The sequence below is a fragment of the Shinella sp. genome, assembly GCF_052438155.1.
Classification (GTDB): Bacteria; Pseudomonadota; Alphaproteobacteria; order Rhizobiales; family Rhizobiaceae; genus Shinella.
This window is the reverse complement of record NZ_JBQVPI010000011.1, coordinates 113961-169817: the sequence shown is the minus strand read 5'-3', so window position 1 is coordinate 169817 and position 55857 is coordinate 113961. Positions and strand designations below refer to the sequence as shown.

57 protein-coding genes (2 of these 57 running past the window's edge) are annotated in these 55857 nt (G+C 59.2%); 27 read left to right on the top strand and 30 right to left on the bottom strand.

What is annotated here, in order from left to right; all coding sequences use genetic code 11:
- The 7 genes from ACT6VE_RS20450 to ACT6VE_RS20420 all read right to left on the bottom strand — a co-directional run.
- Positions 1-1138 carry the 5' portion of an MFS transporter gene (locus ACT6VE_RS20450; RefSeq protein ID WP_428411743.1) on the bottom strand. Its footprint begins 173 nt before the window's first position, so 1138 of the gene's 1311 nt are visible here — the first part of the coding sequence; its start codon is at positions 1136-1138; its stop codon lies off the left edge, out of view.
- The gene (locus tag ACT6VE_RS20445; protein ID WP_428411745.1) at positions 1135-3555 is read right to left on the bottom strand and encodes a heavy metal translocating P-type ATPase; all 2421 of its coding nucleotides are present in this window, start codon (positions 3553-3555) and stop codon (positions 1135-1137) included. The genes ACT6VE_RS20450 and ACT6VE_RS20445 overlap by 4 nt, the downstream gene beginning before the upstream one ends.
- Before the next feature lie 76 nt (positions 3556-3631).
- A complete protein-coding gene (locus tag ACT6VE_RS20440) occupies positions 3632-5074 on the bottom strand; it encodes a multicopper oxidase family protein (protein WP_428411747.1) in 1443 nt (480 codons plus the stop codon).
- A gap of 92 nt (positions 5075-5166) precedes the next feature.
- A complete protein-coding gene (locus ACT6VE_RS20435; RefSeq protein ID WP_444800276.1) occupies positions 5167-5835 on the bottom strand; it encodes a methyltransferase family protein in 669 nt (222 codons plus the stop codon).
- A 2-nt stretch (positions 5836-5837) separates the two neighbouring features.
- Positions 5838-6164 carry a DUF2933 domain-containing protein gene (locus tag ACT6VE_RS20430; protein ID WP_092938613.1) on the bottom strand — a complete coding sequence of 109 codons (327 nt, stop codon included), beginning with the start codon at positions 6162-6164 and terminating at the stop codon, positions 5838-5840.
- 130 nt (positions 6165-6294) lie between these two features.
- On the bottom strand, positions 6295-6594 hold the full coding sequence (locus ACT6VE_RS20425) for a DUF5676 family membrane protein (protein WP_092938612.1): 300 nt from the start codon (positions 6592-6594) through the stop codon (positions 6295-6297).
- 171 nt (positions 6595-6765) lie between these two features.
- On the bottom strand, positions 6766-7365 hold the full coding sequence (locus ACT6VE_RS20420; protein ID WP_245292636.1) for a hypothetical protein: 600 nt from the start codon (positions 7363-7365) through the stop codon (positions 6766-6768).
- 84 nt (positions 7366-7449) lie between these two features.
- On the opposite strand from ACT6VE_RS20420, the gene ACT6VE_RS20415 reads away from it, so the two are divergent.
- The gene (locus tag ACT6VE_RS20415; RefSeq protein WP_444800275.1) at positions 7450-8736 is read left to right on the top strand and encodes a hypothetical protein; all 1287 of its coding nucleotides are present in this window, start codon (positions 7450-7452) and stop codon (positions 8734-8736) included.
- A 628-nt stretch (positions 8737-9364) separates the two neighbouring features.
- Here the strand turns inward: ACT6VE_RS20415 and ACT6VE_RS20410 are convergent.
- The 7 genes from ACT6VE_RS20410 to ACT6VE_RS20380 form a co-directional block, all read right to left on the bottom strand.
- The gene (locus ACT6VE_RS20410; RefSeq protein ID WP_444800274.1) at positions 9365-10714 is read right to left on the bottom strand and encodes an adenylate/guanylate cyclase domain-containing protein; all 1350 of its coding nucleotides are present in this window, start codon (positions 10712-10714) and stop codon (positions 9365-9367) included.
- A gap of 86 nt (positions 10715-10800) precedes the next feature.
- Positions 10801-11085 (bottom strand): copper-binding protein, encoded by a 285-nt coding sequence (locus ACT6VE_RS20405; protein WP_444800273.1) that lies wholly within the window; start codon positions 11083-11085, stop codon positions 10801-10803.
- A gap of 24 nt (positions 11086-11109) precedes the next feature.
- A complete protein-coding gene (locus ACT6VE_RS20400; protein ID WP_444800272.1) occupies positions 11110-11586 on the bottom strand; it encodes a cupredoxin domain-containing protein in 477 nt (158 codons plus the stop codon).
- Positions 11587-11627: 41 nt separating this feature from the next.
- The gene (locus ACT6VE_RS20395) at positions 11628-12977 is read right to left on the bottom strand and encodes a multicopper oxidase family protein (protein ID WP_444800271.1); all 1350 of its coding nucleotides are present in this window, start codon (positions 12975-12977) and stop codon (positions 11628-11630) included.
- 14 nt (positions 12978-12991) lie between these two features.
- On the bottom strand, positions 12992-14455 hold the full coding sequence (locus tag ACT6VE_RS20390; RefSeq protein WP_444800270.1) for a TolC family protein: 1464 nt from the start codon (positions 14453-14455) through the stop codon (positions 12992-12994).
- Entirely contained in the window at positions 14452-14679 is a 228-nt protein-coding gene (locus ACT6VE_RS20385; protein ID WP_092938688.1) for a hypothetical protein, read from the bottom strand. Before ACT6VE_RS20385 ends, ACT6VE_RS20390 begins: the two co-directional genes overlap by 4 nt.
- A 90-nt stretch (positions 14680-14769) precedes the next feature.
- Positions 14770-15150: a hypothetical protein gene (locus ACT6VE_RS20380; protein WP_444800269.1), complete on the bottom strand. Its 381-nt coding sequence runs from the start codon at positions 15148-15150 to the stop codon at positions 14770-14772.
- 201 nt (positions 15151-15351) lie between these two features.
- On the opposite strand from ACT6VE_RS20380, the gene ACT6VE_RS20375 reads away from it, so the two are divergent.
- The 3 genes from ACT6VE_RS20375 to ACT6VE_RS20365 all read left to right on the top strand — a co-directional run bounded on the left by ACT6VE_RS20375 (position 15352) and on the right by ACT6VE_RS20365 (position 17016).
- Positions 15352-15804 carry a YqaA family protein gene (locus ACT6VE_RS20375; protein ID WP_444800268.1) on the top strand — a complete coding sequence of 151 codons (453 nt, stop codon included), beginning with the start codon at positions 15352-15354 and terminating at the stop codon, positions 15802-15804.
- Between the two features lie 435 nt (positions 15805-16239).
- On the top strand, positions 16240-16668 hold the full coding sequence (locus tag ACT6VE_RS20370; RefSeq protein WP_444800267.1) for a DUF305 domain-containing protein: 429 nt from the start codon (positions 16240-16242) through the stop codon (positions 16666-16668).
- 15 nt (positions 16669-16683) lie between these two features.
- Complete coding sequence (locus ACT6VE_RS20365; RefSeq protein ID WP_444800266.1) at positions 16684-17016, top strand: four-helix bundle copper-binding protein; 333 nt, start codon at positions 16684-16686, stop codon at positions 17014-17016.
- Between the two features lie 53 nt (positions 17017-17069).
- Here ACT6VE_RS20365 and ACT6VE_RS20360 read toward each other — a convergent pair whose 3' ends face one another.
- The 4 genes from ACT6VE_RS20360 to ACT6VE_RS20345 form a co-directional block, all read right to left on the bottom strand.
- Entirely contained in the window at positions 17070-17507 is a 438-nt protein-coding gene (locus ACT6VE_RS20360; RefSeq protein ID WP_444800265.1) for a hypothetical protein, read from the bottom strand.
- Between the two features lie 69 nt (positions 17508-17576).
- On the bottom strand, positions 17577-18077 hold the full coding sequence (locus ACT6VE_RS20355) for an SRPBCC family protein (protein WP_428411924.1): 501 nt from the start codon (positions 18075-18077) through the stop codon (positions 17577-17579).
- Entirely contained in the window at positions 18077-18289 is a 213-nt protein-coding gene (locus ACT6VE_RS20350; protein ID WP_092938584.1) for a DUF2933 domain-containing protein, read from the bottom strand. The genes ACT6VE_RS20355 and ACT6VE_RS20350 overlap by 1 nt, the downstream gene beginning before the upstream one ends.
- Positions 18286-20499, bottom strand: coding sequence for a copper-transporting P-type ATPase (locus ACT6VE_RS20345; protein WP_444800264.1), 2214 nt, complete (start codon positions 20497-20499; stop codon positions 18286-18288). The genes ACT6VE_RS20350 and ACT6VE_RS20345 overlap by 4 nt, the downstream gene beginning before the upstream one ends.
- A gap of 670 nt (positions 20500-21169) precedes the next feature.
- Between ACT6VE_RS20345 and ACT6VE_RS20340 the strand changes: the two genes are divergently transcribed.
- Positions 21170-21742 (top strand): c-type cytochrome, encoded by a 573-nt coding sequence (locus ACT6VE_RS20340; RefSeq protein ID WP_444800263.1) that lies wholly within the window; start codon positions 21170-21172, stop codon positions 21740-21742.
- An 11-nt stretch (positions 21743-21753) separates the two neighbouring features.
- Here ACT6VE_RS20340 and cueR (ACT6VE_RS20335) read toward each other — a convergent pair whose 3' ends face one another.
- The 4 genes from cueR (ACT6VE_RS20335) to ACT6VE_RS20320 all read right to left on the bottom strand — a co-directional run bounded on the left by cueR (ACT6VE_RS20335) (position 21754) and on the right by ACT6VE_RS20320 (position 25047).
- A complete protein-coding gene (cueR, locus tag ACT6VE_RS20335) occupies positions 21754-22197 on the bottom strand; it encodes a Cu(I)-responsive transcriptional regulator (RefSeq protein WP_012653056.1) in 444 nt (147 codons plus the stop codon).
- A gap of 15 nt (positions 22198-22212) precedes the next feature.
- Positions 22213-22893 carry an HAD-IC family P-type ATPase gene (locus ACT6VE_RS20330; protein ID WP_444800262.1) on the bottom strand — a complete coding sequence of 227 codons (681 nt, stop codon included), beginning with the start codon at positions 22891-22893 and terminating at the stop codon, positions 22213-22215.
- A 47-nt stretch (positions 22894-22940) separates the two neighbouring features.
- A complete protein-coding gene (locus tag ACT6VE_RS20325; RefSeq protein ID WP_444800261.1) occupies positions 22941-24692 on the bottom strand; it encodes a heavy metal translocating P-type ATPase in 1752 nt (583 codons plus the stop codon).
- A 151-nt stretch (positions 24693-24843) separates the two neighbouring features.
- The gene (locus tag ACT6VE_RS20320) at positions 24844-25047 is read right to left on the bottom strand and encodes a heavy-metal-associated domain-containing protein (protein ID WP_428411775.1); all 204 of its coding nucleotides are present in this window, start codon (positions 25045-25047) and stop codon (positions 24844-24846) included.
- 256 nt (positions 25048-25303) lie between these two features.
- On the opposite strand from ACT6VE_RS20320, the gene ACT6VE_RS20315 reads away from it, so the two are divergent.
- The 5 genes from ACT6VE_RS20315 to ACT6VE_RS20295 all read left to right on the top strand — a co-directional run bounded on the left by ACT6VE_RS20315 (position 25304) and on the right by ACT6VE_RS20295 (position 31264).
- On the top strand, positions 25304-25669 hold the full coding sequence (locus ACT6VE_RS20315) for a hypothetical protein (RefSeq protein ID WP_428411777.1): 366 nt from the start codon (positions 25304-25306) through the stop codon (positions 25667-25669).
- Between the two features lie 123 nt (positions 25670-25792).
- Positions 25793-26197 carry a FixH family protein gene (locus ACT6VE_RS20310; RefSeq protein WP_428411778.1) on the top strand — a complete coding sequence of 135 codons (405 nt, stop codon included), beginning with the start codon at positions 25793-25795 and terminating at the stop codon, positions 26195-26197.
- Positions 26194-27621: an efflux RND transporter periplasmic adaptor subunit gene (locus ACT6VE_RS20305; protein WP_444800260.1), complete on the top strand. Its 1428-nt coding sequence runs from the start codon at positions 26194-26196 to the stop codon at positions 27619-27621. The genes ACT6VE_RS20310 and ACT6VE_RS20305 overlap by 4 nt, the downstream gene beginning before the upstream one ends.
- Positions 27618-30812, top strand: coding sequence for an efflux RND transporter permease subunit (locus ACT6VE_RS20300; protein ID WP_444800259.1), 3195 nt, complete (start codon positions 27618-27620; stop codon positions 30810-30812). Before ACT6VE_RS20305 ends, ACT6VE_RS20300 begins: the two co-directional genes overlap by 4 nt.
- Complete coding sequence (locus tag ACT6VE_RS20295) at positions 30809-31264, top strand: DUF411 domain-containing protein (RefSeq protein WP_428411782.1); 456 nt, start codon at positions 30809-30811, stop codon at positions 31262-31264. The genes ACT6VE_RS20300 and ACT6VE_RS20295 overlap by 4 nt, the downstream gene beginning before the upstream one ends.
- Positions 31265-31487: 223 nt before the next feature.
- On the opposite strand, the gene ACT6VE_RS20290 is transcribed toward ACT6VE_RS20295, so the two are convergent.
- A complete protein-coding gene (locus tag ACT6VE_RS20290; protein WP_428411784.1) occupies positions 31488-31577 on the bottom strand; it encodes a hypothetical protein in 90 nt (29 codons plus the stop codon).
- A gap of 301 nt (positions 31578-31878) precedes the next feature.
- Between ACT6VE_RS20290 and ACT6VE_RS20285 the strand changes: the two genes are divergently transcribed.
- The 4 genes from ACT6VE_RS20285 to ACT6VE_RS20270 all read left to right on the top strand — a co-directional run bounded on the left by ACT6VE_RS20285 (position 31879) and on the right by ACT6VE_RS20270 (position 34622).
- Positions 31879-32208: a hypothetical protein gene (locus ACT6VE_RS20285; protein WP_444800258.1), complete on the top strand. Its 330-nt coding sequence runs from the start codon at positions 31879-31881 to the stop codon at positions 32206-32208.
- Between the two features lie 39 nt (positions 32209-32247).
- The gene (locus ACT6VE_RS20280; protein WP_444800257.1) at positions 32248-33321 is read left to right on the top strand and encodes a L,D-transpeptidase family protein; all 1074 of its coding nucleotides are present in this window, start codon (positions 32248-32250) and stop codon (positions 33319-33321) included.
- 73 nt (positions 33322-33394) lie between these two features.
- Positions 33395-34327, top strand: a complete 933-nt coding sequence (locus ACT6VE_RS20275; RefSeq protein WP_337797023.1) for an NAD(P)/FAD-dependent oxidoreductase — start codon at positions 33395-33397, stop codon at positions 34325-34327.
- Positions 34328-34367: 40 nt separating this feature from the next.
- The gene (locus ACT6VE_RS20270) at positions 34368-34622 is read left to right on the top strand and encodes a YchJ family metal-binding protein (RefSeq protein WP_444800256.1); all 255 of its coding nucleotides are present in this window, start codon (positions 34368-34370) and stop codon (positions 34620-34622) included.
- A 3-nt stretch (positions 34623-34625) separates the two neighbouring features.
- On the opposite strand, the gene ACT6VE_RS20265 is transcribed toward ACT6VE_RS20270, so the two are convergent.
- Positions 34626-35339 (bottom strand): IS6 family transposase, encoded by a 714-nt coding sequence (locus ACT6VE_RS20265; RefSeq protein ID WP_444800295.1) that lies wholly within the window; start codon positions 35337-35339, stop codon positions 34626-34628.
- Positions 35340-35674: 335 nt separating this feature from the next.
- Here ACT6VE_RS20265 and ACT6VE_RS20260 point away from each other — a divergent pair, with 335 nt between their 5' ends.
- A complete protein-coding gene (locus ACT6VE_RS20260) occupies positions 35675-36334 on the top strand; it encodes a methyltransferase family protein (RefSeq protein ID WP_080843338.1) in 660 nt (219 codons plus the stop codon).
- Between the two features lie 77 nt (positions 36335-36411).
- Positions 36412-37452, top strand: coding sequence for a type II glyceraldehyde-3-phosphate dehydrogenase (locus tag ACT6VE_RS20255; RefSeq protein ID WP_080843337.1), 1041 nt, complete (start codon positions 36412-36414; stop codon positions 37450-37452).
- A gap of 31 nt (positions 37453-37483) precedes the next feature.
- Here the strand turns inward: ACT6VE_RS20255 and cueR (ACT6VE_RS20250) are convergent, their stop codons facing one another.
- Together cueR (ACT6VE_RS20250) and ACT6VE_RS20245 are read right to left on the bottom strand one after the other, a co-directional pair.
- Positions 37484-37933 carry a Cu(I)-responsive transcriptional regulator gene (cueR, locus tag ACT6VE_RS20250; RefSeq protein ID WP_080843336.1) on the bottom strand — a complete coding sequence of 150 codons (450 nt, stop codon included), beginning with the start codon at positions 37931-37933 and terminating at the stop codon, positions 37484-37486.
- Positions 37934-37987: 54 nt separating this feature from the next.
- Positions 37988-40492 (bottom strand): heavy metal translocating P-type ATPase, encoded by a 2505-nt coding sequence (locus ACT6VE_RS20245; RefSeq protein WP_112828961.1) that lies wholly within the window; start codon positions 40490-40492, stop codon positions 37988-37990.
- Between the two features lie 161 nt (positions 40493-40653).
- Between ACT6VE_RS20245 and ACT6VE_RS20240 the strand changes: the two genes are divergently transcribed.
- Together ACT6VE_RS20240 and copM are read left to right on the top strand one after the other, a co-directional pair.
- Positions 40654-40848 carry a heavy-metal-associated domain-containing protein gene (locus ACT6VE_RS20240; protein WP_080843334.1) on the top strand — a complete coding sequence of 65 codons (195 nt, stop codon included), beginning with the start codon at positions 40654-40656 and terminating at the stop codon, positions 40846-40848.
- Positions 40849-40861: 13 nt separating this feature from the next.
- Entirely contained in the window at positions 40862-41269 is a 408-nt protein-coding gene (gene copM, locus ACT6VE_RS20235) for a CopM family metallochaperone (RefSeq protein ID WP_080843333.1), read from the top strand.
- 172 nt (positions 41270-41441) lie between these two features.
- On the opposite strand, the gene ACT6VE_RS20230 is transcribed toward copM, so the two are convergent.
- Positions 41442-42272 (bottom strand): LysR family transcriptional regulator, encoded by an 831-nt coding sequence (locus ACT6VE_RS20230; RefSeq protein WP_444800255.1) that lies wholly within the window; start codon positions 42270-42272, stop codon positions 41442-41444.
- Between the two features lie 243 nt (positions 42273-42515).
- Complete coding sequence (locus ACT6VE_RS20225; protein WP_080843331.1) at positions 42516-42770, bottom strand: DUF2933 domain-containing protein; 255 nt, start codon at positions 42768-42770, stop codon at positions 42516-42518.
- A gap of 949 nt (positions 42771-43719) precedes the next feature.
- Between ACT6VE_RS20225 and ACT6VE_RS20220 the strand changes: the two genes are divergently transcribed.
- The gene (locus tag ACT6VE_RS20220) at positions 43720-44061 is read left to right on the top strand and encodes a hypothetical protein (protein WP_112828955.1); all 342 of its coding nucleotides are present in this window, start codon (positions 43720-43722) and stop codon (positions 44059-44061) included.
- A gap of 184 nt (positions 44062-44245) precedes the next feature.
- Positions 44246-45178, top strand: coding sequence for a Crp/Fnr family transcriptional regulator (locus ACT6VE_RS20215; RefSeq protein ID WP_225246838.1), 933 nt, complete (start codon positions 44246-44248; stop codon positions 45176-45178).
- Positions 45179-45373: 195 nt separating this feature from the next.
- Here ACT6VE_RS20215 and ACT6VE_RS20210 read toward each other — a convergent pair whose 3' ends face one another.
- Both ACT6VE_RS20210 and ACT6VE_RS20205 read right to left on the bottom strand, forming a co-directional pair.
- The gene (locus ACT6VE_RS20210; protein WP_080843376.1) at positions 45374-46408 is read right to left on the bottom strand and encodes a 2Fe-2S iron-sulfur cluster-binding protein; all 1035 of its coding nucleotides are present in this window, start codon (positions 46406-46408) and stop codon (positions 45374-45376) included.
- 11 nt (positions 46409-46419) lie between these two features.
- Positions 46420-46686, bottom strand: coding sequence for a glutaredoxin family protein (locus ACT6VE_RS20205; RefSeq protein ID WP_080843328.1), 267 nt, complete (start codon positions 46684-46686; stop codon positions 46420-46422).
- Between the two features lie 143 nt (positions 46687-46829).
- On the opposite strand from ACT6VE_RS20205, the gene ACT6VE_RS20200 reads away from it, so the two are divergent.
- From ACT6VE_RS20200 to ACT6VE_RS20170, 7 genes are all read left to right on the top strand, one after another.
- The gene (locus ACT6VE_RS20200) at positions 46830-47039 is read left to right on the top strand and encodes a heavy-metal-associated domain-containing protein (protein WP_080843327.1); all 210 of its coding nucleotides are present in this window, start codon (positions 46830-46832) and stop codon (positions 47037-47039) included.
- 232 nt (positions 47040-47271) lie between these two features.
- Positions 47272-49380: a heavy metal translocating P-type ATPase gene (locus tag ACT6VE_RS20195; protein ID WP_080843326.1), complete on the top strand. Its 2109-nt coding sequence runs from the start codon at positions 47272-47274 to the stop codon at positions 49378-49380.
- A gap of 5 nt (positions 49381-49385) precedes the next feature.
- Positions 49386-50408, top strand: coding sequence for a ribose-phosphate pyrophosphokinase (locus tag ACT6VE_RS20190; RefSeq protein ID WP_115672701.1), 1023 nt, complete (start codon positions 49386-49388; stop codon positions 50406-50408).
- 51 nt (positions 50409-50459) lie between these two features.
- A complete protein-coding gene (locus tag ACT6VE_RS20185) occupies positions 50460-52829 on the top strand; it encodes a xylulose 5-phosphate 3-epimerase (RefSeq protein ID WP_080843325.1) in 2370 nt (789 codons plus the stop codon).
- Positions 52830-52836: 7 nt separating this feature from the next.
- On the top strand, positions 52837-54195 hold the full coding sequence (locus ACT6VE_RS20180) for an MBL fold metallo-hydrolase RNA specificity domain-containing protein (protein ID WP_080843374.1): 1359 nt from the start codon (positions 52837-52839) through the stop codon (positions 54193-54195).
- Positions 54192-55724 carry a thymidine phosphorylase family protein gene (locus tag ACT6VE_RS20175; RefSeq protein WP_444800254.1) on the top strand — a complete coding sequence of 511 codons (1533 nt, stop codon included), beginning with the start codon at positions 54192-54194 and terminating at the stop codon, positions 55722-55724. Before ACT6VE_RS20180 ends, ACT6VE_RS20175 begins: the two co-directional genes overlap by 4 nt.
- A protein-coding gene (locus ACT6VE_RS20170) for a cytochrome b (protein ID WP_052114352.1) crosses the window boundary here: on the top strand, positions 55721-55857 show its 5' end (the start). It continues 388 nt past the right edge of the window; the window shows 137 of its 525 coding nt (coding positions 1-137); the start codon lies at positions 55721-55723; the stop codon falls past the right edge of the window. The genes ACT6VE_RS20175 and ACT6VE_RS20170 overlap by 4 nt, the downstream gene beginning before the upstream one ends.

Here is a 55857-nt window from a genome sequence, read left to right as displayed (position 1 = left end):
CATCGAATAAAAGACCACCGGCGACCGAACCGAGTGCCGCGCCGAGGCTCGCCGCAGCCGTTTGTTTGCCCAGTTGCGCGCCCTGTGCCTCGCCGGCCCTGTTCGAAATCCAATACGTCAGGATCGGCGATAGGATTCCGGCGCTGGCCGCCACTGCGCCGATCACCACGAGCATCAGCGTGAAATCGGAAGCACGAGGAACAAGGAACAATCCGGCCGCCAGCACCGTAAGCGCCGGAGCGATGAACCACCGCGTCGTTTCGGCCTTGATCAAGGGCGAGAATACGATGGCCTGAACCACGAACATCACCACGCTGCACAGAGTGAACATCATGGCGATCTGATACTGGGTTAGCCCAAGCTCCTGTTTGCCGCGAAGCGCCAGTCCGACCTCGAATACGCCGACCCCGGCAGCGACGATGAAGGCCAGCGATAGCAAGAGGGGGACGAGCCGGGGCACCAGCTCGGGAGCGGGTTGGCCACGCTTGGCGGCGGCATCGCGCGGCCTGGTTTCCGGGACTGTTATGACCGTGGCAAACGCCACGAGCAGCGCCAGTATCGCTGTTGCCGCGAGAGGTAGGGTTAATGCCCCGTCCCCGCTGAAGAAAGGGAGCAAGCTGCCTGCGGCCCTCGTAACCCCCACACCCAGCATCGGTCCGAGCAGAAACCCACTGATTCCCGCCAGGCTGACGAAGGTGAGGCGGCGCGCCCGCACATCCTCGGTCGCCGCAATATCCCCGATGACGGCCAGTGCAACCGGGGTGACCGCTGCGGAAAACATCCCACTTAGGAAGCGTTCGGCGTAGACGGCGACCAAGTTCTCGATGAACGCGAAGATCAACATTGTGATGCTAAAGCCGACGAGTCCAATCAAAAGGATGATGCGGCGTCCATAACGGTCAGACAGGCGTCCCCATACCGGCGCAAACACAAAGAGCGAGAGCATGTACATGCCGGTGAGCAGGCCGGTTGCGCGGGAAATCTGGGCAGCATCGCCACTCGCGCCGAGCAGCCGCTCGATCAGAAACGGCAGCAGTGGCAATATAACGCCATAGCCGATCGACACCGTGAATACTGACAGCATCAGCACAGCCATCGTGCTCAGTGGTATGCCTGTGGATAAAGCACGACTGATCATGATCCCGCCATCGCAGGTTTGAGCGCTGGAGCAGGTTTGTACTCGCCTTGAAGTTTGATACCCGTCAGCCTGGTTCGTTTTAGCATCAAGGCATTGATCGCGACGATCGCTGAACTGCCGGACATGGCGATGGCTGCGATGGTCGGGCTAAGCAAAAACGGAAAGAGCACACCTGCTGCCAGCGGGAAGGCAACGATGTTGTAGGCGACTGCCCAGTACAGGTTCTGATGCATTTTTCTCAGGGTCGCACGAGACAGCTCGATGGCGCCGACCACATCGAACGGGTCGCTTTTCATCAGCACGATATCGGCACTCTCGATCGCGACATCGGTGCCAGCGCCTATGGCGAAGCCGACATCGGCCTGCGTCAACGCGGGAGCGTCGTTGACGCCGTCGCCGACCATGCCGACCTTCTTGCCTTGAGCCTGAAGCTCCTTGACCTTGCTTGCTTTATCGCCCGGCAGCACGTCGGCGAACACGCTGTCTATCCCAAGGCTTTTGGCGATGCGCTCGGCGGTGCCCTGGTTGTCGCCAGTCAGCATAAACACCTCTACGCCGCGTCCCCGCAACGCCTTGACCGCTTCTATCGCCGATGGTCGCACCGCATCGGCGATGCCAATCAAGCCAATGAGTTTGCCATCGACCGCGAGATGTACGACCGTTCGTCCAGCCCCCTGCATTTCTGTCGATCTGACCCCAAGTTCGCCTAGATCGATCTTGTTCTCGCTCATCAGGAGTTTGTTGCCGAGGAAGGCTGTCTTACCGTCGATCTCGGCCTGCGCGCCCTTGCCCTCGATATTCTTGAAACCTGTCGCCTTAGGAGCCTTCACATCGACCGCACGGCGCAGGATTGCCTGTGCCAACGGATGATCCGATCCGGCCTCCACGGCGGCTGCGGCGGACAACAACTGAGCCTCCGTAGCGCCCGCGGCCGTCACCAAGTCCACGACTTCGGGCTTGCCCATGGTCAGCGTGCCGGTCTTGTCGAAAATGATGACGTTCAACTTGGTCGCGTCCTCCAGTGCTGACGCGTTCTTGAACAGGATGCCGTTCACGGCGCCAAGTCCTGTGCCGACCATGATTGCCATCGGGGTGGCCAGCCCGAGCGCGTCTGGGCAGGCGATCACGAAAACTGTAATCATCAGACTGATAGCGAATAGAAGGGTCTCGCCGATCCACCAATACCAAACGGCGAAGGTGAGCAGACCCACGACAACCGCTGCCAGGACCAGCCATTGCGCAGCGCGATCTGCTAGCAACTGCGCCGGCGCCTTCGAATTCTGCGCTTCCTGAACCAGCTTGACAATCTGGGCAAGCGCCGTATCCGCGCCGACTTTGGTCGCCTGATAACGGAACGTGCCGCTCTTGTTGATCGTAGCTCCGATTACCGTATCGCCGACTTTCTTTTCCACCGGCATCGATTCGCCTGTGAGCATTGACTGGTCGACCGCTGATGCCCCTTCCAACACCGTGCCGTCGACCGGGATTTTATTACCCGGCCGGATCACAACCGTGTCGCCGGACACGATCTGTGCCGTTGGCACTTCCAACTCCTTACCGTCGCGAAACACATTTGCTGTCGCAGGCGCCAGATCCATCAGCGCGCGGATCGCCGCAGACGCGCCTGCCCTGGCGCGCATTTCAAGCCAATGGCCGAGCAGGATAAAGACCAGCAGAATCGCCGAGGCTTCATAGAACTGCTCTCCGCCGTAAATGAAGGTCGACCCGACACTGAACAGGTATCCAGCGCCCACGCTGAGGACAACCAGCACCGCCATATTAGCGACACCGTTGCGAAGTGAGCGGTAAGCCGCGACTACGAAAGGCCAGACCGGATAAAGGATTGCCCCGCTCGCCAGCACGAACAGGACGAGGTCGAGCCGCAGGCCGAATGGTGGTGTGACTTGAATGAAGTCCATGCCCATCGGCGAGAAAAAGAAGATCGGCAAGCTGAAGGCGACCGCGATCCAAAAGCGATTGCGCATGTCACTGACCATGTCCTGCATGTCCATTCCGGCGCCGTGTCCCATCTCATGGGCGGTAGCGTCACGGGGCACCTCGGCTGCGGCCGTTCCCTCCGCTTTGCCTGGTGCCGCGTGGATTACGGCCGCGGGCTTCGCGTGGCCGTGCATGTGTCCTGAGGGCGCGCGCGGATGCCCGGGGGGAACCGTTGTGCTGCCGGGCAAGCAGAGATGCCGTGGCACAGTCTCGCCCCTGCAGTGAAACCCGCAAATCTCGATTTCGCGGGCCAGAGTCTCAGTGTTCGTCCGCGCTTCGTCGAATTCGATGGTTGCGCTTGTCGAGCCAGCGTTCATCGCAACGCTGGCCACACCCGGTAAGGCGGCGAGACGCTTTTCGACCGCCGCGAAATCCAGTATTCCAAATAGGTCACGTACTTCCAGCGTTGTCTTTTTCACGTTCGTCTCCTTTGGTTGCCGCGCAGCGCGCCGCGGATCCGTTATGCCGCAGGACATGACGGCGACTGCAATTATCCTAAGCCTCATAGCCGAAGGTCGACATCATCCCTGTCGCCATGTGGTAGAGATGATGGCAGTGGAAGGCCCACTGGCCGGGATTTTCGGCATCGACGGCGATCGTCACAGAGCGCATCGGAGGAAGCAGAACGGTATCTCTCATCGCTCCTGCGAAGCGCTGGCCATCGATCGCGACTACCTGGAAATGATGGCCGTGCAGGTGCATTGGATGCGCCATCATGCTGGTGTTGCGCAGCGTCACTTCCACGCGGTCGCCCACATCCACCAGGATCGGTTCATTCGTCTTCAACCCCCAGCGGTAGGCGGCCATGTCGCCAGTTAACGCCATGTCGAACTTCTTGTCCGCCGGTCGGGATGGCAGTGACGCAACGGCGCGTAGTTTCGCCTCAAGCAGCAGATCCAGGACCGGGGCGTCGTCATCTCCCGCCGTCGCGATCTTGGCCACCGCCGCCCTGGCCGGACGCAGGATGATTCCGGTCCTTTCTCTGCTCCCCTCGCGCAGTGCCAGGATCGGGAAGGAGCGGGGTTCGCTCGGCAGCTGCAACCGGACGTCGATGCGCTGTCCCATTGTCATCGGAAATCGACGGCCTTTGACCGGCTCTATATCCTGACCATCGACCGCGATCAGCTCGCCTTCGAGTTCGCCGAAATCGATCGTGAACGCCGTCGCGGTCGCGCCGTTGATGATACGCACCCGCGCGCGGCCGCCAGCTTCCATGGAGACGACCTCGGGATCGTCCAGCGTGCGATCATTGGCCAGATAGGCGTCGTATTCGATGTCGTTGATGTCCATTGCGATGGCTTGGCCACCGTGGTTCATCCCAGCCATCGCATCCGTTTGCGCGCCCGCCATGCTCATCCCGCTGTGGTCCATCGACATGGCGGCGTCGATATTTTTGCCCTGCAACCGTGCCAGCAGTTCCTCCGGCGGCGAGAACGAGAAGTCGTGAAGGAGAATGACGATCTCCTGCTCATCCCTTTCATCATCGGCTGGATCGGCGACGATCAGCGGGGCGGCAAGAAGAGATTGCTCCTGCAGAGTGTGGGCATGCATCCAATGGGTGCCCGGCTTGCCGACCGGAAAGTTATAGCCACGTTGGGCTCCGGCGGCGATGAGCGGGAGCGGCGCGTCCGGCACGCCGTCGCTCGCCCAGGGCGGCGTCAGCCCGTGCCAATGCATGATCGTTGACTCGGCAGTCTCATTGCGGAGCAGGACATTGAAGGCATCACCCGCCCGCAACCGGAGGCCCGGCGTGCCGTCTGCCCGTTGGAGGCCGAAGACGCTGGCAGCCTTGCCGTTCACCTCGATCGTGCGGTGGATAATACCAAGCCGCATTTGGTCGCCCGACTGACCAGCGAAGGTCGGCCTTGGCGAGAACGCTGGCGCCGCAAGAACTGCGGCGCCAGTAAATGCGCTTTTAAGGAAATCTCGGCGCTTCATCATCGCCTCCTTCAGTTTCGAGCTCCGGAAATCTCGGAACTCAGGGTTTCATTTAGGACAACAAGGCCAACATTCGACCTGGCAGAGGGTGATCAATGTGTGCTGGGTCTGTCGGAAGCACCGAACAGCCTATTCAAGTGCGGGAAGAAGGCTGGCACCCGGGCGGCGTAGCGGTCGTATGCTTCGCCGTACTCCTTTCTTGCCTCGTGCTCTTCCACGAAGGAAAGCCGCACATACATCGCTACCAGGATCGGGAGCATCGCAAGGGTCAGCAATGTCGGCCACTGGACCAGGAAGCCCAGCATGACCAGAACGAAGCCGACGTATTGCGGGTGGCGGACATAGTCGTACGGGCCGCCAGTCGCGAGGCGGCCTTGACGCTGTGCTTCGTAGAGAATTCGCCATGCGGCCGAGATCAGCACGAATCCGCCACCAATCAGGATGAAACTAGCAATGTGGAACGGGCCGAAATGCGGATTCAGCCGCCATCCGAACATCATCTCCAGGAGATGACCACCATCATGCGACAACCAGTCGATTCCGGGGAACCGCGATTGAAGCCAACCTGAAAGCAGATAGATCGTCAGCGGAAAACCATACATCTCCGCGAACAGCGCCACCAAGAAGGCGCTGAACGCACCGAAGGAGCGCCAGTCACGGCCTGTTCGCGGCTTGAAGAAGCTGAAGGCGAACACGATGAAAACCGCCGAATTGACGATGACCAGGCCCCAGAGGCCATAGGCTTGAGATTGCTCGACCATGGTCACGCTCCTCTTCCGCGTGTCGGACCGTTTCGCGCGCTCGGCTCAGGCTTGTTCTGATGGCTATGTCCTCCGTGACCGCCGTGCCCCCTGTGGCCGCCATGCATGAACATGTGCAGCAGAGGACAGGCCAACAGCAGCAGGAAGGGAAGGAAACCGAGGGCATGCACCCGGTGCTCAGAGAGAAGGAAAAACGCGGCGATCAGCAGGAACGCAATCGTGACCAACCCCGCCTTCGAAGTCAAAAACCCATGCGGCCTTGGCTCAAGTTCGCGCTCCGGTTCATGCCCGGCCGGGTGATCAGCCGGATGTTGTGTATGCGGGTCCATGGATTGGGCTCCTTCCACTGGACAGTTGATAGAGATTGGTGCGCGGGGGCCTGGCGATTATCACGCCAGCCACAGCGAAAAATGCCGACGAAAACGTCCATGAATTGCCTGCAGGTATCATAAGCGATCCTCAACTTGACGGGCGCTGCTTCCCGGCGGCTGCGCTGGCGACGGCATTGTAGATCGAGGCGTACACCACACCCGCGACGAAGCCGACGAGTCCAAGGCCGACAACGCCGTAGAGAACACGACCAGCGCTCATCGGCGCAGTTGATTTGATCGCGCCAAGATCAAGCCCGTGGGTGAACGCGCTGAAGAAATCGAGTGTAGCGTTCGGCCAGAGCGCGAAAGTCAGAGCACACAACATGCTCAGAAGAGCGAGCGTAATGCCCATTGCGATGCCGACGGACAGTGTAATGAGCTTATTCATTGGGACTTCTCCACTTATTTGGCCCGTAATTCGGGCCGTTCGCACATCCGGTGATCGGTATGCGAGCAACTCGCTTCGCCGAACCAGGCGCCGCTTCGCGGATCATTGGTGGAATGACGAGCCTACTGGTTCTGTCAGCCAAACAGATCCGAGAACCACGATACCGCAGCTTCAGGCGAAGTTTGTGGAGGGAGTTTGTGGAGGTCGTAGAAGAGCCTCGGGATCGACGCCTGCTGCCAAGAGCTCGGCATCCACGATGCCGTATGCGGCGATTGCCTCCCGATCGAGAGTCTTGCATCCCCTGGCAGAGGAAACGGCCGTAGCGCAACAACTTGATCCGGCCGAGGGCACGCAATTCATGCTGCATTCTTGCCTGCAACCGTTTTGCTGGCTGTCCTGGTTCGTTGCGGCAACGCGGTTTGTCACTTGGTGTGAACCGCTGGCACGGTGCGCTGTACTGTCACCGGCAACACCGAAGTTGACAGCGATACCGGAAGCTTCTCCGGAAAGACCAGGTGAACTGCTGACCATCAGGCTGCCTGCGATCAGGACGATCGCGGCGAGCAGGAAGCGAAGGTGGGTCAGCGTGTGTTCCATTTTTATAGTATAAGGCATATCACGATAACCACTTTGATCCAAATCAAAGTCAGAACACGTGGAGCGACGTAAGTAGCTAAGCAATGTTTGGAGCCTGATTGTATCTCTGTTTTGACATTCTGAACGGTAAAGCTCGGAATATTTCACGAGTATCATCACGCGGCTGGATGACACGGAGTCTCGACAACAAGCAGTTAATGCAACAAGTTGCCACCGCTCTTCTTCAGGAGAATGGCCAACAGCAGGCGAGGACGAGACATGAACGTCAAGGATCCCGGTCTGGCAGAGGCCAGCCATTCCGCGACAGAACGGTTTAACCGGAATTGCTTCTGCATTACCCTCGACCGCGCCGCACTTGGGGCGGCGCTGGATCACGAGGCCGCCGACACCGGCTTCTATGAAGCTTTCATCAAGTCACGGTCGCATCTGTTTTCCAATGTCCCGGTCTTCCTCTCCAGGTCCGCCATAGCAGAGATGGGCGGGATTGTGGATGCCATTGAGGCAGCGACAAAATTGCCGGGCTACCGCGACACCGTCCTCGCCTGGGCCCCCGAAATCTCGCAACAGGATTTCGGCCCCGCTGGCGCGCTAATGGGTTACGATTTCCATCTCGATAGTGATGGTCCCAAGCTGATCGAAGTGAACACCAATGCCGGCGGTGCGTTTCTCAATGCGCTGCTGGCCAAAGCTCAGAAGGCCTGCTGCGCCGAACTCGAACAGGGGCTTCTAGTCGCCAGAGACGATGATTTCGAAACCAGGGTTGTTGCCATGTTCGGTGACGAATGGCGCCGCCAGCGCGGCGCCGGTTCGCCACGAAGAATCGCTATCGTCGATGATCGGCCTGAGGAGCAATATCTCTATCCTGAATTCGTGCTTGCCAGACAATTGTTGCTGAAGCACGGTATCGACGCCGTGATTGGCGACGCGAGCGAACTGCACTATGATGGCGGCAGGCTCCGGCTCGCCGGCCAAGAGATCGACCTCGTCTATAATCGCCTGGTCGATTTTGCGCTGGACCGCCCGCAGCATGCAGCACTCAGCGCGGCGTATCGAGACGGCTCGGTGGTGGTTACGCCCAGTCCGTATAACTATGCGCTTCTTGCGGCCAAGCGCAATCTGACACTGTTGTCCGATCCGGCCGCGCTGGAAGCCGTTGGGCTGTCTGCAGATATGCGCTTGCGTCTTGCCGGTGTTCCGCGGACCGTTCTGGTCACGCCCGACAATGCGGACTTTCTTTGGCGGTCTCGAAAGGACATGTTCTTCAAGCCATTCTCGGGCCATGGCAGCAAGGCCGTCTACCGCGGCGACAAGGTGACGAAAGGGGTGTGGGCCGAGATCGCCCGAGGTGGCTACGTGGCTCAAGCCTTTGCCGCACCCGGGCACCGCATGATCGAGATCGATGGAGCACCCGCATCGCGCAAGATGGACGTGCGGCTCTATACTTACGATGGCAAGATGCTGCTCTCGGCCGCTCGGCTTTACCAGGGCCAGACTACCAATTTCAGGACGCCAGGCGGCGGCTTTGCCCCGGTTCTGGTGGTATGACATACCGGATTTATTGGTGCTGACTACAAACAGGGGCTCGTCGAGCATCTGGTTTGCTTTGTTTTCGGTCGCGAAGCCTCCAATTTGGCGACTGGATGGCAAGATTAATCGTTGGCAAGTACAACACCGACCTGACCTTTAAGGATTTTGGCGGTGAGTACCGAGGCACGCGATTGTTGAAATCAACCACGGGCTAGCTGTGGACGTTACATCCAAACTGACGGACGAATTGCGGCGCATAGCAAATCTTCGACCGCCGCTCGCACATCTGTTATAAATAACGTCGCCTCGTTTGATTGGTGTTATACTGTTTTCTTCGCTTGCCTTGGGAGGGGTCAATGTGGAGCCGTGCGATCTTCCTACTTCCTGCCGCAGTTATCTCATCCGTGTTTGCGGCACAGGCCGCAGAACGGCCGCCATTTCACGTTTCGTATTTCCAGGACGACGTTACCGTCAATCTAACTGTGACATCGCTGCAGACATCGCTTGTCCGAGACTACGACTTCGATGTGACCGTCGGCCTGACCGAATTCGATAGCGCGGGATCGGTCAGGTACATCGACCGGGGAAGCCACGACGTTCGTGTGAAATGCGACGGCCTAGGCAAGGTCTTCATTGGTGGCGCGGTTTACGTTCCAACCAATGGTGTCGCCAGAAGCGACTGGAAAGAAGACCTCTGGAAATCGGTATGTATATCCCCGGTTTCATAGGCGGCAGTCGATGCGAGATCGGCAGCGCGACGAATGTAGGCGATGTTGAGCGACGCTTTCCTACCGGTGATATTGACGCCCTTTCTGTACACCCATTCATTGGCCCCAAACATATTCGGGACTTCTTCGATCATGCGCTCCGACACCACGAGTGGCGATTTCAAAATACTCGCCAGCGACTCGAGGCGTTGGGCGACGTTAACGGCGTCTCCGATCACGGTGAACTCGTCATGGAAGCCACTTTCAAGAACGCCGCCGAGAACCGTGCCATAGTGCAAGCCGATCCCCACATCCAAACGGGGGCCACCCTTGCCGATGTTGTCGTTGCGCCAGTCGTCGAGTGCCGCGGTCAAAGCCAACGCACACGCCAATGCTCGCTGCGCATCGTCCGCCTTCGGCCTCGGTTGCCCGAACACCGCCATCACGCCATCGCCGATAAACTTGTCCACAGTCCCGCCATAGGCGAACACAGTGCCGGCGACGATGTGCCGATACCCGCCGAGGACGCGGGCCAGCTCGGGTGCGGAAGCAGTTTCCGCATATGACGTGAAGTCGCGGATGTCGACAAACATGATCGCCGCGTCCCGCCGCTCAAGGTCTAGCCTGGCGCTGGCGGTTTGAAGATCGGCGACGACCCTTGGCGAGAAGAAACGCGACAGGTTCATTCGCTTCTCCTCGATCCTCAAAGCTTGCCTGATGGTTCGGTCGTGATCGCGAGCCAACAGATACACTGCCAGCGCGGTGAAAGCGAAACTCAACGTCAGACCGAGGTCCTGGTTGAAGAAGTTAGAGAGCATTGTCCCTGGGATGCTGGAGTGGTGACGAAGCGCCATCACGGCAAGCATCATTACCCATGCCGACACCACTATCGTCGAAAACAAGACGATCAGCCTCCGGTCGAGCTTTAGGGCGACGTGGTTCAGAAGGATGAAGGATACGACCAGGCTCGATGTCGTAAGATTGTGGTCTTCCGTGATCGGGCTAGCCAGAATGTGTTCATAGAGAACGACGACGACGAGTGCCGCATCGAGCATCACGAATGTGGTGCCGAGGTGCCTCTGTTTCGGGAAATAGACGGCCGCCGCGACAGATGCGACGCCCACGACCAGATAAACCAGACTCACGAAGACATGGGTCGTAAAACTGGCGAGGTCGTCGCCGAACACCAAGTTGGCGAAGAGGATTGCAAGGACGACAAACCGCAGCGAGGCCGACCGTATTTCCCGCGTCGACGCACTGCTGCTGAAGGGCGATGATTTTTGATTCATTGATCCAGGTCGGCACGATCGACAACTGTCGATCTGAAGGATGAGGTTGGACGGGCCGAGCGTTTGGAAGGCTCGGCCCGATCGCGTTACTTGATTTCCGTGACGGTCAGCTTGCCCTCGACGCGCTCGGCGACGAACTCGATGCTCGCGCCTTCCTTGAGTTTCTCCAGCATCGTCTCATCCTTGACGCGGAAGACCATGGTCATCGCTGGCATTTCCAGGTCCTTCAACTCTTCATGGATTAGGGTGACCTTCTTCGCCTTGGCGTCGACCTTCTTGACGGTGCCCTTGGTGAATTCGGCGGCAAACGCGCCGTAGGCTGTCACCACGGACAAAGCTGCGGCGAGAGCAAGTTTCAAAGCTAGGTTCATAAGTTCATTCCCTTTCTAGTGAGGTTACTTTGCCGAAACGGTCAGATCGCCGCGCATACCGGCGTCGTAGTGTCCCGGCTTCAGGCAAGCCAGTTCGAACGACCCGCCGTTAGTAAATTTCCAAATGATCTCCCCGGACTTGCCTGCGGCCAAACTGATGGCATTCGGATTGTCATGTTCCATCTCCGGGAACTTTTCCATGACGGCCTTATGCTCAAGGTTCGATTTTTGTTCATCGAGAATGAACTCATGATCAAGCTCGCCGACGTTCTTGATCGCAAAACGGACTGTCTTGCCCTTTTTGATTTCGAACTTATTGGGCACGAACAGCATTTTACCGTCGTCCGTTTCCTTCATCGTCACCCGGATTGTCTGCGTTACCTTGGATTTGTCGCCCGGCTCGCCGATTGCCATCGCGTTGTCGCCTCCGGAGTGCGTGCCATCTGCAAAGGCAGGGTTGGCGAGAACGGCGAGTATCAGTCCAAGTGTCAGTCTGTCCATTTCATTTTCCTTTGTATTGGTTTGGGAGGTGGTCTGCGCGATCAGCCGTGTTTCATCGATTTCGGCGTGATCTGCGTCCTTGCGTCCTTGGTCTTGATCGTGTCGGGCAATTCGCCCGTCCATTCCCAAGCCTGGGTTCCGGGCGGGTTTTCGTACCAGCCGGGATCGGTGTAATCGTCGGCCGCGATTCCCTCGCGAACCTTGACGACGGAGAACATGCCGCCCATTTCGATGGGGCCGTGTTTCCCCCAGCCCGTCATCATGGGGATCGTGTTCTCCGGAATTTCCATTTCCATCACGCCCATATCCGCCATGCCCGCTGTGCCCATGGGCATGTATTCGGGCCGGAGTTTACGAATTTTCTCGGTGACATCTTTTTTGTCGACGCCGATGAACGTCGGGACGTCATGGCCCATGGCGTTCATCGTGTGATGCGACTTGTGGCAATGGATCGCCCAGTCGCCGACGTACTTGGCGTCGAACTCGTAGGCCCGCATCGCGCCGACGGGAATGTCGATGCTGACCTCCGGCCAGCGGGCTTCCGGCCGCACCCAGCCCCCGTCCGTGCAGGTGACCTCGAAGTCGTAGCCGTGCATGTGGATCGGATGGTTCGTCATGGTCAGGTTGCCCACACGCACGCGGACGCGATCGTCTTTGGAGACGACGAGCGGACTGATGCCTGGGAAGATGCGGCTGTTCCAAGACCACAGGTTGAAGTCGGTCATCTCCATAATGCGCGGCACATACGCACCGGGTTCGATGTCATATGCGTTTATGAGGAAGGCAAAGTCCCGATCCACGGGCATAAACTTCGGGTCTTTGGGGTGAATGACGAACATTCCCATCATGCCCATCGCCATCTGCACCATCTCGTCGGAATGCGGGTGGTACATGAACGTGCCCGACTTCACGAGATCGAACTCGTAGACGAAAGTCTTCCCGACCGGGATGTGTGGTTGCGAAAGTCCCCCAACCCCATCCATTCCGGAAGGGAGAATCATTCCGTGCCAGTGGACGGTTGTATGCTCCGGAAGCTTGTTGGTGACGAAGATGCGGACGCGATCACCTTCGACCGCCTCGATGGTCGGACCAGGGGTCTGGCCGTTATAGCCCCAGAGGTTCGCTGTCATGCCTTCGGCCATCTCGCGCTCGACGGGCTCTGCAACGAGATGGAACTCCTTGACGCCGTTGTTCATGCGATGCGGTAGCGTCCAGCCGTTCAGGGTTACGACTGGGGTGTAGTCCGGTCCCGATGTGGGGCGGACAGGCGTCTGGGTGTCAGCGGATTCCATGATCGCGGCCTCAGGCAGGCCCATGTTGGAGGTCTTGGCCCAGGCGGCGGTCGATACCAGTGCGGCGCTTGCGCCAAGTATCTGTCTTCTGTTGAACATGTGTGTGTCCTTTCTTAGTGACCGCCGCCGCCGCTTTCGGCAGCCGCTGCGACTTCCGTCTCACCACCTGCTGCCCCCGCGCCGCCGCCATAAATGGCAGGCGCAAGATTGGCTTCGGCCAACCAGAAATCGCGTTTTGCGTTGACCGCCAGGAGGATCGAGTTGACCTTCTCCCGGCTGTCGGCGAGCAGTTCGAACGTGTTGGTGATCATGCCGTTGTAGGTGAGGAGGGATTCTTCCTCGATCTTGGTGCGCAGGGGCACGACGCTGTTGCGGTAATGACGGGCAATGTCGTAGTTCGAGCGATAGGCCTGGTAGGCGGACCTCGCCTCGGAACGAACGTTGACTGCTTTTTCCGCCAGCAAGTTCGCGGATCGCATATAGGCCAGTTCGCCCTTGCGCATCCGGGCCTTGCCGCTGTCGAAGATCGGGATGACGAACTCCAGCGCAACGTTGCCGGTCGTGTCGACGTTCTTCTCGCCGTCCTCCAGTTCCCGCTCGGTCTCGAACCCGGTCAGGATTTCGAGGTCGGTCACGTAGCGCGTCGCTTCCGTCAGGTTGTAGGACTTGGCCGTGGCGTCGAGATCGAGCTTGGCCATCTGCAGGTCAACGCGCCGTTGCAGGGCCTCCGCCTCGATCAGGTCTCGCTTGATCAAACCCTTCGGAAGCTGTGCCAGGCGATTGGGAATCTGGTAATCGGCGTCCGATCCCCAAAGCCCCATGAGCCGTGTCAGCTCTTCTTTCGCGAGCCGGGCCTCAAGCCTGGCCTTTGCCGTCTGACCCGCCAGTTCGGCATAGAATACGTGCTCGCGGGCCTGGCCGCCCTTGGTCAGCGCACCCGTTTCGCCGAGTTTTTGTGCAAGGTCCGAAGCAGCGTCTGCCGCAGCCTGCGCCTGGTTAAGTTGGGCGACCGTTTCCCACGAGGCAACGGCGGTGATCCACGCACGCCGGGTATCAGCGGCGAGTTGCAAGGTCTGCAGGGCTGCATTGAGCTGGGCCTTCCGGAACCCGGTATCGGCAATCTCGACATTCCGTTTATGAGTGGCGAGCGCCAGGAGGTTGGTAGCGATCACGCCTTCGACGGTTTTGTAAGCTTCAAGCCCTGGCGTGCCTATCCCGATCAATCCGACCTCGACTGTCGGGTTCACGAGCATGGTCGACTGCCACGCATCCGCAGCAGAGTCCCCGAGATCGGCATAGGCTGCCTGGAGGCCCTTGTTGTTGAGGAGGGCGACCTGCACCGCTGTCTCGACGTCGACGTTTTTCTTTGAGAGCAGGGTCTTCACGCGACCAGAGACCGCCTGGGCATCGTGTTGGTTCTGGATCCAGACGGTGTCTTTTCCAGTTGCCTCGACCGTCTTGGCGGAGACGGACGAAAACCCGGCGTTTGTGGCGGAATATTCCGCTGCGGAGACGCATCCGCCGAGAATGAGCGGTAGAGTGAGCACCGCCGCAAGTCTGACTTTGGTGATCGTCATGACGCGTCTCCTTCAGGAGCCTGTGCGTCGTTCTGGTTTCGCCACGGTTTTGGATCGACCGGGACGCGGTGCGTGTAGCCCGTAACGGGGCTTTGGTATCGGACGGGACGAACGTCGACCGGGAGGTCGGCAAGGTCGCCCGAAGCAATGACTTCAGGAGGCAACGTGGCAGCGCAACCGCTCACAAGGAGCGGCAAGGCAACCACCAGAAATATAGGTTTCATGGTGTAATCCGAATAGGAGATGGCTGCGGCGCAGTGGGCAATCACACCCACCTACGCACGTTCAGACCCGCAAGGACGGGCGTGTCCTATTCAGATATTCGGAGGGCGATGCAGCGGCACGAGTTCGCCGACGACACGATTGTCGTTGATGAATTTGCGGAGGGAATCCATCACGACGGGGCCAACGTCCACATCGGCGGTCGCGACAATCGCAAAACTCAAGCAGAAGTCTTTGCAGCACTCCTGCTTCGCAATTTTCTGCATGTCATCTGGATAAGCGCTTTCGTCTCCATGGACGTGGTCGCCGTTTGTCATCTCGTGGTGGTCGTCAGATGGGACGGTCGTCGATGTCGCTATCGACCCATGCATTGCTGCCGAAGCAGCAGGCAATGAGTATCCAGCCAGTGATGCGATGATCACCAACCGAAGCAGAACCAGCATTTTTGCCAATGTGATTCGATACATACCCATGCCCGAGGACTACCATCAGCCCGGAAGTTGTCAATTACGAGCTTCATCTAGCCGATGATTCGCGTCGATTATGTGGCGCTGCACAAGGAACATCCCACCGATGCACCACGAAGAAACCTTGTAGAGCTTCCAACGATGGCAAGGTCAACAGGACTTTAAAGGGGAGTGTGGAATTTATGGGGGATATGCGGGTTACATTCAGTGAGTAGCTTAACGGCCTATATCGGACTTTTCCTGGTTGCCTTCGGAGCGGCCACAGTCCTGCCGTTTCAGTCCGAACCGATCCTCATTGGCTTGCTCGTTTCGGGTAAATTCTCCGTGCCGGGTCTCCTCATCGTCGCAAGTGTCGGGAACATTCTGGGAGCAGTGTGCAATTGGGTCCTCGGCCGGTTCATTGATCGTTTTCAGCACAGGGCTTGGTTTCCGGTGAAGAAACCTTCGCTAGAAAGAGCCAGTGGTTGGTATCGGCGGTATGGCCGATGGTCGCTGCTATTGTCCTGGATGCCCCTGTTCGGGGATGCGCTGACGGTGATAGCCGGAGTATTGCGTGAGCCGCTGTGGTCCTTCTTGATACTCGTTACAGTCGCAAAGACCGGCCGCTATCTTGTCCTCGCGGCGCTGACGCTCGGGACAACCTCAGCCTTGGGGTTCTGAGGTATCAGACCCAGCGGAAACGGGAACATTCTTCTGGAACATGCGTTGAAGGCGAAAGGAATTGCGTCTCCAATGCCTCTGTTGAGCACATTTTACCGCCTGGTGCGAATTGCGGCCCTGTGCTTCATGGTGGTGAACCTCCACGGCGCGGCGGCTGGCCAATTCAGCGCCAATTACAATTGCCCGTCGATTACCGAGCCCGGCCACCGCAATCCAACATCCGTTCATCATGCCGGTTGCTGCACCAATCTGCACTGCTGCCCGATTCTGGCAGAGCCGCCGTGTGCCGATGCGAATGCAGTCGTCCCCCGACTGGTTACGCCGATCCTGAACGAACTTAGTCCGTTCCTGCTCGTGCGTGCACTCCATCCCCCTCCAAAGCTCCTAAGCTGATTTGCTGAATCCAAATATGTGAATCCAATCAGGAGAACAGAGATGAAAACCCTCGTAAAATATTCGCTCGCTGCAGTAGGCGCTCTTTCAATACTTGCCATTATGCCAACCGCCTCTTTCGCGGAGATGGCCTATCCGAAAAAGTGCAAGTCCGAGATGGACATGTCGAAGATGGATATGATGTCCAGTGACATGGGCATGGGCGACATGATGACCGACTACCAGAAGGCATCAATGGAAGGCATGAAGCCGATGCACATGAACATGATGCAGGGCATGATGAAGAAGGACGCCGACGTTGCTTTTGTCTGCGGAATGATCGCCCATCATATGGGCGCGATCAGCATGTCGGAGGTCGAGTTGAAATATGGCGACAACGAATGGGCTAAAAAGGCGGCTCAGAAGATCATTGATGCCCAGACCAAGGAAATCGCAGAGATGACTGAGTGGCTCGACAAGGAAGCGAAGTAGGAAGGGAGAACGAACATGCATCACCTTTCAGACGAAATGAAAGCATGCATCGACAATTGTCTCGCCTGCTACCGCGAGTGCTTATCGATGGCCATGGGACACTGCCTCGAAACGGGCGGCGAACATACCGAGCCGAAGCACTTCAAGCTTATGATGGCCTGTGCGGAAATCTGCCGGACCTCGGCGCATTTCATGCTCCTCGGTTCCGAGCATCACAAGCACGTCTGCCGCGAGTGCGCCGAAATCTGCGCTCAGTGCGCCGAGGATTGTGAGCGCGTCGGGGACATGGAGTCGTGTGTAGCGGCTTGCCGTCGCTGTGCGGAGAGCTGCACAAAAATGGCGGCTTGAAAAGTTGGGGGAGAGCACACTCTCATCCGTGCTCTCCCCCAACCGGAGTTTCATCAGGCCTTTGCCCCTTCAAACCAATAGGCGATCAAACTCGCGGCCCAAAGGGCGAAGAGACCAAGCAGTGCCCACCTGAAGTCGGAGTTGATCGCGAAATTGACGGCTGTCATCGTTCCAATCGAAACCGCGCCTCCAAGTATGGCACCGAACGCTGCTATGGGCTCTCGGGAGCGGTAGGCCGTCGCGGCAAGCGTCATCATAAGAATACCCGTTCCCATCACGAAGCCTCCAAGGACCGCAAAGACAAACCCAAGCCAATCTCTCAAGCTGGGCCCGACCGCCGACAGGTCCCCTTCGGTCAACTGCATGTAACGCACGTCCTCTGGCAGCAGCGGTGGGCGAAAGAGAACAAAATAAATCCCGATGCCGACCACGACGATCCCCGTCATCGTCAGTAGCAGAGCTGAAGGTGTCCACTTACGTCTATCGAGCATCGTCTTCTCCTCAAAGCAGGCCGCTCTCGTTGATGCGCCCATCGCCCTCGCCATCGCGACTGCGCTGCGTCAGTCCGGACCGAGTTTCGCCGAAAATGCTGCCGTGGCAGCCGCCGCCATCCGCTTGACGCACCATCTTGCGTAGATTGCACCTAGCAAGGTCCCAGCGATCCGGCCAACCACGGAACTTGGATAGTTGTAATCGATAAAAACGTGGAGGCGGCACAGACGCCCGTTATCCTCAATTTGGAAGCGCATCCGGTAGCTTCCGATAACGAGAAGGCGCGGCTCTCCTATCGTTTCCCAGGCTTTTAGAAACGGCGGTTGCCGCTGAATGACGACTTCCTCCACATATAGTTTCACACCCGCTACTTTTCCGGTCATCTTGATGACGGAACCGACGCTTCGGCCGCGAGCGTCGTCGAACTCATATGCCATGCTACCCCACAACATCATGGCCGACGATCTCTGCATGTGCGTGCCGGGTTTTGCCTGGTCGTCCATGTAGTCAAATAGACGTTCAGCCGACGTCGCCACCTCGACATCTGCCTGTGCGGAGTGTGCGTACATCAACGTGTTTCATCCTTACCCAGGCGGTCCTCGCCGTGAACACCATGGCCATGACCACCGTGGCCATGAAAGAGATGCAGGACGGGGCAAACTAACAGGAGAAAGTAGGGCGCGAGACCAAATGCATGCGCCCAGTGCTCGCGCAGGAGGAAGAAGGCGAAGATGACGCCCATCGACGCAGCAATCAGCGTCCATTTGCGATCCCATTTCATATCCGTACGCTCCTCAATCTGAGGGCGTTGCCAATGACGCTGACCGACGAAAGCGCCATCGCGGCCGCAGCGATGATCGGAGACAGCAAAAGTCCGAACGTGGGGTAGAGCACTCCAGCGGCGATTGGGACGCCAGCCGCATTGTAAATGAAGGCGAAGAACAGGTTCTGCCGGATATTGCTCATTGTCGCGTGGCTGAGTTCACGAGCCCGGACAATCCCTTGAAGATCGCCTTTGAGCAGTGTGACGCCCGCGCTTTCAATCGCGACATCCGTGCCGGTTCCCATGGCAATACCGACATCTGCAGCAGCCAGGGCAGGGGCGTCGTTCACTCCATCTCCGGCCATAGCGACGATCCGGCCTTCTTCCCGCAGACGCTTGACGATCTTGCTCTTGTCTTCCGGCAGGATTTCAGCCTCGACCTCGGTGATCCCGAGTTTTCGCGCAACTGCGTCGGCCGTCGTCTTGTTGTCGCCTGTCAGCATGACAACCCGGACCCCTGCCTTCAGCAAAGCTTGAACTGCATCTGACGTCGTCGTTTTGATCGGGTCGGAGATCGCCAAAAGGCCTCCAACACGGCCGTCTATCGCGATGAAGATTACCGTTGCGCCTTCACCCCTCATCGCTTCAGCCTGGCTGGTAAGAGCCGAGACATCGATATGAGCTTCCTCCATGATGCGGTGGCTGCCTATGATGAGCCTGCGTCCGTCGACACTTCCCGTAACCCCTTTGCCAACCGGGCTATCGAAATCTTCCGCGACGCCGAGAACCAACTGGCGCTCCGTCGCCGCGTTGACTATGGCAGTTGCCAGTGGATGCTCGCTCGCTCGTTCCAGCGTTGCCGCCAGGCGCAGCAGTTCGGGTTCTGTGAACCCATTTATCGCGGCCATGGACGTTACCTTGGGTTTACCCTCTGTCAGGGTTCCGGTCTTGTCGACGACCAACGTGTCGATTTTCTCGAAACGCTCCAAGGCTTCGGCATTCTTGATCAGGACACCAAGACCTGCACCCCGGCCAACGCCCACCATGATCGACATTGGGGTCGCAAGGCCCAATGCGCAGGGGCATGCGATGATGAGCACTGCGACTGCGGCGACAAGGCCGTGGGCAAAGCGCGGTTCTGGTCCCCATATCATCCACGCTACGAATGCCACGATGGCAATGCCGATCACCACGGGGACGAACCAACCGGAAACTTCGTCGGCCAGGCGCTGGATGGGCGCTCGCGAGCGCTGGGCGTCCGCAACCATGCGGACGATCTGCGCCAGCATGGTATCGCGGCCGACTTTTCCTGCCTCCATGACGAAGCCACCGGTCTGGTTCATCGTCCCGCCTATCAGCTTTGCACCGACCTCTTTGGTGACGGGCATCGATTCACCGGTGATCATCGATTCATCAACCGAACTGCGTCCTTCGATAAGGCTGCCATCGACCGGGACCTTTTCACCGGGGCGAACCCGAAGCCGATCCCCGACGACAACCATTTCCAGGTCGATGTCCTCGTCGACACCGTCGCGGACGCGGCGTGCCGTCTTGGGGGCAAGGTCAAGAAGTGCGCGGATGGCTCCACCGGTCTGTTCACGGGCTTGCAACTCCAGAACCTGTCCCAGCAACACCAGCACCGTGATGACGGCTGCAGCTTCGAAATAGATGGCGACTGAACCGTCTGCGGAGCGGAAAGTGGCGGGAAACAGACCAGGTGCAAGGGTTGCAACAACGCTGTAAGTCCACGCGACCCCGGTCCCCATTGCTATCAATGTGAACATGTTCAGGCGCATAGTGACGAGGGACTTCCATGCTCGCTCGAAGAATGGAAAGCCTGCCCATAGGACGACAGGTGTAGCCAGAACAAGCTGAATCCAATTCGAGGTCTGGGCACCAAGCACCATGTGAAGATTGGTGAGGTGTCCACCCATCTCCAGCATGAGGACGGGCACGGACAGAACGAGCCCGATCCAGAAACGGCGTTTCATGTCGAGATATTCGGCGCTTGGCCCGGTATCCGTTGTGACTGCTTCCGGTTCAAGAGTCATCCCACAGATAGGGCAGTTCCCGGGGCCAATTTGCTTTACCTGCGGATGCATAGGGCATGTGTAAATTACGCCCTCCGTCTGATCCGTCACTGAACTCTTTTGGGCCACGAGCGTGGCCTGAGCACCGTGCCCTTGATGATGATTGTGGTGACTTTCATGGCTTTTTTGCTCGTCCATTAGATAGCTCCCTGTTGGTTCGTCTCCAGGACTTCGAAAGGAAACGCAGCACGGCGGCCTCGACAATCGCCACCGGAATGGTCGCCGTGCAGCTATGGCAGGCAACCGAAGGATCATACCGCCGTTGAGCGGAAGTGTTCAGAGAATGGATCAGGGAGGGCCGAGAACAGGTCGGTAGCTGAGACCTGTGATTAACTGCTGAGGATGGAGGGATCTCTGAGGGCCAGTACCTACATGAAAAACACCAGGGTTCGAAGGCGGCAGAATGACGTTGCACAGGCTGCATAGGCTTTTGCAGCAGTTCTTCTGCTCTACATGGTGGCGATCATTTTGCCCAGCTACATCACCCATGGATATTCCAACATGTACCGCTTGAGGTAAGTCGTTATCGCATATTTCGGGAGCAGCCTCGGCCATCGGCGCGACGAGGACCATAATTGCGACCAAAGCGGCCAGCAATTTTCTCGCGTATCGTCGGATGGTTTGGCTTACGGCGATCATGATCGCGTTCGGTCCCTATCGTCGTACCCAAGCATATTACCGTGCTGTTGCAAGTGTTGCGTTGATTCTGATGAAGCCCAAGGACATTTTCATGCCCAAAAGGTTGGGCTTGAGTCTGAAGAGATAGTCAAAAGCTGGAGGAACACCCTCCGAGAAAATGGAGTGTAGCATGGCATTGAAGGCGAGCGTGACGAAACTGGCAACTTTTGTGCTTCCGCTAGCCATTTTCGGCACGGTGATCTCCTTGGCTACCGCTCAAAACGCCGCGCCCGGCAAGGTTGTCCAAAGACAGGACGGTATGAAGGCGATGGCAAACGCCGCCAAGTCCATCGACGCCATGTTCAAGGACTTGTCGCCCTATGACGCGAGAGCTTTCAAAGCGGCCGCCGAGACCATTCTGGCTCACTCGGGACTTAGCCTGTCGGCGCTGTTCCACGGTTCCGGTGCCACGCCTGGCTCAAAAGCCAGCCCAAGCATTGAAACCGACCGCCAACAGTTCGACAAGCTGGCAAAAGAGCTTGGCACCTACGCGTCCGCGCTGTCTGTCGCAGCTGACCGAAATCCCGACACACTTGGACCAGAAACGCGGATGCAAACGGGAGATGCCATGGGAGGCGGACCGCTCGCAAGAAAGGTAGACGTAGAGAGGGATGCAGCGTCGATGCCCGCAGAACACGCTTTTCACATGATGCTTCAGACTTGCACGTCGTGCCACGCGACGTTTCGGGTCAAGACGGACTGATCAAATTCATTTTAGACAACGTTGGCGAGGCCAAACTTGGATGGCATACCAGGCCCGATGTTCTCCAGGGTGTCGGCGAAACCTTCGATGATCGGGCAGTCCGGCCGATCATCGCCGTGGCAATGGCTGGCGAGATGCTTCAACGTCTTCGTCATAGCGGCAATCGCCGCAGCCTTGCGCTCGAGTTCCGCGATGTGTTCAAGCGCGATCGCCTTGACGTCGGAGCTTGCCCGCGAACGGTCCCGCCACAGGGCCAGCAGCGTCTTCATCTGTTCGACCGAAAACCCGAGGTCACGAGCACGGCGAATGAACTGCAGCGTATGGACATCGCTGTCGCCGTATGTGCGGTAGCTGGACTCCGTACGGTGTGCGGGCGTGATCAACTTGATCTGTTCGTAATAGCGGATCATCTTGGTCGAGACGCCCGAAGCCTTGGATGCTTCACCGATGTTCATCGTGGTTTCCTTCCATCAAACGGTTTTGAAGCGTCGCAGGCGCAGCGCGTTGGCCAGCACGAACACGCTGGACAGGCCCATCGCGCCTGCGGCGAGGATCGGCGACAGCAGCGTGCCGTTAACCGGGTAGAGGACGCCGGCCGCAACAGGCACGAGGCTGACGTTGTAGGCGAAGGCCCAGAACAGGTTCTGCCGGATGTTGCGGATTGTCGCCTTGCTGATGGCAATCGCACGCGGCACGCCATTCAGATCACCCGACATCAGAACGACGTCGGCACTTTCTATAGCGATGTCGGTTCCGGTCCCGACCGCGAGGCCAATGTCGGCTTCCGAAAGGGCCGGCGCATCGTTGATGCCGTCGCCGATGAAAGCCACCTTGCGCCCGCCGCTCCGCAGCTTGCGGACCGCTTCGACCTTGCCGTCCGGCAGGACTTCGGCGACGACTTCGTCGATGTCGAGCTGGCGGGCGATGGCCTGGGCGGTGCGCCTGTTGTCCCCCGTGATCATCGCGACCTTGAGACCGAGCGCATGAAGGGTCTTGATGGCTTGCGGCGTCGTGTCCTTTATGGGGTCGGCCACTGCGATAATCGCGGCCAGTCTGCCGTCGATAGCGGCATAGAGCGGTGACTTGCCCGCATCGCCCAAGGCGGCCGCCTGCGCCGAGAACGCCGAGACGTCGATGCCGCTTTTCGTCATGGATCGGTCGGCACCGACCAGCACTGTCCGGCCGTCGATCCGGCCGCTCACCCCGTAGCGGGGGCAGCCTCGAAATCAGAGACGTCGGAAAGTGAAAGGCCGTCGGCCTTCGCCGCTGCGACGATGGCTTCGGCGATCGGGTGTTCGGACTGCGTCTCCAGGCCTGCCACTAGCCGCAGCGTTTCGGCGCGGTCGAAGCCGTCGCTGACCACGAAGTCTGTCAATTCCGGTTTGCCCTTCGTCAATGTGCCGGTCTTGTCCAATGCGACGACATCGACATCGCGCAGTGTCTGGAGCGCTTCGCCCTTGCGAAAGAGGATACCGAGTTCGGCTGCGCGCCCAGTGCCGACCATGATGGACGTCGGGGTGGCAAGGCCCATAGCGCAAGGGCAGGCGATGATCAGTACGGCGACGGCGTTGATCAGAGCAAAGGTGAGCGCCGGCGAGGGGCCAAACAGCAGCCAAGCCAGGAAAGTGAGGGCAGCGGCTGCAATGACAGCAGGAACGAACCATCCCGTGACCCGATCGACAAGCGCCTGGATCGGCAGCTTCGAGCCCTGCGCCGCCTCGACCATCTTGACGATCTGGGCAAGAAGCGTGTCCGCACCGATCTTCGTCGCCTCGAACGTGAAGGACCCCGTTTTGTTGATCGTGCCGCCAACGACATCGTCGCCAGCGGATTTCTTTACCGCAACGGGTTCGCCCGTGATCATGGACTCGTCCACGTAAGAACCGCCATCGACGAGGCGGCCGTCGACCGGGACTTTCTCGCCGGGACGGATGCGCACGATGTCGCCGAGTGCCACGTCTCCGATTTCTATCTCGACGAAGTCCTCGCCTCGCTTGACATGTGCGGTCTTCGCCTGGAGTCCGATAAGGTGCTTGATCGCCTGGCTGGTCTTGCCTTTTGCGCGCGCCTCGAGGGTGCGGCCGAGCAGGATCAGCGTGACGATAACGGCGGCCGCCTCGTAGTATACGTTGGCGGTTCCCGAAGGCAGGATACCAGGAAGGAACGTCGCGACGACGGAATAGCCCCAGGCAGCCGACGTGCCGAGCACCACCAGCGAATTCATGTCGGGGGTCCAACGAAGCAGGTTGGGAACGCCCTTCCTGAAGAAGCGGAGCCCAGGTCCGAACAGGACGATGGTGGCGAGCACGAACTGGATGACGAGGTTGTTGCCCATGCCGATGTTCACCATGATCCAGTCATGAAGGGCCGGGATGAAATGCGACCCCATCTCGAGGACGAACAGGGGAAGCGTCAGCGCGGCGGACAGGGCCAGCGACATCTTCAGGCGGTTGGCCTCGCGGTCTCGACGATCATCGTCGTTGTCCGTGGAGCGGTCAGCGGTTATTCTGCGCACCTCATAGCCCGCGGCGCGTACGGCATCCTCAAGGACGAGTGTGGAGGTTCCGGAGACGACACGAATAGTCGCCTTTTCGGTCGCGAGGTTGACCGTTGCTTGTCCCACACCCGGAACGGACTTCAGTGCCTTCTCGACGCGGGACACGCACGAGGCACAGGTCATGCCCTCGACGCCGAGCTCGCGGGTTTCGAGTTTCGGTTCATAACCAGCCTTCTCGATAGCCTGGAGGACAGCTTCGGTTGGTACTACCTCATTATAAGTTATGGTTGCGCGCTCGGTGGCGAGGTTGACGGTGGCGGAAGCGACCCCCGGAACAGCGGCGATGGCTTTCTCGACACGCACGACGCAGGACGCGCAGCTCATGCCCTCGATCCCGAAATCGGTTGGAACGGGCAAGGTCTTGGAGGCTTCGATCTTCGGCATGGCAGTCATCGGGCAATCCTTTGCTTAACTGCTCAGATGGTTAGGCCTTCCAATCATGGGAAGGTCAAGAGGTGTCGTGGGAATTTGTAAAACAGATTTCTCGGATAGAAAGTGCCTGGGTTAAGGCCGCCCCAGCAACAGGGACGGCCGCTGATCTAACTCAACGTGTCGTGTAAGACACCGGATATCCCGCGTCTTGGATCGCCTTGCCGATGACGGCCGGGTCCAGCGTTGTTTCGACAGTTGCGCTCTTGGACGCGAGGTCTACGGTTGCGACGGCAGCCGGATCGGCGGCCCTGATGGCTTTTTCGACCGTGCCCTTGCAGTGGCCGCAGGTCATGTTCTGGATGTTGAATTCATACATCTCGATGTCTCCTTTCGATGTCGTTGCCTTGATATGGGGCTTCCAACGATGGGAGGGTCAAGGCCCGTGAGCCTCGCAGGTAACATTTTACATATCGCGGTACGCCGCGCGTACAAACAATGCCTTGAGAGCATGTACGCTCAAATGCAAACACTTCTCTTCAGTTTCGGATCCCTGCTCTATCAGCAACCGCACATTTTCGTGAGACCCCTTCCAACGGCGATCGCTCCATGCCACTGTAACGGTCATGAGGCTCATGAAAGTCATCCATCGACTGCTGTTCGTGACCGCCCTGCTTGGGATCGTCGTCGGTCCAATGAGCATCGGGGCGGTTAACAGTGTCATGGCCGCCTCGGGGCCTGTCGTGATCGACGGTATGGCTGGCATGGACATGCCTGACGATATGCCGTGCTGTCCCGACCAAAAACCAATCAAGCCTGACTGCGGGAGTAAATCATGCCCGCTTGCCTTGCTGTGCACAACTGCGGTCGTCGGCCAGCTGGCGCTTCCCCAGTCCTGGTCGTTGAACGTCGGCTGGACCGCCCATCGGTTCCTCATTCCCGCACATGCGGAGGTTGCCTCCTCACTGGTCGATCCGCCAGTGCGTCCTCCAAGAGTCTAATCCCACGTCATTGAACACGTCGTCGTTCCGGCATGCTCGCAGTTCTGCGTCCACTCCGAGCGGATGGCGATCCATAGTGAACGAGGACGAGGTCGCAAACCCGTCCGGATGAGACATTAAACCATGAAACAGATCACCTTCGACGCGAGGATCGCGCTCCTCGCAAGCGCACTGCTGTTCAGCACCGCCACGGCTTCTTTCGCCGGAGCGCAGAACTACGAATTCCAGGCCGTCCAGACCGAGATCAAGCAGGGGCCGGGTTCGACCGTGTCGATACGGCTGGTCGATAAGCGAACGGGCAAGACTGTCCCCGACGCCGTCATCTTCACGACACGTATGGACATGGCTCCCGATGGTATGGAGACGATGACCACGACGGTGGACCCAGCCACCTCTGCGGAGCCGGGCGTATACGCTTTCACGACGAACCTTTCCATGGAAGGGGGATGGCGTTTCCAGGTCGCTGCCAAGGTTCAAGGCGAGCCTGAAACGGTCAAAGGCGAAGTCGTCTTGAAGGCAATCCCGTGAGTGTCTCACGCATCATTGCCACGCTCTCCCTCGCCGTGGTTGTCGGCGGGGCAGGCTATTGGGCCGGGAAAAACGATGTCGGTGCACTCCTGCTGCGGTACGTCGATGATAACGGTATGGCCACAGAGGCGGAGCCGCGACGCGAAGGAACGGGAGCGGTGATCTACTACCGCCACCCGGACGGGTTGGCCGAATACTCTGCAGAGCCGAAAAGCACCGACGACGGGCGGCCGTTCGCGCCCGTCCGTGCAAGCGAGGACATTCGCCTCGGCGCGGCCGGAGCCGTCGCGCCGTCACTCGACACGGCATCCGTCTCACCCGAACGTAAAATCTTGTACTATCGCAACCCCATGGGGCTTCCCGACACGTCCAAGGTTCCGAAGAAGGATTCAATGGGGATGGACTATCTCCCTGTCTATGACGGCGAGGTTAGTGACAGCTCCACCGTCAAGGTCTCACTTGGCAAACTCCAGCGGACGGGGGTGAAGACTGCGCTCGCCGAAAAGACAACCGTCAGCCGAAAAATCCGGGTGCCCGGAACCGTGACGCTCGACGAGCGCATGATCAGTATCGTCTCGATGCGGGCAGATGCCTTCATCGAGGAAGTCGCTGATGTCACGACGGGCGACAGGATCATCAAGGGCGAGAACCTCTTCAACTTCTATTCGAAGGAGATCGCCGCCGCCGGAGCGGAATATGCAACCGAGATGCGCAATGGCGGCAAGGCGGGTCCAGATACGGGGTCGGCTCTACGGCTGAAGAATCTGGGCGTGCCGACGGCAACGATCACCAGCATCGCGGCGGAGCGGAAAGTGCCCCAGAGCATCGCCTATACGTCACCGCGTGATGGCGTCGTATTGGAACGCATGGCCGTCAGCGGCATGATGGCCGAGGCTGGCGATGTTCTGTTCCGTATTGCTGACGTGTCGAAGCTCTGGGTGATCGCCGACGTCCCCGAATACGAGCTTGGCGCCGTCCGCATGGGAGCCGCCGTCTCCGTGACCGTTCGCAATCTGCCCGGCACGATGTTCAAAGGAACGGTCGACCTCATCTATCCGGAGGTCCAAATGCAGACACGGACAACGAAGGTCAGGATAGAGCTTCCTAATCCGGTCGGGCAACTGATGTCCAACATGTACGCCGAGGTCGAGATCGAAGCAGGAGCGGGAAATCCGGTGGTCGCCGTTCCCAACAGTTCTGTGATCGATACAGGCGACCGCCAGATTGTCTTCCTTGATAAGGGCGAGGGCAGGTTTGAGCCAATGGATGTCGCGCTGGGGGTGCGAGGCGAAGACATGACGGAGATTACCCAAGGTATCGCAGCAGGGGACCGCGTGGTTGTTTCCGCCAACTTCCTTCTCGATGCCGAAAGCAACCTGAATGCCGCGTTGAGCGCTCTGACCGCCGACGAGGCAAATCCATGATTGCCAACGTCATCGCCTGGTCGGCCCGCAACCTCGTCCTGATCTTCGTCGGCGCTGCTCTTTCTATCGCGGGCGGCGTCTACGCGCTGCGCACGCTGCCCCTTGATGCGATCCCCGATCTCTCCGACGTTCAGGTCATCGTGTTCACCGACTATCCTGGACAGGCTCCGCAGGTCGTCGAGGACCAGGTCACCTATCCGCTGACGACCTCCATGCTGACCGTGCCGAAGTCGAAGGTGGTGCGTGGCTTCTCGTTCTTCGGCGTTTCGTTCGTCTATGTGATCTTCGAGGACGGGACCGATCCCTACTGGGCGCGCAGTCGGGTCCTCGAATACTTGAACGCGGCCGCAAGCCGCCTGCCGGACGGCGTGTCGCCGAGCCTCGGGCCGGATGCAACAGGGGTTGGCTGGGTTTATCAGTACGCGGTCGTCGCCAAGGAACTGTCCCTGGCCGAACTTCGTTCGCTTCAGGACTGGGTGGTGCGCTTCGCCGTCTCCAAGTCCGAGGGCGTGGCCGAGGTGGCCAGCGTCGGCGGCTTCGTTAAGCAGTATTCCATTGTCGTCGATCCGGCCCGCCTCAAGGCTCAGAACGTGTCGCTGTCGGATATCGCCGATGCCGTGCGCTCCAGCAACCGCGACGTCGGCGGACGAACGATCGAGCTTTCCGAGTTCGAGTTCATGGTTCGGGGCAAGGGCTATCTGCAGGGCATCAAGGACATCGGGAACATCGTCCTGAAATCGAATGCCGGCGTCCCGCTGCGTCTCTCGGACGTCGCAAGGGTCGAACTGGTTCCGGACGAGCGCCGCGGCATCACCGAGCTGAACGGCGAGGGCGAGGTCGCCAGCGGGATCGTCCTTCAGCGCGACGGAGCCAACGCGCTCACCGTCATCGAGAACGCCAAGGAGAGCCTGGCGGCTGTTCAAAGCACTCTCCCGGCTGGCACCGAAATCCTGCCCGTCTATGATCGTTCGAAACTCATCGAAGCGGCGATCGAGACCCTAAAGGCAACACTGATCGAGGAATCGATCGTGGTCGCGCTGGTGACAGTTGCCTTCCTCCTCCATGTCCGCAGTGCGCTTGTGGCGATCATCATGCTGCCGATCGGTATCCTGATCGCGTTCATGGCAATGCGGGCGCTCGGCCTCGGCTCGAATATCATGAGCCTCGGCGGGATCGCCATCGCTATCGGCGCGATGATCGACGCAGCCATCGTGATGATCGAGAACGCCCACAAGCATCTCGAGCGCGCGCCGCCGGACAAGCCGCGGACGGAAGTGCTGATCGAAGCGGCAAGCGAGGTCGGTCCGGCGCTGTTCTTCAGCCTGCTGATCATCACCGTGTCGTTCCTGCCGATCTTCACGCTGGAATCTCAGGAGGGTCGCCTGTTCGGGCCGCTCGCCTTCACCAAGACCTTCGCGATGGCGGCGGCCGCACTGTTGTCGATTACCCTGGTGCCGGCATTGATGATCTTGTTCGTCCGGGGCCGCATAGTTCCGGAACACAGGAACCCGCTCAATCGCCTGTTGATCTGGATGTACCGTCCGGTCATCGCGGGCGTCCTGAAGGCCAAAAGCCTGACGATCCTCGCAGCCGTCGTGATCCTCGGCGTGACCGCCTGGCCGGTTCAGCATATTGGTAGCGAGTTCATGCCGAACCTCGACGAAGGTACGCTGATGTACATGCCGACAACGCTGCCCGGCCTCTCGGTGACAAAAGCCGCCGAGCTGATGCAGACGCAGGACCGCATCATCAAGTCGTTCCCGGAAGTGGAAACCGTGTTCGGCAAAGCGGGTAGGGCGCTGACGGCGACCGATCCGGCTCCGACGGAGATGTTCGAGACGATCATCACGTTGAAGCCCAGGTCCGAATGGCGACCGGGGGTGACCTCTGACAGCCTGAAACAGGAGATGGACGCTGCCCTCCAGTTTCCCGGTGTGTCCAACGCCTGGACGATGCCGATCCGCGCCCGCATCGATATGCTGTCCACGGGGATCAGGACGCCCGTCGGCGTGAAGGTCTATGGCACCGACCTGAAGCAGATGGAGAAGCTCGCTCGTGACATCGAGACCGTCCTCAAGGCGGTGCCCGGAACGTCGAGCGCCTATGCCGAACGGGTCATCGGCGGATACTATCTCGACATCATCCCCGACCGCATGGCTCTCGGACGCTACGGACTTTCGATCGACGACGTCCAGGACGTGATCGGGATGGCGCTCGGCTCTGAGGTGGTGACGTCAACGGTCGAGGGCAGGGAGCGCTACGGGGTCGCCATCCGTTACCCAAGGGCGTTCCGAAGCGATCCGCAATCGATCGCCCGCGATGTTCAGGTCTCCTTGCCGGAAGGCGGTACGGTCCCGCTTGGGGAAGTCGCGGAGGTCAAACTCACCCGCGGTGCGACGACCATCAGGACGGAGAACGGCCAGCTCGCCGTCTACATCTTTGTAGATATCGCCAACCGCGACCTCGGGGGTTACGTGGCAGAAGCCCAGGCTGCCGTGGCGGCAAGCGTCGAGATGCCAGCTGGCTATTCCGTCGCGTGGAGCGGTCAGTTCGAATATCTTGAACGGGCGAAGGAACGGCTGATGATCGTCGTCCCGTTGACGCTCGCCCTGATCTTTCTGTTACTCTACCTGAACTTCAAGGCTCTGACAGAGACGATGATCGTCATGCTGTCCCTGCCGTTCGCGCTGGTCGGCGGCATCTGGATGATGTGGTGGCTGGGTTTCAACGCGTCCGTCGCGGTCGCCGTCGGCTTCATCGCGCTCGCGGGCGTGGCGGCCGAGACCGGGGTGATCATGCTCATCTATCTCGACCACGCGCTGCGGGACGAGAAGGCGAAGTCCGCGGCCGAAGGCAGGATATTCGGACGGGAAGACCTCAACAGGGCCATCATGTTCGGAGCGGTCGAACGGGTGCGTCCCAAGATGATGACCGTCGTCGCGATCATGGCGGGCTTGGTGCCAATCCTCTGGAGCACGGGCGCGGGATCGGAGATCATGCAACGGATTGCCGTGCCGATGATCGGCGGCATGGTATCATCGACACTGCTGACGCTGGTCGTGATCCCCGCCGTCTACGGCATCGTCAAGGGCTGGAAACTGCCAAAACCCACACTTTCGCACGAAACATTACCAACGCAGAATACAATGGAGCGCGTTATGTTGCCATTACCGAAAGGAACTATCGCATGAACCGGAGACAATTCATTTGCTCGGCAGTCGCGAACGTTGTTGCAATCAGGACCGTCCCAGCATGGGCGTCCCAGCTTGAAATGACGGTCTACAAGGACCCAAATTGTGGGTGTTGCAAAGCCTGGGCCCAAGCAATGCAAAATGCGGACTTCGCCGTCACCATCCGGGATATGGATGACCTGAGCTCCATCAAGACAAAGTACGGAGTGCCGGCCGCGATGCAGGGGTGCCACACAGCTGTTGTCGGACCGTATTTCGTTGAAGGCCATGTGCCTTTGGAGGCGGTCGAGAAGTTGTTGAAAGATGCGCCGGACATAGCGGGGCTCGCGGTTCCTGGCATGCCAGCTGGCTCACTTGGAATGGGGGATAACCCAAATGCCAAGTACGATGTCTATGCTGTAGGAAAAACCGGATCGAACTCGGTTTATCTGCAAGTCCTGCCCAAGGCATAATGCCACCTCGGCGGAATCGCCAGAATTCGGAGACCGCCCATTTTCCACATTCGCCCTCTAGCAACACAAGATTGCCATGACAGGGGCCATATCCGCTCATCGCATTCATGCTGATAAACTCAGGCATAAACGACTTTTGGACATTCTCCCAAGCTGCCGCGCATCATGTGCTCTGTGAGTATTGCCTAAAAAACAAAAAAAGGCCGATGGTAAAACCTGCGACCTATTCGATAATGATATCCAGCCACATGGGGAGACCGAGAACCGCGTTAATGACCGCCGCAATGATGATGCCGGTCCCATCTCCCGCCACGCAGTGGATCGTGCTCCCGACTCATTGTTTCCACAAAGGCTTCATTAACTCTTCGTGGGTTCCAGGCACCGGTTCCTTGTCGGCAAGGACGTAGACCAGGAGCCCAACTGGTCCAAAATAAAGCGTCACGAGAATTTCCGCGGTTGGAAGGTCAACGCGTTTACTTGGAGCATCCCGAAAATGGGCTTTGAGAATTTTGCTGTCCCAAGCGAATACTGCCAACAGTTCCTGTAGCATTGACGCGCGTAGCGTTTTTGCTCATGGTCGTCATAAATGAACCAATATCCATATGACGGATCCGATGCGCGGACTGATCAAAGCCATCATCGCTCTTATGTTGTTTGCCGCGCTCTATGTGCCGTGCAACGGCTATGATGTTGGACTTGAATGGCAGAAGTCGGGACCGACCGCCTCAACCGCCTCGCAAAGCTCAGTGAAGGCAGTGAGACATCATGCAAACGGTGGCGAAAGTCGGTCTGTCAATCACTGCCCGCCAGACGGTTTGTTTGTAGTTTTTTCTGCTCAACCGCCCGATGACGGCGTGAATACCGTTTTCATTACTGCATCCGCGCGCGTGTTCCCGGGGCAAAAAGTGTCTGTTACTCAGCGTCCTCCCATTCTTCTAACTTAAATTTCCACCTGGTTTTTTAGGTTTTTGAAGAGGGACGTCATGACCTTGTGTGGGTCTATCAGTGCATTGTGGCAGCAGCCGATGCGATTTACAAACTATAAAAATAGGGCTTTTGGAACCGTCGGATGGCTAACTACTTTGGCCGTTCTCACGCTTTCAGCGTTCCTCAGCGGTTGCGTTCAGATGTCGCTGGACGATCTGGGTCAGCCTTCCCGGGAAATTCCCGCCTACGTTCTCGCTGATATGCGAACGAAAGGAATGGAGCCGGACAGCCCTGTTCTGATTCGCATCTTCAAAATGGAAAGTGAACTTGAGGTCTGGAAAATCGACAGCAGCGGAAAGTACGCGCTTCTTAAAGTTTTTCCCATGTGTCGGTGGTCTGGAAAGTTGGGCCCCAAAACCAAAACCGGCGACCGGCAGGCTCCGGAGGGTTTTTACCGGGTTACTCAGGGCAGCCTGAACCCCAAATCGCAGTTCTATCTTTCATTCAATCTCGGATATCCCAACCCGCTCGAAGCCGCGCTGGGCTACTCCGGAGAGGCACTGATGGTGCATGGGGCATGCTCATCTTCAGGTTGCTTTGCATTGACCGATCAAGGTGTTGGTGAAATTTACGCCGTCATAGAAAGAGCATTGAAAGCGGGACAAAAAGCCATCCAGGTTCAGGCGTTTCCTTTCCATATGACACCGGAAAACCTTGCAGCACACCGAGATGACGAAAACTTGATGTTCTGGAAAAACCTCAAGCAGGGGTATGACATTTTCGATGTCAGGAAGCGTGAGCCAAGGGTCGCCATGTGCGAGAAACGCTATGTCTTCGACGCGGATTTCAACAGCCAACAACCTGTTGATCCGTTGGCGACGTGTCCAATGAGAAGCGACCAGCCCGACGCATTGGTGGCTGCCAAAATGCGAAAGGACGAGAGTGCCTTCAATTTGCTATCTAAAAAGGCGTTAGAGCCGCTTGCGTATCAAGACGGCGGGATGCATCCGAGTTTCAGGGCCCTCCTGAAGCAGAATGGCGAGGCTAAGCTTGCCCAGCGTGTATCGGACATCAACTACCCTATAAGTCGCCCTGCGGCAGCTTTGGCTGATCCGTTTTCTGCACGCTAGTCGCCCGTATCTGGCTCTGAGCAGTATTGCTATACGCGTGATCGAATTTGGTCCGCTCAAATTGGAGGCTTCTGTGAATACGACTCAGAACATCGAAGATTACGATTGTCTCATCATCGGTGGCGGTCCAGCCGGCCTGACTGCAGCAATCTATCTTGCGCGGTTTCATCTTTCAGTTCTTCTTGTTGACGGTGGCAGAAGTCGGGCAGCCATGATCCCAGTGACTCATAATCACCCTGGATTTTCCGGCGGCATTGCTGGAAGCGAACTTTTGGCGCGCATGCGGGATCAGGCATCCTTGTATGGCGCTCGTTTTGATGCCGGAGAAGTCTTGTCCCTGAAGCCGGAAGTTGGATCGCTTCTGGTGGCAAAGACGGCGTTCCATCAATGGCGTGCAAAAACGGTTCTGCTCGCCACCGGTGTCGTCAACACGCGCCCAAAGATGGCTGAAGCTATTCATGATGAAGCCTTAGCGCGCGGTTTGTTGCGCTATTGCCCGGTTTGTGATGGGTATGAGGTCACCGATCGTCGGATTGGTGTGATTGGAACGGGCGAGTATGGACTTAGAGAGGCCGAATTCTTACGAAGTTTCACCTCAAACCTGTCCCTTATTTCCCCCGATGCGCCACATCAGCTTGACCATAGTCAGTGCGCCAGAGCAAAATCTGCAGGTATCGAACTCCTTGATGGGCCCTGTTTCGGATATAGCCTAAAGCCGGATTTAATTGAAGTTTCTTTACCCGAGGGCGCCCGTGCATTTGCCAGTCTCTATCCTGCACTTGGTACAACGATCCGGTCGGATCTTGCGGTCAGTATTGGGGCAGATATTTCAGACGAAGGATGCCCTATTGTTGACCGACATCAGAGGACATCGGTGAACGGCGTATATGCTGCGGGGGATTTGTTGCTGGGTCTCGATCAGATTTGCCATGCGATGGGACAGGCCAGCGTTGCAGCGACATCCATTCGCAACGATCTGGCTAAGATCGCGCCCTTACGCCGGTAGATTACTTTCGGCCAGTCCAATCTTTTAGAGAGCAAAAACAATGTCGCAGTACACTATTCAGAATCCATCACTGCAGCTATGCCCCTGCGGTTCCGCAAAGGAATTTGCGACCTGTTGCAGTCGACACATTGCTGGCCAGCAACCTGCGCCGACCGCTGAAGCCCTGATGCGCGCGCGCTACACGGCATTTACGCTCGGCAATCTCGATTACATCGAGAGCACCATCACCGAACATGCATCGCAATGGTGGCGTCGCCTTAACCGAGTTTGGGATGCGGTAGTCTCTTCGACCTGAACTTCACGCATCAATCGACAAAGCGATTTCCCGCCAGGTCGAGATGGCGTGAGTGCGAAGCTGGCGATGGTCTGCGGCGGTCAAGTCTTTGCGGTGAAGAAGGAAGAGATTGGCGATCTGGCCGTGAGTGGAGACGAAACGCTGACATTGCCGCGCGGACTTGAAGCGCATCATGCGCCGCTCTCGTCGTCGCACAGCAAGATGGGAATTTTCAGCCTGGTTGTTCAATCCCTTGTGCGAGCGATGTTCGACCTTCGGCATCAAATCCGCCTTCGCAGCCGAATAGGAACGCAGCTTGTCGGTCAGCATCACGCGCGGGGCGATACCTTGACCCTTGAGCAGTTTGCGCATCAGACGCAAGGCTGCTGCCTTGTTCCTTCGGCTTTGCAAGAGGGCGTCGAGAACGTAGCCGTTGGCATCGACGGCGCGCCACAGCCAGTATTTCTTTCCCTTGATCGTCACCACCATCTCATCGAGCTGCCACTTGTCGGCAAACTGGCCTCGTGAGCGGCGTCGGAGCTGATTGGCGAACTTCAAGCCAAATTTCGCCGCCCATTCCGAGACGGTCTGGAATGAGACGTTGATGCCGCGCTCGGCCAACAGATCTTCGACGTCGCGTAAACTGAGCGGAAATCGGAAACACAGCCAGACCGCATGGGTGATGATCTCGGCAGGAAAGCGGTGGCGTCTGAAGTGGGCGGCAGGGAATTCGGTCATGACAATCCGAATATCAAGTCGGCTAAAACAGGCGGTTAAGGCGACGCCACCCAGAATACTGCTCCTGTCTTTGTCGCACATGCCAATACCCCTACATGGTATGGGTACTGAACTCTCGAAACGCTGGTCGGTTCCGAAGGGCGTGCAACTTCTGTCTCGAACTCTTGACCACCAGCAGCGCGTGCCCACGCATACGAGATCACGGACGGGAGCTTTGGGGCCGAGCCAGAACTTAATCCACATCAAAGATTCACGGTGCTCGGCAGCGCATGCTGGGATCAACAGCAAATCGCCTGGACGCCACATCTATACGCATCACCCCCGGAGACTGCACCATGGATAGCGAGGTTCCTGCATACGGCCTTTGGTCATTGGTAATTCTCAACTCAGCGGTCTTCATTTTCTTCGCATTTTCATTCTTCAAACCCTCGACAACCCGCGATTGGCGATCGTTCGGGGCCTTTAGCGCCTTCATCGTCGCGCTATTCGCCGAGATGTACGGGTTTCCCTTGACGATATTTCTCGTCTCGGGCTGGCTGCAGTCGCGCTATCCCGGCATCGATTGGTTCTCGCACGATGCCGGGCATCTTCTGGAAGAACTTTTTGGCTGGCGCTCCAATCCACATTTCGGACCGTTCCACATAGCGAGCTTTGTCTTCATCGGCGGGGGATTCGTTCTCATCTCGGCCGCCTGGAAGGTGCTGTATGAAGCTCAGCGCACTCGGATACTTGCCACGAGCGGGCCATATGCTTGGATTCGTCATCCGCAGTACGCCGGCTTCGTGCTCGTCCTGTTCGGCTTTCTCCTGCAATGGCCCACACTGCTGACCCTGGGAATGTTTCCTTTCCTGGTCGTCATGTACTGGCGCCTCGCTCGTTTTGAGGAGCGGCAGGCAATTGCGGAGCATGGCGGCGAATATGAGCGGTACATGCGGGATGTCCCCGGCTTCATCCCTCGCTTTCTTGGCCCGCCGGCCGATAAAGCACGCCCCTAATTGCCGGCCTGACCTATCCACCTTCCGCCATTGCTGAAGGACGCGACGGCGCTAGATCACGAAAAAGGTAGAGCAAAATGACACATAGAACTTCTGTTCGCGTCGCGGTGAACGGTTTCGGCGTTATTGGCAAACGTGTCGTGGACGCGGTGCTTCGACAAGAGGACATGGAGCTCGCAGGTGTGTGCGATGTCGTCGGCGACTGGCGTTTGCGAACCCTCAGCCAAAAGGACGTCACCCTGTACGGTGCCTCGGAAGAAGCTGTTCTCAGCCTGAAGGACGCGGGGTTTGAGGTTTCTGGCACGCTCGATCATCTCCTTGACAAAGCCGACATCGTTGTCGATTGCACTCCGAAGCACGTCGCCGCAGCAAACGTCGAGCGTTACAAATCTCGCCGCATCAAGTTCATTGTCCATGGCGGCGAAAAGCATTCGGTCACAGGCCATTCCTTTGTCGCCGAAAGCTCCTTCGCCAGTGCGGTCGGACGTGATGCGACCCGCGTCGTGTCGTGCAACACCACGTCTATCGTCCGAACGCTGACCGCTCTGAAGCAGGCAGGTCTGCTGAAGCGCGCTCGCGGCACCTTGCTGAGACGGGCAACGGACCCTTGGGAAAGCCACCTTGGCGGCATAATGAATACGCTCGTTCCCGAGCCCGAGATACCTAGCCATCAGGGTCCAGATGCCCAGAAAGTCGACCCGGATCTGGATGTCGTGACCATGGCCGTGAAGGTGCCGGAGACAATTGCACATCTGCACTACTGGTCGGTGCAGCTCACGCGAAATGCGGAGAAGGAGGAAGTCCTTGACGCATTCCGCGCGTCGTCCCGGATAGCTCTGGTACGAACGGCCGACGGCCTCACCGCTATCAACACGATCAAGGAACTGATGGCTGACCTCCATAGGCCGTTCGGCAACCTATATGAAGTCGCGCTATGGGAGGACATGCTGCGCACCGAGCGGGATGAGCTCTTCTACGCCTACATGGTGGACAATCAAGCGATCGTTATTCCTGATACGATCGACGCCATTCGCGCATTGTCTGGCCTGACACAGAATGCCGAGTTTTCCATTGCACGGACCAACACCGCCCTCGGCGTCAGGCAACGGTTCTATTAACCCGCAAGCGAGTGCCGCCCAAAAGCGGCACTCATTCGGAAATGCCAGCGACTGCGCCTTTGCGCGGTCTAATCGACACATCCTCGTCCTCCTCATCGGTCTCCAGGCGCATAAGAATTGGACAGTGAGGGCGATGGTCGCCACGGCAGGCGTTAACCAACATCTTCAGTGTTTGTGCCATTTCCTGCAAGGCTTGGATCTTTCTCTCAAGTTCCGCGATATGACCCTCGGCCAACCGCTTGACCTCCGCACTCTGGCGCGACTCGTCCCGCCACAGTTCCAGAAGTCCGTTGATCTCAGCGACGGAGAAGCCAAGGTCGCGTGCGCGACGGATGAAACGCAGCATATGCACGTCTGTATCTGAGTAGTCCCGATAGCCGGACCCTGTACGATCTGCCCGTGGTATCAAGCCGGTCTGCTCGTAGTAGCGGATCATCTTGGCCGAAACGCCGGATGCTCTGGATGCTTGTCCAATGTTCATGAGCGATTTCCCTTCGTAGTGGACACCGTCCTTGGCAGGCGGCGTCACCCTTTATTAATGAGCAGCCCGAAAGCGACGAAGCCGCAGGGCATTGCCCAGCACGAACACACTCGACAAGGCCATCGCGCCCGCCGCGAACACGGGCGAGAGAAGGATACCGAATCCGGGGAAAAGCGCGCCCGCCGCCACAGGGATGAGCGCCGTATTGTAAGCGAATGCCCAGAATAGGTTCTGTCGAATGTTGCCGATTGTCGCCTTCGACAACGCTATCGCGTTGGGCACGCCTTGCAGGCTGCCTGACATCAGTACGACGTCGGCGGCTTCGATTGCTATGTCCGTGCCCGTCCCAATGGCGAGACCTACATCCGCCTCCGCCAAGGCCGGGGCGTCGTTGATTCCGTCGCCGACGAAGGCCACCTTGCCATATTGTTCCTTGAGACGGCGAACCGCATCAACCTTGCCGTCCGGCAACACCTCCGCCGCCACGTCATCGATCCCGAGTTGAGCGGCGATGGCCTTGGCGGTGCGCATGTTGTCCCCGGTGATCATCGCAACCTTCAGGCCAAGACCGTGCAACGCCTTGATTGCGGCGGGCGTGGTCTCCTTGATCGGGTCGGCCACTGCGATGATCGCCGCGATCTTTCCCTCTATCGCAGCATAGAGCGGCGACTTACCCTCGTTACCGAGACGTTCGGCCGTCTCGCTAAACTGCGCAACGTCATGACCGAGCTCGACCATGTATCGATCAGCGCCGATTTCGACGCGCCGACCCTCGACCAAAGCTTTCACACCGAAGCCTGTTACCGATTCAAAGTCAGACACCGCCGGCATCCGAACGCCTTCCGCAGCGGCCGCATCCACGATCGCCCGCGCGATTGGATGTTCCGATTTCGCCTCGACAGCAGCCACCGTACCCAGAACCTCGGGTCGGTCGAAGCCTGCGGCAAGTTCCAGATCGGTCAAGGCCGGCTTTCCTTCGGTTAGCGTACCCGTCTTGTCCACGGCGACCACACTGGCGTCTTTCAGCAACTGGAGCGCCTCGCCTTTGCGAAAGAGGACCCCCAGCTCCGCACCGCGGCCTGTGCCGACCATAATGGACGTCGGCGTAGCCAGACCCATGGCGCAGGGGCAGGCGATGATCAGGACGGCGACAGCGTTGACCAGCGCGAAGGTGAGGGCGGGCGACGGCCCGAAATACAGCCAGGAAGCAAAAGTGAACGCCGCTACCACAAAGACCGCTGGCACAAACCACATGGTTACCTTGTCGACCAGCGCCTGGATGGGAAGTTTGGAACCCTGTGCCTCCTCCACCATACGGATGATCTGCGACAGAACCGTATCCCCGCCGACCGCCGTCGCCCGGAAAGCGAAGGCGCCCTTCTGGTTGACAGTGCCGCCCACGACCACGCTACCGATCGCCTTCGAGACCGGAACAGGTTCTCCGGTAATCATCGACTCATCGACATAGCTATCACCTTCGACCACTTCACCATCGACGGGAATGCGTTCGCCGGGGCGAACCTCAACGATGTCGTCGGAAGTCACCGAACCGATCGGCAAGTCGACCGTCTTGCCATCCCTGCGAACCCGCGCAGTCTTTGCCTGAAGGCCGACCAGCCGCTTGATCGCCTCGGACGTGCGCCCTTTGGCACGGGCTTCCAGCAAGCGGCCAAGCAGGATGAGAGTGACTATGACTGCCGCAGCTTCGAAATAAACGTTGATCGTTCCAGGCGGGAGGAAGCCCGGTGCGAAGGTTGCAACCAAGGAGTAGCCGTAGGCAGCAAGCGAACCGACCGCCACCAGTGAATTCATGTCGGGCGCCATCCGCCAGAGGGCTGGAATTCCCTTGTCATAGAAGCGAATGCCCGGAACGAAGAGCACGAGGGTCGTCAGCACGAACTGGATGTACCAGCTCCACTGCATGCCGATTGTCGATTCGATCAATGCATGACCGCCTGGGATGACATGGGATCCCATTTCCATGAGAAAGACTGGAGCTGTAAGCACCGCAGCCATCGTGAAATCACGGGCCAGTTCGCGCCGCTCCGCTTCCTTTCTCTCCGCTTGCTCGGCATTTGCATCCTCGTGGTCAGGGCCGGCATTTGCGCGCACTACCTCGGCTTCGTAGCCAGCATCTGCGATGGCGGCGATCAACTCAGCCGTGTTGGCGCCGCCGCGCACCGTGGCCCGTTCCGTGGCCAGATTGACCACTGCCTCGGTAACCCCTGAAACAGCCTTCAAGGCGCGCTCGACCCGCCCGACACACGACGCGCATGTCATGCCTTGGATCGACAGCTCTACGAGGCCGGTCGGCCCTGCGGCCTGGGACGGCACCGAATAGCCGACCTTCTCGATCGCCTCGATCAGAATTGCCTTGTCAACATATGATCTGGTGGTGACATTCGCGCGTTCCGTAGCCAGATTGACCGATGCGGCCTCGACACCGGGAACAGCCTTCAGGGCTCGTTCGACTCGGCCAACGCACGACGCGCAGGTCATGCCCTCTATCGGCAGCGATATAGCTTCAGACATCTCATTGGTGCGGACGGGGGCATTCATCGCCTCTTCCTTTCTTATTCGAAGAATCAAATTTTGGAGGAGGATCAGGCTTCCAACGATAGGAAGGTCAATAGAATAAATCCTTGCATGTGACCCTTGACCTTACCATCGTTGGAAGGCCCATCTTGTTCAGCATGAGAGCCGAACAAAGGAGATTTCTCATGCTGCTCAAGATCGAAAACATGACCTGCGGCGGCTGCGCCAAGTCGGTGACAAAGGCGATCCAGTCCGTCGACCCGAACGCTACGGTAAAGCCGGACCCCGCCGCTCGCACGGTCAAGGTCGAGACGGCGGCGACCATCGCCGATATCGAACGCGTTCTGGAAGAAGCCGGCTATCCTGCGGCCGCGACCTGATGAGGATGAAACGATGAACAGGCTAACCCCGATTTTCATAGGTGGCGCAATCGCCATCAGCGTGGGCCTGGCACTTGCTCAAACCCAGATGGATAACAATGGCGCTATGCAGGGACACAATATGCCCGGCATGAACATGCAGGGCATGGACATGTCCGCCGCGGACGAACTCTCGACCAAGGCTTACATGGCCGTCATGGAAAGCATGCAGAAGAACATGCTGATGGACTATTCAGGCGATGCCGATGTTGACTTCATGCGCGGCATGATTCCCCATCATCAGGGCGCTATCGACATGGCAAAGGTCGTTCTCGAGTACGGTCGCGACCCTGAGGTCCGCAAGCTCGCAGAAGACGTGATCAAAGCCCAGGAAGGCGAGATCGCGATGATGAAGAAATGGCTCGCCGATCGTGGCAAGTAACGCCTGTCGGGCGGCTTCTTGAGCCGCCCGACCAATCCCTGCATCTTACACAGGCTCGGGAGAGGGCGCGCTATTCCGCGTTTGACCCTGTCGAGCCCGGAGACCACGACGTTGCCATAGAACGCGCCATGCTAAGCAACCTTCGGAAGGCCGGGTTGTCATTACGTGGAGATCATACGCCGCTAAATGGCAAGATTTCCCCGAGAATTGCCCGATAGCACACGCCGGGGAACTGAGCCGCAGTCATCGCCTCGCTAACGACCGTCAATCCGCGGCCCAGAGCCACGAGTGGGAGCAGGTTCTCTCGTCCGACAAAATGGACGGTAATCTCGGGGTGCTGCCCCAGACCAGCCAAGCGCTGAACCAGGTAGTCATGAATTTCTCGGCCGGGCGCCACGTCATTCACGATGAAAGTTTCATCAACGAGGTCGGTCCAATCTACCTCGTCGCGCGCGGCTAACGAGTGATCCTCCGGTAGAACCGCAAAGACGCGCTCAGACCAAAAGTACGAGGTGTCGCAATCAGACCAGAGGCGGGTGCCGGTAAGGAAGGCGACGTCAAGAGAAAACTGGCGAATCGCCGCCACATGCTCTGAAGGATTGCCATCGATGAGTTCAACCTGAACCCTCGGATGCGCGCGATGATATGCACGCAATAGTTCTGCGAGAAACCCCGAGGCAATCGATGAGAATATTCCGATCCTCACGAAGCCGCTTTCAGAACGCCCTATGGCAGCAATATCTTCGGCTCCGTCGTCAACGTTTCTGAGAATTTGTCTTGCCCGTCCAAGGAACCGTTGCCCTGCATGGGTCAGCGAGATCCCCCAGGTGTGCCGGTGAAACAGCGAGGCGCCGAATTGATCCTCAAGGTCAGCAATACATCGACTGACCGCTGATTGCGATAGCCCGATGGCCGCCCCAGCTTTGCGGAAGCTGCCATGCTCGGCCACGACCACAAAGGTGTTAAGGTGACGCAGCTCTATTGCAGGTGGTCGCCTAGCCATGTCAGCAGCCTCCTACGAGGCGCGAGGCCGTTTAATTCAGGAGATGCCAAATCCAACGGCTCGCGCCACTGTTCGGGTCCAAGCTGTCTGATACCCGCGTCGATCACCGTCGCCCCTCGTTCGCTCGTATCCGTGCAACGACGAGTCGCGCAGCGAGTAAAGGGTTTCGGATCTGGCATGTCGCGATTCGAAGTGCCGTTGGTCATGCTGCGCTCTCGCTATCTGAAGCTGATTCATTGGAGGTCAGCGGCTATCTTGGTCGGCACGCCTTTCGTGATGATTATGTCCATGTGCGCCATGCTTCCGATGCATGAAGATATGGAGTACCGGACAAGCCAGAATGAGAAGCCAAGGCAACCAGCCCAGAGTGTGAGCACGATGCTCCGTGATGAGGTAAAAGGCGGCGATTGCGAGAAAGCCATAGAAGGCGACGCTGCTCGCTGTAAGCTTGGATCGTTGAGCGTTACCGCCCGTTTGCCTATCAGAGTTCTGGTCCATATTGCTCCTCCAGTATCGCGCGTGGCCTCGGCAGGTGCATGTGTGCCGCGACACCGCCTGTAAGCCGACCGCGAGGCAACTACTGTTGAGATAGCAATGGCCGTCTGGGGGAGTCTTTAATCTCGATTAAGGTGTCGGGAACGACGAGGCTACCCTGCGCGGTTCGCCAAAAGGCCAACCTGGACGGATCCGGTTCGACCTCTCGCACATCAATGTGGAGGGCTTCGGTGGCCAGAGGAGCTACGCCATCACTGCTTTGATCGGGAACGGACACGCCGCTCCCCGTCGACACAATTCGGCGCGCTATTGAGGAGAGCTTGGCAGATCCCTTGTGGCCCATGGACTAGGCATGTGGCAGCGCCTCGAATCCGCAAACCAGATCGTCGACCGGACAAGAGCAGGAACCGATCCTCACATCTACTCCGCATAGCACGAGCCGATCGCGGTCCGCGTCTGCGATGAAGCCGCACACGAGTCTAGTTGCGCTGCTGATCGCGATCATCGCGCATGTCGCCTCACTGGTGCGGTCGGCATTCGGCATATAGTCGCGGCAGCGAGTGACCGGATCGACCAGCAGGATTCCGTCGCATTTTGCGAAGAATGGGCTCAGCATCGTCCGTCGTCGAGTGCGAGCGACGAGAACCGCAACCCAGGTCTTCCGATCTGCCCGCAACAGCGCCATCGATGACATGCGTGACCCGCTGGAACAAGTTTCTGGATGTGACGAAATCATCACCTTGCGCGCCGCACTTTAACCTCGATCAAGCACATCGACCCTCGTCCCGGCGGATTGGTCGCGTTCCCGACACGAATTGACACCCTGCCGCGAACCTCCGCCCTGGACCTTGATCTGAATCAATTTGAGGTGGCTGTACATATAGTATGTGTTCCGGATCGGGGTATTCGCTCTATGTTGAAAGGGCGAGCCGTTCGATTGCGGAATCGAGGAATGCTCAGGTATTTGGCAGCACTGATGGTCTGCATGCTCGTTCTGGCGATCCAGGCCGGGCCAGCCATGGCGCATAACGGTGATTTCACGCCGTCCGGCACCGAAATCCGGCTTGCGAACGCCGAGTTCAGGGCCTCTGCAGCGGCCCAGGAAGACTGCCCGACCGACGCCAGTTGCTGCAAAGCCATCTGCGCTCCGTGCTTTGCACCGCTATGCACTTACCAAGGCGGACTCACCATCATCGGTTCCTGGACCACCAAATCATTTGCGCCAAGGCAAACCTGCCTGCGGTCGTTCATTCTTGGCCGCGACCCTCCCGTACCCCGAAATCAAATCCTCTAGGCGGCGTTCCGCGGCTAAAACCCTGTCGCCAGATTGGATCAACACTCTGGTTCCTGGAGATTTGTCGTGTTCGCGCCCACCTGATCCCCGGCGCAAAGCTGCGTCGGCGCACAGGTCCTCACGTCAGGATTGATTGCCTGTTCGGATAGCCACCGAGACGGGCTCCGCGCCCCGGAGGTGCAACATGAACTTGGATCGCTCTTTTTTCTCCCCCGAGCCCGCCCGATCATTTCAAAGCGCCAATTTGGCCATGATCAACGGCGCTTGGAGCAGCTTGCTGCCAAACAACCCCCCAGCAGACGGCGCTTCAAACGCCGAAAATGCCATTGTTCCTCAATCATCGAAGGCTTTGACGCTCTCAAGTCACGGCACCCATACGTCTGCTTCGCTTGGCGCCGTGTCTCCTCCGATCGATGCAAACCGCCTCATTCGGGGGTTCAGGACCGGCGACCGAAAATTCGACGCAGGCAACGAAATCCTCGGTATTGGGTCCACTACCGGTTCTTTGTTCAACCTTCTTGACGGTTGGATAGCGGTATATTCCTTGCTTCCCGATGGCCGGCGACAGATCGTGCATTTCGCATTGCCAGGCGCAGTGCTGGGGGTGCTCTCGTCCGGTCACATGCCCTCAAACGTCGGCGCGCAGGCCCTGACGGACGTAGTCGTTTCCGTCGTTCCGATGTCCGTTCTGAAATCGCGCCTGCGGGAAGACCCGGAAATCGGCTTGAGACTCGCGCAATCTGTAGCGCGCGAACGCGATCTTGCCTTCGATCACCTGACGAGTATCGGGCGTCGCTCGGCACGAGAGCGCGTCGCCCATCTCCTGCTGGAGCTGTTCACGCGATATCGGGCGCAATGGCCCGGCAACCGCATCGAAGAGATGGCGCTTCCCCTAACTCAAGAACAGATCGGCGATGCGACGGGCCTGACATTCGTTCATGTCAACCGTGTCCTCAGTTCCCTGCGGAAGGAGGGAATCGTTCAATTTCAATACCGGCGTCTTCGAATCCTCAATCCGGATAAGTTGATCGAGGTCGCGGGAGTGGATGTGGAGATCGCGAAGGCGTGGCTCGATCAAAACTCTTCGCGATCAGATGATCGAAGGCGGACCACATAGGCCGGTCCGCCATGCGACAGCCGGATGCGCGTTATCGCGGTGACCAATCCCGACCGACAGGTGAATACTGGAGCAAGGGCCGATGGTCCGGCATTGGTTACCGCCTGAAGGCGGGCGTCTTCCGCTCGATCTCATGCGCACAAGCCGCCGGTCCGCCGGAAATCGTCTGTAGCGATCCCGAACGCCGGTCGTTCTTCACCCTGCCGCAGCGCTTGCGAGCGGCTCATCGGGCGTGAAGAATACGTCGGCGTGCATATCCTCGACGCGGAGCCTCCGGTTGGTGGCAACCACCATGACGGCCTCCACCATCGGTGGCGGCCCGGCGATATATGCCTTCCAGCCGTCGAGATCTGGCAGATCCTTTGCGACCACAGCATCGACATAACCGGTTCGCAAAGCCGTGCCCGACGCCTGGTCGGACAGAACAGGGGTAAATGCCAGATTTCCGTGGATGGACGCGAGACCCTCAAAGTGGTCGACGAGATACAGATCGTTTTCCGTCCGCACCCCGAAATAGACGTGAATGGGTTGTCTCATCCCCCGTGCCAGCGCGGTTTCAACGATCGACTTGATCGGGGCGAGGCCCGATCCGCCCGCCACACAGAGAATTGGGCCGGCATGCTTCTCGCGCAGAAAGGACGAGCCGAAAGGCCCCTCGACCATGACCGGGTCCCCGAGATCGAGCACTGAATGAATGAGGTTAGAGGCCACGCCATCCGGCACGCGACGAATGTGAAATTCCAGCTCGTCGGCGCCCGGCGGGTTCGCCATCGAATAATCTCGTGTCGGCGTGGCCGGAAATGTCACGCGCGCGAACTGGCCGGCCGTAAAGGAGGCAGGCCGACCGTCTTTCGGGCGAACCCGGACAATTTTGATATCGTGGGTGACATCCTCAATGCCAACAACGCTACACTGGAGGCGTCGACGTGGATGGTCGGCCAGCTCGTCCGCACCACCCAGCCATGTAACGGTGGCGTCGGTTTTGGGGATTGCCCGGCAGGCGAGTATCAGCCCCTCAGCTTTCTCCTCGACGGAGAGCGCGAAACGCGAATGCTCCCGAAGGTCGACCTCGCCGGAGTTGAGGCGGGATTTACATGACCCGCAGCGTCCGGATCGGCAGCCGTGCGGATAGGCGATGCCGCTTGCAAGCGCGGCCTCGAGTATCGTCTGGCCTAGCGCGACTTCGATGCTGGCTCCAGCCTGCGGCAGGTCCACTCGTTTGCTGTTCATGACCATATCACTCATGCGGGCGTCGACAAGTCGAGGGCGGCCATGAGTCCGGGCTTCTGGCTCGCAAACGTCCCGTAGAAGATCTGCGACCCGACGATGGTTATCGGTGCGACCCGCACCCCGGTTCGCGCTTTCGCTTCCTCCATCACTGATGGATCGGTCAGATCGCGCTCCTGGAACGTGATGTCTTGTTCTTTGAGCCAGGTCTTGAGCGCCCGGCAGTCCGGGCAAGTGGGTGTCGTATAGATGATGACGCTGTTTGTGCTGGAATGCTTCATCTGTCGTCTCCTTTCGATTTGACAGTTCTTCATCCAGCTTGCGGTTTCCAACGATGGCAGGGTCAAGAAGATTTATTAAGGGTTGACCTTACCATCGTTGGAAGCCCCAATCTCCTTGGACGCGAACAACAGAGGAGGTCCCTATGCTTCGCTTCCAGGTCCCGAACATGACATGCGGCGGCTGCGCAAAATCAGTGACCAAGGCGCTTTTGAGCGTCGACGGGATGGCCCGGATCGAGACTGATCCTGACAAACGCGAGGTCCTGATCGAGACGAGCGCCGACAGGGCAGCCCTTGTCGCCGTTCTCGAAGAAGCAGGTTACCCGGCAGACACTCCTGAATCATCGGGGTGAGAGGCGTTTCGCCACAGCGCCCTGTTTCCGAACAAGCGGGAAGAACGGTCGGCGGCGCGGCCCCATCGCCTCAGCCGAGCCGCAAGAACTTAATCTGGATCAAAGATTCGGAACGTCGGACCGAAGACCTTTGCACCGAAGATTCTGCCCTGCCGAGAACTGGCCAGTGTCACGGAACAAGAATGGCCTGCATTCCGAGTTATCGCCAATGGCCAGTGAAGGACAACATCGAATGAGCTCATCGCATAGCCAACACGGCAACCACCACGCACATCATCGGACGGCTGCCAACGGTCCGCACCACGACCACGCGGCCGCAAGCATCGTCTCGGCAGCCGGCTCAACCCATGCCGAACATACCGGGCACGGCGGACACGATCATGCGGAGATGGTCGCCGACTTTCGCCGCCGCTTCTGGGTTTCGCTCATTCTCACGCCGCCCGTCCTGCTTCTGTCTCCGATGATCCGCCATTGGCTCGGCCTGACCGAGCTATTGTCGTTTCCGGGCGACGGTCTCGTGCTCTTCGTCCTCTCGACCATCGCCTACGTCTATGGCGGCTGGCCGTTCCTGACCGGCTTCACCTCGGAGCTGCGCAAGGGCCAGCCCGGCATGATGACGCTGATCGCGCTCGCGATCTCGGCCGCCTATTTCTTCTCGGCGGCGGTCACCTTCGGGTTCCCCGGCGAAGCCTTCTATTGGGAATTGGTGACGCTCATCGCCATCATGCTGCTCGGCCACTGGGTGGAGATGCGTTCCGTCATGGGGGCTTCCCGCGCGCTGGAGGAACTGGTGCGCCTGCTTCCAGACAGCGCGACGCGGATCGATGCGGACGGCTCGACGCATGAAGTAGCGATCTCCGCCCTCCAGCCCGGCGACCGCGTCATCGTCCGGCCGGGCGCGAAGGTGCCGGTCGATGGCGAGATCATCGAGGGATCGTCCGCCTTCAACGAGGCGATGCTGACAGGCGAATCGCGGCCTGTTTCCAAGACCGTCGGCGCGCCAGCCATCGGCGGGGCGATCAACGGCGCCAATGCCGTGACGATCAAGGTGACGGCGACGGGGGACGCGACCTATCTGTCTCAGGTCATCGACCTCGTAAAGAAGGCGCAGGCGACCCGTTCCAAGACCCAGGACCTCGCCAACCGGGCAGCCGCCTGGCTCACCTATATCGCCCTCGTCGTCGGCTTCGGGACGCTTTTCGTCTGGTGGATCGTTCTCGGATCGCCCCTGGAGTTCGCTCTGGAGCGCATGGTGACGGTCATGGTCGTGGCCTGCCCGCATGCACTCGGCCTCGCCGTGCCCCTGGTGGTGGCCGTCAGCACATCGCTGAGCGCGAGCAACGGTCTGTTGATCCGCGACCGGGCCGCTTTCGAGCGCGCGCGCAATCTTGATGCAACGGTCTTCGACAAGACAGGGACGCTGACGGAAGGACGTTTCGGCGTCAGCGATATTGTCCTTCTGTCCGCTGGCGACGAAAGCCAGGAATTGGCGTTCGCCGCCGCAGCGGAGAGTCAGTCGGAACACCCAATTGCACATGGCATCGTCGCTGAAGCCAAGAAGCGCGGCATCGCGATCCCCAAGGCCACCGAGGTCAGCAATATCACCGGCGAAGGCATTACCGCCAAGGTTGACGGCGAGGAGCTTCGGATCGTCAGCCCCGGCCATCTCGCTCGGCAAGGCAGCCCGATCGATCATCCGAAGCTCAAGGAGCTGGAAGCAGACGGCAAGACGGTGGTTGTACTTGTCCGCGATGGCGCGCCGCGCGCGCTCTTCGCGCTTGCCGACATCGTGCGTAGCGAATCGAGAGAAGCCATCGCCGAACTGAATCGCCTTGGCATAAAGTCGGTGATGCTGACGGGCGATGCGAAGGGCGTTGCGGAATCGGTATCCAGGGAACTCGGCATCTCCGAATATTTCGCCGAGGTGCTTCCCGATCAGAAGTCGGACAAGATCAAGGAATTGCAATCGCGTGGCCTTTCGGTGGCGATGGTGGGCGATGGCGTCAACGATGCGCCAGCTCTTGTCCAGGCCGATCTCGGCGTCGCCATCGGCGCTGGTACGGATGTCGCCGTGGAATCCGCCGATGTGGTCCTCGTCAAAAGCGATCCGCGCGATGTGGCGGCCATTCTCGGTCTCTCGCGCGCGACCTACCGTAAGATGGTCCAGAATCTGATCTGGGCGACTGCCTACAATACCGTGGCGATCCCCATGGCCGCCGGCATCACCTTCGGGACCGGCTTCCTGATGACGCCGGCCGTAGCTGCGGTCTTCATGTCGGCCAGCACCATCATCGTCGCCATCAACGCGCAGTTCCTGCGCCGCTACCGCAGGAACGGATGACCCACATGGATACGACGAACCACGCTTCGAGCCATGTGATCCTTCCCCTTCCGGGAAACGACGCCTTTGCCCAGCGCCTCGCCAGCGAGGGCGGTTGGCCGCTCGGCAACCTCGAAACCCGGAATTTCCCCGACGGCGAAAGCTATCTCCGCATCCTGTGCGACGTGACCGACAAAGCGGTCATTTTGGTCAGCACCCTGTCTCACCCCGATGAAGGCTTTCTGCGGCTGGTCTTCGCCGCCGACGCCGTACGATCACTGGGCGCCAGAGAGGTAACGCTGATCGCCCCGTACCTCGCCTATATGCGGCAAGATCGGCGCTTTCGACCGGGCGAGGCGGTCACGTCCCGCACATTCGCAAGACTCGTATCGGCAACCTTCGATCGCCTGATTACCGTCGACCCGCACTTGCATCGCCATCCAACACTTTCGGCGATCTATTCCATTCCGACAGCGACGCTTCATGCGGCCCCGCTCCTTGCCGACTGGATAGGGTCGGAGGTCAAGGCCTCACTGCTTATCGGCCCTGATGAGGAAAGCGAGCAGTGGGTCTCGGCCATCGCGAAGCGCATCGATGCGCCACATGCGGTCCTGAGGAAAGTCCGACACGGCGATCGCGACGTCGAAATCGAACTTCCCGATCTCTCCGCCTGGCACGATCGTCAGCCTGTACTCGTGGATGACATCGCCTCATCAGGCCATACTCTTATCGAAGCGGCGAGGAAGTTGCGACTGCAAGGTCTGGCTCCGCCTGACGTCGCTGTCGTGCATGGCATCTTCGCGGGCGATTCGTATCAACAGCTTGCCCCGCTCTGCGGTCGCATCGTTTCGACCGACTCCGTTGTCCACGCCAGCAACCGTATTGAGCTTGCGCCGCTTATTGCCGCGCATCTCCGGACGGACACGGCGGCAGGGTCGGATCAAATCCGCCACCGCCGTCCTCCGGAGCCGCTCGATGCAGTGGAGCGCGCGGGCATCGACTCATTCCCCGCCAGCGATCCACCGCCATGGTTGGGGGGACATCGGTAGCGCTGTCGATAGATCGCACTCAACAAGCAGTCAAAAAAGGATCCCGAAAGCATGGCCGCAGCGACTCCCGAACTCTTCAAGGCATGGCGCGACGGCTATGGCCAGATCCGACATAGCGACGAAACCATCGAGCGCATTCAAACGCTGGCCATGTCGGGACGGATCGAACCTGATCGGCTCTACCGACTGCTCGCAGCGGCCGACCGCCTGACCTCGGCTGCCATGTGGACCATCGTCCACATGACCTATGCGAGGCGTGTCGATTTGTCCGGCGCTCCTCTGCCAGCCGACGCCTTCAAAACCGTTCCGGAGGGCCATACCGGCGGTTCGCTCAACATGGCCCCGGCTTTCGTCGGCTATCTGGTTGCCAACGCGATTTCGGCAACAACCCGATCGTGGCTTATGGGTCAGGGGCATTGCGTGGCGGCGATCGATGCAGTCAACGCGCTGACAGGCGACGTTTCGCAAGCTCAGCTCGGGCGCTATGATCGCAGCGAGAAAGGGCTGTCTCAACTCGCAGCCGATTTCTACTCCTACGCTATCGACGCGAGCGGCCGGCCGGGCGTGCCGATCGGCAGCCACGCCGGCCCAACCACCGCCGGTGCGATCTCGGAGGGCGGCTATCTCGGGTTCTCGGAAGTGCAGTACGTCCATGCGCCACTGACAGGCGAAAGCCTCGTCGCCTTTCTCAGCGATGGCGCGTTTGAGGAACAGCGCGGATCGGACTGGACGCCGCGCTGGTGGCGCTCGGAGGATTCCGGCTTCGTTGTTCCAGTGATGATCATGAACGGCCGCCGTATCGAGGAACGCGTCCAGATCGCGCAGCAAGGCGGGGCAGATTGGTTTGCCGATCATCTCAGCCTCAACGGATTCGCGCCGATGAGGATCGATGGCCGGGACCCCGCCGCCTTCGCTTGGGCCATCCTCTCAGCGGAAGAGCAGCTCACGCGCTTCGCGACCGATCCCAGCCGCCGCTATCCCGCACCCATTCCCTATGTCATCGCCGAGACTGTCAAAGGATTCGGCTTCCCCGGAGCGGGCACAAATGCCGCGCACAATCTTCCTCTGACGGGCAACCCGTCGCGAGACGAAGCGGCGCGTCAAGCCTTCAACGACGCTGCAAGGGCTCTATTCGTGCCGCCGGGCGACATTGATGACGCCGTGTCCGAGATTGCCATTCATGAGAGGCAGGGCCGCGTTCCCGAAAGCAAGCATCCTCTGGCATCCCGTAATCCCGCAGCGCCGCACCTGCCCGAACCTGACTGGTCCCAGGAAGGTTACCCCTCCGACTGCGCCATGCATGCAATAGATCGCTGGTTTGTCCGGGTCGTCGATGCCAATCCCGGCCTTCGTCCGCGGGTCGGCAATCCCGATGAACTCCGCTCGAACCATATGGGCGCAACGCTCGACAGGCTTCGCCACCGCGTAAACCAGTCGGAGCCTGGCGTTGCCGATGCCGTCGACGGCGCGGTTATCACGGCCCTGAATGAGGAAGCCGTGGCCGGTGCGGCGCTCGCCAACAAGGGCGGCATCAATCTGATCGTCAGTTACGAAGCCTTCGCGATGAAGATGCTAGGCGGCCTGCGCCAGGAGATCATCTTCTCCCGCCACCAACGGGAAGCGGGCAAAACGCCGGGCTGGATCTCCGTGCCGCTCGTCGTCACATCGCACACCTGGGAGAACGCAAAGAACGAACAGTCACACCAGGATCCGACGATTGGCGAGGCCCTGTTGGGCGAGATGTCGGATACGTCCCGCGTGCTGTTTCCCGTCGATGCGAACAGCGCTGCCGCGGCGCTGCGGTCGGTCTATCGCGGGCGCGGCCAAGTAGCTTGCCTTATCGTGTCCAAGCGCGACATGCCTCACCGTCTCGACGCCGAGGCGGCCGAGCGCTTCGTCAACATAGGTGCGGCTCATATCGACGGCGACCCGGATGGAGCGGCACTCCAGCTCGTCACGATCGGCGCCTATCAACTCGAAGAAGCTCTCAAGGCCGCCCACCGGCTGAAAGCGCATGGTCGACGGGTCGTCGTCACGGCGATTTCGGAGCCTGGACGCTTTCGGGCGCCGCGCGATCCGCTCGAGGCCGAATTCACAGCGCGCGATGACCAGCTTGCAAGCCTTTTCCCACCCGATCTGCCCCGCCTTATCGTCACTCACACCCGCCCAGAACCGATGGTCGGCCTGCTTCGACGGCTAGACGGCGGCCCGAAACGGACCGCGGCGCATGGATATATCAGTCGTGGCGGCACGCTGGATGTTTCCGGCATGCTTTTCGCCAACCGCTGCTCATGGGCGCACCTTGTCGACGCATCCGCACGGCTCTCGGACTGGTCGCGCGATGAACTGCTCACCCTGGCCGAACGCAACGCAATCGATGGATGTGGCGCTCCTGCCGATCTGTCCAAAGCACAAGATTGAGGGCAACATGCTCACACTAACTTCGCTTGGCGGTGCGGGAACCGTCACCGGCTCGAAACATCTCCTCACCAATGGCGACAAGCGCATCCTGATCGATTGCGGCCTGTTCCAGGGCCTGAAGAACCTGCGCGAACTCAACTGGGCAGCACTTCCGGTTACGCCATCGAGCATCGACGCCGTCGTCCTGACGCATGCCCACCTCGACCATTCCGGCTATTTGCCCAAGCTCGTTCGAGATGGCTTCCGCGGCCGAATCTACTCTACCGAGGCGACGCGCGACGTTGCCGAGCTGATCCTGAAGGACAGCGGCCACCTCCAGGAAAAGGATGCCGAATACGCCAATCGAAAGGGCTTTTCGAAGCACAAGCCTGCGCTTGCGCTCTACGGCATCCGCGACGCCGAGCACTCCCTCGAATTCTTCTCGCCCGAACCTTTCGACAAGCCCATTCACCTTCCAGGCAATGCGACACTGACCTTCCGCCATGCCGGGCATATCTTGGGCGCGGCTATCGCGGAAATCGAATGGGCAGGGCGTCGAGTCGCTTTCTCGGGCGATCTCGGCCGCTACGATGACCCCGTTCTTCCCGACCCCACGGCTGTCGAAAACGCCGACTACGTCGTAATCGAGTCGACCTACGGAAATCGCATCCACGATCAGGTCGATCCCACAGAGGCTTTGGGAAGCGTCATTGAGCGCACGACCGCCAGGGGCGGAACCGTTGTGATCCCCGCCTTCGCGGTTGGGCGAGCCCAATCACTTCTCTACCATCTCTGGAAGCTGAGAATGAATGGCCGTCTCGGAAAGATTCCCATCTATCTCGACAGCCCCATGGCGATCGACGCAACGGATTTGCTGCATGCGCATCGTTCCGATCACCGGCTGAGCCCGCAGGAATGCAATGCGATTTGCTCGATCGCCACCTACACGCGCGACGTTGAGGGTTCCAAGGCGATCACCGCAAGCGCCTACCCGAAGATCGTTATTTCGGCGAGCGGCATGGCCACCGGTGGACGGGTCCTGCACCATCTCAAGGCGTTTGCCCCCGACAGCCGCAACACCATTCTCTTCTCGGGTTTTCAGGCAGCCGGAACGCGGGGCCGCGCTATGATGCAGGGCTCCCGCGAGATCAAAATCCATGGCCAGTGGATCCCGGTTCGGGCAGAGGTCGCGGACCTGTCCATGCTGTCGGCGCATGCCGACGCAAACGAGCTGATGCGCTGGCTGTCCGGCTTCCGTCGGCCGCCGTCCCGCGTGTTCATCGTGCATGGTGAAGACGATGCCTCCGAAGCGCTGCGCGTGCGGATCGACCGCGAGCTTGGATGGAACGCAGTCGTCTCACGCCAGAATCAGGCTTTCGACCTATGACGATCAACAACGTCGAACCCGAGGTTCCTTCTCAGCCGACGCTACGCGTGCGGCGCCTGCGGCTGCACACTCAGCACCAGGCCGTGGTGGTGATGCGCACCGATTGCCATGTCTGCCGCTCGGAGGGTCTGTCCGCGCGCACCCAGGTCCTCGTCTCGATCGGCGCGAGACAGGTACAGGCAACGCTCTTTCAGGTCGAAGGAGATGCATTGCTCGCTCAGGATGAAGTCGGTCTTTCTGAAACAGCCTGGCAGATCCTCGGCGTTAGCGAGAATGACGATGTGACGGTGACCCATCCTCCGGCCGTGGAGTCTCTGACGAGCGTGCGCCGTCGCATATATGGCAATCGCCTCGACGCGCACGCCTTTGCCGAAATCGTGAGCGACGTGGTCGCAGGCCGCTATACCGAGGTCCATCTCGCCGCCTTTCTGACCGCCAGTGCCGCGCTTCCTCTCGACGAGAGCGAGACTGTTGACCTCACGCGCGCCATGGTCGATGTCGGCGACCGGATGAGCTGGAATGCTCCGATCGTTGTGGACAAGCACTGTGTCGGCGGGTTGCCGGGCAATCGAACCACGCCGATCGTCGTCGCGATCGTGGCCGCCAATGGCCTTGTCATGCCGAAGACGTCTTCGCGCGCGATTACCTCGCCAGCCGGCACCGCCGACACAATGGAAACGCTTGCCCCTGTCGACCTCAGCATCGAAACCCTTCGACGCGTCGTGGAAGCAGAAGGCGGATGCATCGCCTGGGGCGGGGCGGTGCATCTCAGCCCCGCCGACGACATTTTCGTCCGGATCGAACGCGAACTCGACGTGGATACCGAGGGACAGCTTGTCGCTTCCGTCCTTTCAAAAAAAATCGCCGCTGGCTCGACGCATGTGGTTATCGACATCCCGGTTGGGGCAACCGCCAAGGTGCGCAGCGAAGCGGCCGCCGATCAGCTCGCCAGTCGCCTCAACGCCGTCGCTGCCCGTTTCGATCTGGCCCTGACCTGCGTCCAGACCGACGGTTCGCAACCCGTCGGGCGCGGCATCGGCCCAGGTCTAGAAGCCTTCGACGTCCTGGCGGTTCTTCAAAACGCGCCGGATGCGCCGGACGATCTGCGACGCCGCGCGATCCTGTTGGCGGGCGCCGCGCTTGAGATCGGTGGAAAGGCCGCAAAGGGGAAAGGTGAAGCGCTTGCGTTGGCGACCTTGGTCGACGGTCGTGCCTGGTCGAAGTTCATGGCGATCTGCGAGGCGCAAGGCGGACTTCGTGAGCCACCGAAGGCCGCACAGGTTCATCCGTTGATCGCGTCGCGCGCCGGCCGCGTCGTCCATATCAACAATCGCAAAATCGCCCGACTCGCCAAGCTCGCCGGAGCGCCGGAGTCGAAGGCGGCAGGCGTCCAAATGGCCGTCCGCCTCGGCGACGAGATCGCCAGCGGCCAGCCGCTTTTGCACGTTCACGCCGAGACGGCTGGTGAACTTGGCTACGCACTGGACTATGCCGCGCATGCAGGCGACCTTTTCGAGGTCGAAAGTTGACGTGGCGGCTGTCCATTTGGATACGCCGGCACCGTTCGGCCGGCGCATTCTCGATCTACCAGCGCTTGATGCACTGGATGGTCCTTATCCTGTGTATCATCCAGGTCCCCACGGCCTGGGCGATCCAACGCAC

Excerpts from the sequence above, each read along its gene's own strand:
- ACT6VE_RS20440 (WP_428411747.1), bottom strand. The coding sequence starts at position 5,074 with ATGAAGCGCCGAGATTTCCTTAAAAGCGCATTTACTGGCGCCGCAGTT.
- ACT6VE_RS20435 (WP_444800276.1), bottom strand. The coding sequence starts at position 5,835 with ATGGTCGAGCAATCTCAAGCCTATGGCCTCTGGGGCCTGGTCATCGTC.
- ACT6VE_RS20430 (WP_092938613.1), bottom strand. The coding sequence starts at position 6,164 with ATGGACCCGCATACACAACATCCGGCTGATCACCCGGCCGGGCATGAA.
- ACT6VE_RS20425 (WP_092938612.1), bottom strand. The coding sequence starts at position 6,594 with ATGAATAAGCTCATTACACTGTCCGTCGGCATCGCAATGGGCATTACG.
- ACT6VE_RS20415 (WP_444800275.1), top strand. The coding sequence starts at position 7,450 with ATGAACGTCAAGGATCCCGGTCTGGCAGAGGCCAGCCATTCCGCGACA.
- ACT6VE_RS20410 (WP_444800274.1), bottom strand. The coding sequence starts at position 10,714 with ATGAATCAAAAATCATCGCCCTTCAGCAGCAGTGCGTCGACGCGGGAA.
- ACT6VE_RS20405 (WP_444800273.1), bottom strand. The coding sequence starts at position 11,085 with ATGAACCTAGCTTTGAAACTTGCTCTCGCCGCAGCTTTGTCCGTGGTG.
- ACT6VE_RS20400 (WP_444800272.1), bottom strand. The coding sequence starts at position 11,586 with ATGGACAGACTGACACTTGGACTGATACTCGCCGTTCTCGCCAACCCT.
- ACT6VE_RS20395 (WP_444800271.1), bottom strand. The coding sequence starts at position 12,977 with ATGTTCAACAGAAGACAGATACTTGGCGCAAGCGCCGCACTGGTATCG.
- ACT6VE_RS20390 (WP_444800270.1), bottom strand. The coding sequence starts at position 14,455 with ATGACGATCACCAAAGTCAGACTTGCGGCGGTGCTCACTCTACCGCTC.
- ACT6VE_RS20385 (WP_092938688.1), bottom strand. The coding sequence starts at position 14,679 with ATGAAACCTATATTTCTGGTGGTTGCCTTGCCGCTCCTTGTGAGCGGT.
- ACT6VE_RS20380 (WP_444800269.1), bottom strand. The coding sequence starts at position 15,150 with ATGGGTATGTATCGAATCACATTGGCAAAAATGCTGGTTCTGCTTCGG.
- ACT6VE_RS20370 (WP_444800267.1), top strand. The coding sequence starts at position 16,240 with ATGAAAACCCTCGTAAAATATTCGCTCGCTGCAGTAGGCGCTCTTTCA.
- ACT6VE_RS20365 (WP_444800266.1), top strand. The coding sequence starts at position 16,684 with ATGCATCACCTTTCAGACGAAATGAAAGCATGCATCGACAATTGTCTC.
- ACT6VE_RS20360 (WP_444800265.1), bottom strand. The coding sequence starts at position 17,507 with ATGCTCGATAGACGTAAGTGGACACCTTCAGCTCTGCTACTGACGATG.
- ACT6VE_RS20355 (WP_428411924.1), bottom strand. The coding sequence starts at position 18,077 with ATGTACGCACACTCCGCACAGGCAGATGTCGAGGTGGCGACGTCGGCT.
- ACT6VE_RS20350 (WP_092938584.1), bottom strand. The coding sequence starts at position 18,289 with ATGAAATGGGATCGCAAATGGACGCTGATTGCTGCGTCGATGGGCGTC.
- ACT6VE_RS20345 (WP_444800264.1), bottom strand. The coding sequence starts at position 20,499 with ATGGACGAGCAAAAAAGCCATGAAAGTCACCACAATCATCATCAAGGG.
- ACT6VE_RS20340 (WP_444800263.1), top strand. The coding sequence starts at position 21,170 with ATGGCATTGAAGGCGAGCGTGACGAAACTGGCAACTTTTGTGCTTCCG.
- cueR (WP_012653056.1), bottom strand. The coding sequence starts at position 22,197 with ATGAACATCGGTGAAGCATCCAAGGCTTCGGGCGTCTCGACCAAGATG.
- ACT6VE_RS20330 (WP_444800262.1), bottom strand. The coding sequence starts at position 22,893 with ATGACGAAAAGCGGCATCGACGTCTCGGCGTTCTCGGCGCAGGCGGCC.
- ACT6VE_RS20325 (WP_444800261.1), bottom strand. The coding sequence starts at position 24,692 with ATGACTGCCATGCCGAAGATCGAAGCCTCCAAGACCTTGCCCGTTCCA.
- ACT6VE_RS20320 (WP_428411775.1), bottom strand. The coding sequence starts at position 25,047 with ATGTATGAATTCAACATCCAGAACATGACCTGCGGCCACTGCAAGGGC.
- ACT6VE_RS20315 (WP_428411777.1), top strand. The coding sequence starts at position 25,304 with ATGAAAGTCATCCATCGACTGCTGTTCGTGACCGCCCTGCTTGGGATC.
- ACT6VE_RS20310 (WP_428411778.1), top strand. The coding sequence starts at position 25,793 with ATGAAACAGATCACCTTCGACGCGAGGATCGCGCTCCTCGCAAGCGCA.
- ACT6VE_RS20300 (WP_444800259.1), top strand. The coding sequence starts at position 27,618 with ATGATTGCCAACGTCATCGCCTGGTCGGCCCGCAACCTCGTCCTGATC.
- ACT6VE_RS20295 (WP_428411782.1), top strand. The coding sequence starts at position 30,809 with ATGAACCGGAGACAATTCATTTGCTCGGCAGTCGCGAACGTTGTTGCA.
- ACT6VE_RS20285 (WP_444800258.1), top strand. The coding sequence starts at position 31,879 with ATGCGCGGACTGATCAAAGCCATCATCGCTCTTATGTTGTTTGCCGCG.
- ACT6VE_RS20280 (WP_444800257.1), top strand. The coding sequence starts at position 32,248 with ATGACCTTGTGTGGGTCTATCAGTGCATTGTGGCAGCAGCCGATGCGA.
- ACT6VE_RS20270 (WP_444800256.1), top strand. The coding sequence starts at position 34,368 with ATGTCGCAGTACACTATTCAGAATCCATCACTGCAGCTATGCCCCTGC.
- ACT6VE_RS20265 (WP_444800295.1), bottom strand. The coding sequence starts at position 35,339 with ATGACCGAATTCCCTGCCGCCCACTTCAGACGCCACCGCTTTCCTGCC.
- ACT6VE_RS20260 (WP_080843338.1), top strand. The coding sequence starts at position 35,675 with ATGGATAGCGAGGTTCCTGCATACGGCCTTTGGTCATTGGTAATTCTC.
- ACT6VE_RS20255 (WP_080843337.1), top strand. The coding sequence starts at position 36,412 with ATGACACATAGAACTTCTGTTCGCGTCGCGGTGAACGGTTTCGGCGTT.
- cueR (WP_080843336.1), bottom strand. The coding sequence starts at position 37,933 with ATGAACATTGGACAAGCATCCAGAGCATCCGGCGTTTCGGCCAAGATG.
- ACT6VE_RS20245 (WP_112828961.1), bottom strand. The coding sequence starts at position 40,492 with ATGAATGCCCCCGTCCGCACCAATGAGATGTCTGAAGCTATATCGCTG.
- ACT6VE_RS20240 (WP_080843334.1), top strand. The coding sequence starts at position 40,654 with ATGCTGCTCAAGATCGAAAACATGACCTGCGGCGGCTGCGCCAAGTCG.
- copM (WP_080843333.1), top strand. The coding sequence starts at position 40,862 with ATGAACAGGCTAACCCCGATTTTCATAGGTGGCGCAATCGCCATCAGC.
- ACT6VE_RS20230 (WP_444800255.1), bottom strand. The coding sequence starts at position 42,272 with ATGGCTAGGCGACCACCTGCAATAGAGCTGCGTCACCTTAACACCTTT.
- ACT6VE_RS20225 (WP_080843331.1), bottom strand. The coding sequence starts at position 42,770 with ATGGACCAGAACTCTGATAGGCAAACGGGCGGTAACGCTCAACGATCC.
- ACT6VE_RS20220 (WP_112828955.1), top strand. The coding sequence starts at position 43,720 with ATGCTCAGGTATTTGGCAGCACTGATGGTCTGCATGCTCGTTCTGGCG.
- ACT6VE_RS20215 (WP_225246838.1), top strand. The coding sequence starts at position 44,246 with ATGAACTTGGATCGCTCTTTTTTCTCCCCCGAGCCCGCCCGATCATTT.
- ACT6VE_RS20210 (WP_080843376.1), bottom strand. The coding sequence starts at position 46,408 with ATGAACAGCAAACGAGTGGACCTGCCGCAGGCTGGAGCCAGCATCGAA.
- ACT6VE_RS20205 (WP_080843328.1), bottom strand. The coding sequence starts at position 46,686 with ATGAAGCATTCCAGCACAAACAGCGTCATCATCTATACGACACCCACT.
- ACT6VE_RS20200 (WP_080843327.1), top strand. The coding sequence starts at position 46,830 with ATGCTTCGCTTCCAGGTCCCGAACATGACATGCGGCGGCTGCGCAAAA.
- ACT6VE_RS20195 (WP_080843326.1), top strand. The coding sequence starts at position 47,272 with ATGAGCTCATCGCATAGCCAACACGGCAACCACCACGCACATCATCGG.
- ACT6VE_RS20190 (WP_115672701.1), top strand. The coding sequence starts at position 49,386 with ATGGATACGACGAACCACGCTTCGAGCCATGTGATCCTTCCCCTTCCG.
- ACT6VE_RS20185 (WP_080843325.1), top strand. The coding sequence starts at position 50,460 with ATGGCCGCAGCGACTCCCGAACTCTTCAAGGCATGGCGCGACGGCTAT.
- ACT6VE_RS20180 (WP_080843374.1), top strand. The coding sequence starts at position 52,837 with ATGCTCACACTAACTTCGCTTGGCGGTGCGGGAACCGTCACCGGCTCG.
- ACT6VE_RS20175 (WP_444800254.1), top strand. The coding sequence starts at position 54,192 with ATGACGATCAACAACGTCGAACCCGAGGTTCCTTCTCAGCCGACGCTA.